This window comes from Aeromonas oralensis, assembly GCF_049665575.1.
GTDB classification, from domain to species: domain Bacteria; phylum Pseudomonadota; class Gammaproteobacteria; order Enterobacterales; family Aeromonadaceae; genus Aeromonas; species Aeromonas hydrophila.
Map to the genome: position 1 here is coordinate 3153531 of NZ_CP187186.1, position 57671 is coordinate 3211201.

At 63.2% G+C, this 57671-nt stretch carries 45 protein-coding genes and 4 pseudogenes (2 of these 49 cut by a window edge); 28 read left to right on the forward strand and 21 right to left on the reverse strand.

The window, feature by feature from the left end:
- Positions 1–405, reverse strand: the beginning of a protein-coding gene (locus ACPDZI_RS14605) for a lipoate--protein ligase A (protein WP_438833374.1). The gene continues 612 nt to the left of window position 1, outside the view; only the first 405 of its 1017 coding nucleotides appear in the window; it begins with the start codon at positions 403–405; the stop codon falls past the left edge of the window.
- A gap of 444 nt (positions 406–849) precedes the next feature.
- Here ACPDZI_RS14605 and ACPDZI_RS14610 point away from each other — a divergent pair, with 444 nt between their 5' ends.
- On the forward strand, positions 850–3279 hold the full coding sequence (locus ACPDZI_RS14610; protein WP_024945070.1) for a diguanylate cyclase domain-containing protein: 2430 nt from the start codon (positions 850–852) through the stop codon (positions 3277–3279).
- Between the two features lie 60 nt (positions 3280–3339).
- On the opposite strand, the gene ACPDZI_RS14615 is transcribed toward ACPDZI_RS14610, so the two are convergent.
- The 5 genes from ACPDZI_RS14615 to ACPDZI_RS14635 are packed head-to-tail and all read right to left on the reverse strand — an operon-like array spanning position 3340 to position 8829.
- Positions 3340–6549, reverse strand: a complete 3210-nt coding sequence (locus ACPDZI_RS14615; protein ID WP_438833375.1) for an efflux RND transporter permease subunit — start codon at positions 6547–6549, stop codon at positions 3340–3342.
- Positions 6542–7576 carry an efflux RND transporter periplasmic adaptor subunit gene (locus ACPDZI_RS14620; RefSeq protein WP_438834582.1) on the reverse strand — a complete coding sequence of 345 codons (1035 nt, stop codon included), beginning with the start codon at positions 7574–7576 and terminating at the stop codon, positions 6542–6544. Before ACPDZI_RS14620 ends, ACPDZI_RS14615 begins: the two co-directional genes overlap by 8 nt.
- A gap of 41 nt (positions 7577–7617) precedes the next feature.
- Positions 7618–8088, reverse strand: a complete 471-nt coding sequence (locus ACPDZI_RS14625) for a YeeE/YedE family protein (protein WP_076360110.1) — start codon at positions 8086–8088, stop codon at positions 7618–7620.
- A gap of 13 nt (positions 8089–8101) precedes the next feature.
- Entirely contained in the window at positions 8102–8515 is a 414-nt protein-coding gene (locus tag ACPDZI_RS14630) for a YeeE/YedE family protein (RefSeq protein WP_438833376.1), read from the reverse strand.
- Complete coding sequence (locus ACPDZI_RS14635) at positions 8515–8829, reverse strand: ArsR/SmtB family transcription factor (RefSeq protein WP_120415175.1); 315 nt, start codon at positions 8827–8829, stop codon at positions 8515–8517. Before ACPDZI_RS14635 ends, ACPDZI_RS14630 begins: the two co-directional genes overlap by 1 nt.
- A gap of 88 nt (positions 8830–8917) precedes the next feature.
- Between ACPDZI_RS14635 and ACPDZI_RS14640 the strand changes: the two are divergent.
- From ACPDZI_RS14640 to ACPDZI_RS14655, 4 genes and pseudogenes are all read left to right on the forward strand, one after another.
- Positions 8918–9104, forward strand: a pseudogene (locus ACPDZI_RS14640) (YgaP family membrane protein).
- A 55-nt stretch (positions 9105–9159) separates the two neighbouring features.
- The gene (locus ACPDZI_RS14645) at positions 9160–10431 is read left to right on the forward strand and encodes an NAD(P)/FAD-dependent oxidoreductase (protein WP_146061605.1); all 1272 of its coding nucleotides are present in this window, start codon (positions 9160–9162) and stop codon (positions 10429–10431) included.
- 375 nt (positions 10432–10806) lie between these two features.
- Entirely contained in the window at positions 10807–11181 is a 375-nt protein-coding gene (locus tag ACPDZI_RS14650) for a hypothetical protein (RefSeq protein ID WP_011706773.1), read from the forward strand.
- A 203-nt stretch (positions 11182–11384) separates the two neighbouring features.
- Positions 11385–12113, forward strand: a complete 729-nt coding sequence (locus ACPDZI_RS14655) for an MgtC/SapB family protein (RefSeq protein ID WP_024945078.1) — start codon at positions 11385–11387, stop codon at positions 12111–12113.
- 77 nt (positions 12114–12190) lie between these two features.
- Here ACPDZI_RS14655 and ACPDZI_RS14660 read toward each other — a convergent pair whose 3' ends face one another.
- The 8 genes and pseudogenes from ACPDZI_RS14660 to grpE form a co-directional block, all read right to left on the reverse strand.
- On the reverse strand, positions 12191–13216 hold the full coding sequence (locus ACPDZI_RS14660) for a substrate-binding domain-containing protein (RefSeq protein ID WP_438833377.1): 1026 nt from the start codon (positions 13214–13216) through the stop codon (positions 12191–12193).
- Between the two features lie 27 nt (positions 13217–13243).
- The gene (locus tag ACPDZI_RS14665) at positions 13244–14659 is read right to left on the reverse strand and encodes a glycoside hydrolase family 32 protein (protein ID WP_438833378.1); all 1416 of its coding nucleotides are present in this window, start codon (positions 14657–14659) and stop codon (positions 13244–13246) included.
- Positions 14659–16022: pseudogene (locus ACPDZI_RS14670) on the reverse strand (sucrose-specific PTS transporter subunit IIBC). The gene ACPDZI_RS14665 and the pseudogene ACPDZI_RS14670 overlap by 1 nt, the downstream one beginning before the upstream one ends.
- Before the next feature lie 83 nt (positions 16023–16105).
- Complete coding sequence (locus tag ACPDZI_RS14675) at positions 16106–17062, reverse strand: aminoimidazole riboside kinase (protein WP_438834583.1); 957 nt, start codon at positions 17060–17062, stop codon at positions 16106–16108.
- Positions 17063–17177: 115 nt separating this feature from the next.
- Positions 17178–18668: a carbohydrate porin gene (locus tag ACPDZI_RS14680; protein WP_017410717.1), complete on the reverse strand. Its 1491-nt coding sequence runs from the start codon at positions 18666–18668 to the stop codon at positions 17178–17180.
- Positions 18669–18930: 262 nt separating this feature from the next.
- Complete coding sequence (dnaJ, locus tag ACPDZI_RS14685) at positions 18931–20073, reverse strand: molecular chaperone DnaJ (RefSeq protein WP_011706780.1); 1143 nt, start codon at positions 20071–20073, stop codon at positions 18931–18933.
- 254 nt (positions 20074–20327) lie between these two features.
- A complete protein-coding gene (dnaK, locus tag ACPDZI_RS14690) occupies positions 20328–22256 on the reverse strand; it encodes a molecular chaperone DnaK (RefSeq protein WP_011706781.1) in 1929 nt (642 codons plus the stop codon).
- 303 nt (positions 22257–22559) lie between these two features.
- The gene (grpE, locus tag ACPDZI_RS14695; protein ID WP_017410718.1) at positions 22560–23135 is read right to left on the reverse strand and encodes a nucleotide exchange factor GrpE; all 576 of its coding nucleotides are present in this window, start codon (positions 23133–23135) and stop codon (positions 22560–22562) included.
- 269 nt (positions 23136–23404) lie between these two features.
- Between grpE and nadK the strand changes: the two genes are divergently transcribed.
- The 9 genes from nadK (at position 23405) to ACPDZI_RS14740 (ending at position 35391) form a co-directional block, all read left to right on the forward strand.
- Positions 23405–24289 (forward strand): NAD(+) kinase, encoded by an 885-nt coding sequence (nadK, locus tag ACPDZI_RS14700; protein ID WP_005303013.1) that lies wholly within the window; start codon positions 23405–23407, stop codon positions 24287–24289.
- 111 nt (positions 24290–24400) lie between these two features.
- A complete protein-coding gene (recN, locus tag ACPDZI_RS14705; RefSeq protein ID WP_242798099.1) occupies positions 24401–26065 on the forward strand; it encodes a DNA repair protein RecN in 1665 nt (554 codons plus the stop codon).
- A gap of 590 nt (positions 26066–26655) precedes the next feature.
- Positions 26656–27549 carry a DHHA2 domain-containing protein gene (locus ACPDZI_RS14710; protein ID WP_039213427.1) on the forward strand — a complete coding sequence of 298 codons (894 nt, stop codon included), beginning with the start codon at positions 26656–26658 and terminating at the stop codon, positions 27547–27549.
- A gap of 360 nt (positions 27550–27909) precedes the next feature.
- Positions 27910–28350 carry a universal stress protein gene (locus ACPDZI_RS14715; protein ID WP_146061611.1) on the forward strand — a complete coding sequence of 147 codons (441 nt, stop codon included), beginning with the start codon at positions 27910–27912 and terminating at the stop codon, positions 28348–28350.
- A gap of 215 nt (positions 28351–28565) precedes the next feature.
- Complete coding sequence (gene macA, locus ACPDZI_RS14720) at positions 28566–29729, forward strand: macrolide transporter subunit MacA (protein ID WP_202009432.1); 1164 nt, start codon at positions 28566–28568, stop codon at positions 29727–29729.
- A complete protein-coding gene (locus tag ACPDZI_RS14725) occupies positions 29726–31669 on the forward strand; it encodes a MacB family efflux pump subunit (RefSeq protein WP_101149038.1) in 1944 nt (647 codons plus the stop codon). Before macA ends, ACPDZI_RS14725 begins: the two co-directional genes overlap by 4 nt.
- On the forward strand, positions 31666–33048 hold the full coding sequence (locus ACPDZI_RS14730) for an efflux transporter outer membrane subunit (RefSeq protein WP_438833379.1): 1383 nt from the start codon (positions 31666–31668) through the stop codon (positions 33046–33048). The genes ACPDZI_RS14725 and ACPDZI_RS14730 overlap by 4 nt, the downstream gene beginning before the upstream one ends.
- 171 nt (positions 33049–33219) lie before the next feature.
- The gene (locus ACPDZI_RS14735; RefSeq protein ID WP_438833380.1) at positions 33220–34026 is read left to right on the forward strand and encodes a siderophore-interacting protein; all 807 of its coding nucleotides are present in this window, start codon (positions 33220–33222) and stop codon (positions 34024–34026) included.
- A gap of 258 nt (positions 34027–34284) precedes the next feature.
- Positions 34285–35391: a 3-deoxy-7-phosphoheptulonate synthase gene (locus tag ACPDZI_RS14740; protein ID WP_438833382.1), complete on the forward strand. Its 1107-nt coding sequence runs from the start codon at positions 34285–34287 to the stop codon at positions 35389–35391.
- A gap of 582 nt (positions 35392–35973) precedes the next feature.
- Here the strand turns inward: ACPDZI_RS14740 and ACPDZI_RS14745 are convergent.
- Both ACPDZI_RS14745 and ACPDZI_RS14750 read right to left on the reverse strand, forming a co-directional pair.
- Positions 35974–36384, reverse strand: a complete 411-nt coding sequence (locus ACPDZI_RS14745) for an H-NS family histone-like protein (protein WP_017410727.1) — start codon at positions 36382–36384, stop codon at positions 35974–35976.
- Positions 36385–36791: 407 nt separating this feature from the next.
- Positions 36792–37214 carry a GNAT family N-acetyltransferase gene (locus tag ACPDZI_RS14750; RefSeq protein ID WP_438833383.1) on the reverse strand — a complete coding sequence of 141 codons (423 nt, stop codon included), beginning with the start codon at positions 37212–37214 and terminating at the stop codon, positions 36792–36794.
- Positions 37215–37400: 186 nt separating this feature from the next.
- Between ACPDZI_RS14750 and ACPDZI_RS14755 the strand changes: the two genes are divergently transcribed.
- From ACPDZI_RS14755 to ACPDZI_RS14765, 3 genes are all read left to right on the forward strand, one after another.
- Positions 37401–37901 (forward strand): SRPBCC family protein, encoded by a 501-nt coding sequence (locus tag ACPDZI_RS14755; RefSeq protein ID WP_076360148.1) that lies wholly within the window; start codon positions 37401–37403, stop codon positions 37899–37901.
- Between the two features lie 362 nt (positions 37902–38263).
- Positions 38264–38965: a winged helix-turn-helix domain-containing protein gene (locus ACPDZI_RS14760; protein ID WP_268032444.1), complete on the forward strand. Its 702-nt coding sequence runs from the start codon at positions 38264–38266 to the stop codon at positions 38963–38965.
- Entirely contained in the window at positions 38962–39441 is a 480-nt protein-coding gene (locus ACPDZI_RS14765; RefSeq protein ID WP_438833384.1) for a hypothetical protein, read from the forward strand. Before ACPDZI_RS14760 ends, ACPDZI_RS14765 begins: the two co-directional genes overlap by 4 nt.
- A 95-nt stretch (positions 39442–39536) precedes the next feature.
- Here ACPDZI_RS14765 and ACPDZI_RS14770 read toward each other — a convergent pair.
- Both ACPDZI_RS14770 and puuR read right to left on the reverse strand, forming a co-directional pair.
- A pseudogene (locus ACPDZI_RS14770) lies at positions 39537–40815 on the reverse strand (NAD(P)/FAD-dependent oxidoreductase).
- Between the two features lie 51 nt (positions 40816–40866).
- Entirely contained in the window at positions 40867–41478 is a 612-nt protein-coding gene (gene puuR, locus ACPDZI_RS14775) for an HTH-type transcriptional regulator PuuR (protein ID WP_076360156.1), read from the reverse strand.
- 310 nt (positions 41479–41788) lie between these two features.
- Here puuR and ACPDZI_RS14780 point away from each other — a divergent pair, with 310 nt between their 5' ends.
- The 6 genes from ACPDZI_RS14780 (at position 41789) to ACPDZI_RS14805 (ending at position 48241) form a co-directional block, all read left to right on the forward strand.
- Complete coding sequence (locus tag ACPDZI_RS14780; RefSeq protein ID WP_438833385.1) at positions 41789–43252, forward strand: NAD-dependent succinate-semialdehyde dehydrogenase; 1464 nt, start codon at positions 41789–41791, stop codon at positions 43250–43252.
- 149 nt (positions 43253–43401) lie between these two features.
- Positions 43402–44691 carry a 4-aminobutyrate--2-oxoglutarate transaminase gene (gene gabT / locus ACPDZI_RS14785; RefSeq protein WP_438833386.1) on the forward strand — a complete coding sequence of 430 codons (1290 nt, stop codon included), beginning with the start codon at positions 43402–43404 and terminating at the stop codon, positions 44689–44691.
- Between the two features lie 235 nt (positions 44692–44926).
- On the forward strand, positions 44927–45052 hold the full coding sequence (locus ACPDZI_RS14790) for a hypothetical protein (RefSeq protein ID WP_257622350.1): 126 nt from the start codon (positions 44927–44929) through the stop codon (positions 45050–45052).
- Positions 45049–46392, forward strand: coding sequence for an APC family permease (locus ACPDZI_RS14795; RefSeq protein ID WP_076360162.1), 1344 nt, complete (start codon positions 45049–45051; stop codon positions 46390–46392). Before ACPDZI_RS14790 ends, ACPDZI_RS14795 begins: the two co-directional genes overlap by 4 nt.
- Before the next feature lie 356 nt (positions 46393–46748).
- The gene (locus ACPDZI_RS14800; RefSeq protein WP_162901840.1) at positions 46749–46898 is read left to right on the forward strand and encodes a hypothetical protein; all 150 of its coding nucleotides are present in this window, start codon (positions 46749–46751) and stop codon (positions 46896–46898) included.
- The gene (locus ACPDZI_RS14805; protein WP_041218484.1) at positions 46898–48241 is read left to right on the forward strand and encodes an APC family permease; all 1344 of its coding nucleotides are present in this window, start codon (positions 46898–46900) and stop codon (positions 48239–48241) included. The genes ACPDZI_RS14800 and ACPDZI_RS14805 overlap by 1 nt, the downstream gene beginning before the upstream one ends.
- 98 nt (positions 48242–48339) lie before the next feature.
- Here ACPDZI_RS14805 and ACPDZI_RS14810 read toward each other — a convergent pair whose 3' ends face one another.
- Positions 48340–48720, reverse strand: a complete 381-nt coding sequence (locus tag ACPDZI_RS14810; protein ID WP_026080453.1) for a hypothetical protein — start codon at positions 48718–48720, stop codon at positions 48340–48342.
- A 248-nt stretch (positions 48721–48968) separates the two neighbouring features.
- Between ACPDZI_RS14810 and ACPDZI_RS14815 the strand changes: the two genes are divergently transcribed.
- The 5 genes and pseudogenes from ACPDZI_RS14815 to ACPDZI_RS14835 all read left to right on the forward strand — a co-directional run bounded on the left by ACPDZI_RS14815 (position 48969) and on the right by ACPDZI_RS14835 (position 56066).
- Positions 48969–50123, forward strand: a complete 1155-nt coding sequence (locus ACPDZI_RS14815) for a sodium:phosphate symporter (protein WP_041218483.1) — start codon at positions 48969–48971, stop codon at positions 50121–50123.
- Positions 50124–50286: 163 nt separating this feature from the next.
- Complete coding sequence (locus ACPDZI_RS14820; RefSeq protein WP_016351483.1) at positions 50287–50757, forward strand: FKBP-type peptidyl-prolyl cis-trans isomerase; 471 nt, start codon at positions 50287–50289, stop codon at positions 50755–50757.
- A gap of 243 nt (positions 50758–51000) precedes the next feature.
- Positions 51001–51768, forward strand: a complete 768-nt coding sequence (locus ACPDZI_RS14825; protein WP_011706806.1) for a DODA-type extradiol aromatic ring-opening family dioxygenase — start codon at positions 51001–51003, stop codon at positions 51766–51768.
- A 164-nt stretch (positions 51769–51932) separates the two neighbouring features.
- Positions 51933–55198 (forward strand): annotated as a pseudogene (locus ACPDZI_RS14830) (response regulator).
- A gap of 190 nt (positions 55199–55388) precedes the next feature.
- Positions 55389–56066, forward strand: coding sequence for a Crp/Fnr family transcriptional regulator (locus ACPDZI_RS14835; protein ID WP_139474240.1), 678 nt, complete (start codon positions 55389–55391; stop codon positions 56064–56066).
- A 77-nt stretch (positions 56067–56143) separates the two neighbouring features.
- Here the strand turns inward: ACPDZI_RS14835 and tsgA are convergent, their stop codons facing one another.
- Positions 56144–57307, reverse strand: a complete 1164-nt coding sequence (gene tsgA, locus ACPDZI_RS14840; protein WP_069527484.1) for an MFS transporter TsgA — start codon at positions 57305–57307, stop codon at positions 56144–56146.
- A gap of 54 nt (positions 57308–57361) precedes the next feature.
- A protein-coding gene (gene deoD, locus ACPDZI_RS14845) for a purine-nucleoside phosphorylase (protein ID WP_005303072.1) crosses the window boundary here: on the reverse strand, positions 57362–57671 show its final stretch. It continues 392 nt past the right edge of the window; 310 of the gene's 702 nt are visible here — the last part of the coding sequence; its start codon lies off the right edge, out of view — the gene reads right to left on this strand; its stop codon occupies positions 57362–57364.

The window sequence follows — 57671 nt, forward strand, 5'->3', positions numbered from 1 at the left end:
CACCTTGCGCTCACCGTCCGAGGTCGCCACCAGCAGATCGTTGCGCCCGGAGGCGAAAGCTTCGACCCCGAGCCGCTTGAGCGCGTCCAGCACGATGGCGGTGGAGATGCTCTTGTCGTACTCCGGCTTGCCCGCCATGAAGGTGAAGCAGCTGTTGCCAAGGTCGTGAAACACGGCGCCGCCGCCGCTGCTGCGCCTGGCCAGCGTCACCCCGTCCTCCTCCATGCGGCGGGTGTTGCACTCCTTCCAGGGATTCTGGGCCCGGCCGATCACCACGGTATTGGCGTTGCGCCACAGGAACAGCACCCGCTGGTTCGGATCCATCTGACGGAAGATGCACTCCTCCACCGCCAGGTTGAACAGGGGGTCGTGAGAGTCGGACAGCAACAGACGCAATCGGGACATGAGAAGGCCTCATCGAGATAGAAGAGTCGCTATCATAGCACCGGGGTCGACAGGATCCGGCCCCCTTCTACCTGTTTCGGCCCATTACTGACTGATAACGCAACAATTGAAAGTTCGACACAATCTGACAGCAACATGAATGTATCCGTTGATACGGCGACACAGGCTGACGCATTGCGCTGAAAATTAAGTAATCACTCACTGATATTGAGGTAAACGGCTGGCAAATACGATTAAAATGCGACCGTTTTTATTGGTCATATGGCTCCGTAATTATTCGCATAATTGCCAAAAATACCGAGCAGGAAAGCCAAATGTGATGAGTGACACAGAAATCTTTTTTTCTGTCACGTATCCCCCATTCCAGCGCCCTTTCGCCCCCTTGCGGGCAACAAGGAATTGTTTGACTCTAGGACTGACCCCCGTCTCCCGAGAGGAATGAGTATGAGTGTCGTAAATTCCTCCCTTCATCGCCTGCTCCGGTATCTGCCCATGCTTGGTTCAGCGATGTTTTGCACCCTTTTCTCCCTGCCGTCCAAGGCGGTGGACAAGATAGTGGTGCAACTGCCCTGGCAACATCAGTTCCAGTTTGCCGGTTATTACGCGGCCCAGGCCAGAGGCTTCTATCGAGATGCCGGGCTGGATGTCACCTTGCGACCCGCCGTCACCGGCACCAATGTGGTCAACGAGGTAATGTCTGGCAATGCCCAGTACGGGGTCAGCGGCAGCGATCTGCTGCTGGCGCGCGCCAGTGGCCAGCAGGTTGTGGTGCTGGCCTCCATGCTGCAACATTCCCCGCTGGTGCTGCTCACCCTGGAGCGGCCCGACATTCGCCAACCGGCGGATCTGGCGGGCAAACGGCTGATGCTGGAGCCCGGCTCCCAGGAGCTGCAGATCTACCTCAATCGCCATGCCCCGCCGGGCAGCTGGAGCAAGCTGCCTTATGAACAGGGGCTGAAGGCGCTGCTCGCCGGCCAGGTGGACGCCATCAGCGCCTACAGCACCACCGAGCCCTTCTATCTGGCCCGGATGGGGATCCCCTACCGGGTGTTCTCCCCCCGCAGCATCGACTTCGATTTCTACGGTGACAACCTGTTCACCTCGGAGCGCGAGCTGAACAACCGGCCGGAGCGGGTCTACGCCTTTCAGCAGGCGAGCCTCAAGGGGTGGCGCTACGCCATGGAAAACCCGGCCGAGATGATCAACTGGATCATGGAGCAGTACCCGAGCGGTTATGGCCGCGAGCAATTGGAGTTCGAAGCCAGCGCCACCCGGGAGCTGATGCAGCCAGATCTGGTCGAGCCTGGCTACATGCAGCCGGAGCGCTGGCAGCAGATCGCCAGAAGCTACCTCGAGGCCGGCCTGCTCTCGGCCCTGCCCGATCTGGAACACTTCCTCTACAACCCGGACCGGGAGCGGATCCGCCAGCAGCGCCAGCTGCTCGACAAGAGCGTGGCGGTGGCCATGCTGGTGACCTTCTCCCTACTGACCCTGCTCGGCATCTTCTGCTACCTCTACCTGCGCCTGCGCCAGGAGGCGCGCGACCGCCAGCGACTCACCCGCGAGCTGGCCCAGAGCGAGCAGCACTACCGCTTCGTGGCGGAGAACAGCGCTGACGTCATCTGGACCATGGACACCGCCACCCTGCGCTTTCGCTACGTCAGCCCGGCCATCTTGCCGCTCAGCGGTTACGAAGCGATCGACGTGCTGACCCTCCCCATCAGGCAGCTTATTCCGGAGACATCCAGAAAGCAGCTGCGCGCCGAGCTGAGCGGTTCCCTCGCCGCCTGGCAACGCGGCGACCACGAGCAGACCCGCTGTGTCATTCGTACCCAGCTGCGTCACAAAGAGGGACATCTGGTGGCCACCGAAACGGTCACCACCCTGCACGGCAACGAGCAGGGGGAGCCGGAGGCGATTCTGGGGGTGACCCGTGACATCACCGAGCGGGCCGCCCGCGAGGAGATGATGCGCCGGCTCGCCTTCTACGATCCCCTCACCAACCTGCCCAACCGCCGGTTGCTGCAGCAGCGGTTGAAGGAAGCTATGGAGGGCGAAGCGCAGCTGGCTCTGCTGTTCATCGATCTCGACCACTTCAAGCCGATCAACGACACCTTCGGCCACGAGACCGGCGACGTACTGCTCAACATGGTGGCGGAACGGATGCGCCACTGCGTGCGGGAGCGGGATCTGGTGGCACGGCTGGGAGGGGACGAATTCGTGATCCTGCTGCCCGATACCGGGGACGAGGCGCTGGCGGTGGCCGACCATCTGCACCAGAGCCTGCGCCATCCGTTTCGCATCGACGAGGAGCAGGAGCTGCGCATCTCCAGCAGCATAGGGGTGGCGCTCTATCCGGAGCACGGCACCGACCCCAAGACCCTGATGCACCACGCCGATCAGGCCATGTACCAGGCCAAGGGCAGAGGGCGGGGCCGGGTCTGTCTGTTCACCGCCGGGCTGGATCCGGAGCAGGGCTCGCTGGTGTGGCAGAGCAGCCATGAATGCGGCCACCCCCGCATCGATGCCGAGCATCGTCAGCTGTTCGTGCTGACCAACCGGCTGCTGGAACACATGAAGGATCACCAGGAACACCCGGCCCTGTTCCTGGAGTGCATGGAGAGCCTGTTCGATGTGGCCCGCCACCACTTCGCCTTTGAAGAGCAGATGCTGGCCGAACTAGGCTATCCGGAGCTGGCCAGTCACCAGCAAGACCACCAGCTGCTGCTGCAAAAAGCCAGCCAGCTGATGACCGCCGCCAGGGCGGGCACCCTGGGCAACGACGAGTTGCTCAACTTCATCATTCAGGAGCTGGTCGTCGGCCACATGAGCCAGGCCGACCGGCGCTACTTCCCGCTGATGAAAGGACGCTGACCCAGCGCCCCAGCCACCTGAACGTGTGAAACGAGAGGGGCCACCCAGGTGGCCCTTCTGTCATTGTGCGCCCGGCTCGGCTGCCGCGAGCGCGACCCCAGGGCGCGACATCAGGCTGTAGTAGAGCAGCGGGATCACCACCAGAGTGAGCAAGGTGGAGACCAAGATCCCGAAGATCAGGCTGATGGCCAGTCCGTTGAAGATGGGATCATCGAGGATAAACAGGGCTCCGATCATCGCCGCCAGCGCCGTCAGCATGATGGGTTTGGCCCGCACCTGCGCCGCTTCGATCACCGCCTGCTCGAACGCCACTCCGGCGCTGCGCTGCTGCTCGATAAAGTCCACCAGCAGGATGCTGTTGCGTACGATGATCCCGGCCAGGGCGATCATCCCGATCATCGAGGTAGCGGTAAACTGGGCCCCCAGCAGGGCGTGGCCCGGCATCACCCCAATGATGGTGAGCGGAATGGGAGCCATGATGATGAGTGGCACCAGATAGGAGCGGAACTGGGCCACCACCAGCAGATAGATGAGGATCATCCCCACCCCGTAGGCTAGCCCCATGTCGCGGAAGGTCTCGTAGGTGATCTTCCACTCCCCGTCCCACAACAGCGCCACCTCCCCCAGCTTGTCGGGCTGCTGGACGTAATATTGGGGCAGGTCGATATCGGCACCGGCGGCAAACATGCCGTAGAGCGGGCTGTCGGTATGGCCACCCATGTCGGCAACCACCATCACCATGGGCTGCATGTTCTTGTGCATGATATAGCTGGGGGCCGCCTCATCACGGCGACTCACCAGCTCGGAAACCCGCACCAGCTGGCCGCTCTGGCTGCGCACCTTGAGGGCCAGTACGCCCGCCAGATCCCGTTTGTCACCGAGAGCCAGTTCGATGCGGATCGGCACCGGATACTTGGCGCCGTGCCCCTGCAGCCAGCTGGCATCCTGATAACCAACCCCGCCATTGAGGGTGTTCACAAGGTCGCCGAGATCGACCCCGAGCAGGGCCGCCTTGCTGCGATCCACCACCAGCCGCCACTTGGGCTGCGGGTCGGTCAGATAGATATCCACATCCACCAGATCCGCCGTGGCCACAAAACGAGCCTGTACGGCGCGAGCGGCCGCTTCGCGGGCGGCCTGAGTCGGGCCATAGATTTCAGCAACGATGGGGGACCAGACCGGCGGGCCGGGCGGCACCTCAACGACTTTCAGGTTGCCCCCTGCCGCACTGGCGATGGCCTGCAGCTGTGCCCGCACCGATTGTGCGATCTGGTGACTGCTGCGATGGCGCTCATGCTTGTCCACCAGGTTGACCTGAATATCCCCCACGTTGGCACCGCTGCGAATGAAGTAGTGGCGCACCAGCCCGTTGAAGTTGATAGAGGCGGCGGTGCCGGCGTAAATCTGGTAATCCTTCACCTCGGGCACCTTGGCAAGCTCTCGTCCGACCGCCAGCAGGGTGCGCTCGGTCTGCTCCAGGGTCGCTCCCTCCGGCATATCGAGCACCAGCTGGAATTCCGACTTGTTGTCAAAGGGAAGCATCTTGAGCACTACCCACTGCACCATGGGCATGGCGGCGGCAGCCCCGACCAGCAGCAACACCACCAGCCAGAGCTTGCGTCTGGCGCGCTTGGCGCCATCACCGATCAGGAAAGGGGTCATCAGCCGGTGAAAGAGACCAGCCTTGGCCTCGCCGTGGGTACCGTGCACCGAATCCTTGAGCAAATGGCTCGCCAGCCAGGGGGAGAAGATAAAGGCCACCAGCAGGGAGATGAGCATCCCCATGCTGGCATTGATGGGGATGGGGCTCATGTAGGGGCCCATCAGGCCGCTGACAAAGGCCATCGGCAGCAGTGCCGCGATGACGGTCAGGGTCGCTAGTATGGTCGGCCCCCCCACCTCGTCCACCGCCCCCGGAATCAGATCCTTGAGGGAGCCCTTGCCCAAATCGCGATGGCGGTGAATGTTCTCCACCACAACTATGGCGTCATCCACCAAGATGCCGATGGAGAAGATCAGCGCGAACAGCGACACCCGGTTGAGGGTAAAGCCCCACGCCCAGCTGGCAAACAGGGTCAGCGCCAGGGTGATGACGATGGCCACACCCACCACCAGCGCCTCGCGCCAGCCCATGCTCACCAGCACCAGCAGCACCACCGCCGTGGTGGCAAAGATCAGCTTGCCGATGAGGGTGTTGGATTTGGTCTCGGCGGTGACGCCGTAGTCACGGGTCACCGTCACCTCGACCCCAGCCGGGATGAGTCGATTCTTGAGGCTCTCGACCCGTTCTTCCACCCGCTTGGCCACCTCGACCGCGTTCTGACCCGGCTGCTTGCCGATAGCCAGGGTCACCGCCGGATAACTGCGATCCCCCAGCCCCATCCAGCTGCGCTGCACCGGGGTCTCCTGACCCAGCGAGATCCTGGCCACCTCCCCCAGATAGACCGGCTTGCCGTCGTGCAGCCCCACCACCAGCTCACGGGCCTCCTGCTCGCTTTGCAGGAACTGCCCCACCTGCACCTTGATCTCCCGGTTGTCCTGCTCGATGGCCTGTGTCGGGCCCACCTGATTGGCGGTCGCCAGTCGCTGGCTCAGCTCGCCCCAGCTGATGCCGTGGGCGCTGAGGGCTGCCGGATCCGGCATCACCCGCAACACGGCACTCTGGCTGCCCAGCGTGTAGATATCGCGGGTACCGGGAATGCGCTTGAGTTCGGTCTCCAGCTCATGGGCGACCCGAGTCAGTTCGGGAGCCCCCAGTTGCTTGCTCCCCTCTTTGCTCCAATCTTTGCTCCATAAGGTCAAACTGACGATGGGGACATCATCGATCCCCCGGGGTTTCACCAGCGGCTGGCCGACCCCGATCCCCTGTGGCAACCAGTCACGGTGGGAGTCGAGCTGGTTGTTGAGATCGACGATGGCCTGCTCCCGGCTCACCCCCACCTTGAACACCACCACCAACAGGGCGCCATCAGGGCGAGAGAAAGAGTAGAGGGTATCTATCCCCTTTATCTGGGAGACCACCTGCTCGGCAGGGGTGGTGACGAGAGACTCCACCTCTGCCGGCGTGGCGCCCGGGAAGGGGATATAGACATCGGCGAAGGTGACATCGATCTGCGGCTCCTCCTCCTTGGGGGTCACCAGCACCGCAAACAGGCCGAGCAACAGCCCCACCAGTGCCAGCAGCGGGGTGATGGCCGAGCCCTGAAACAGCGCCGCCAGCCGACCGGCAGGCCCCAGCCTCTCCTTGTTTCCGTTCAGCTCGCTACTCATGAGCCACCTCCTGCTGCTGCGCCCAGGCATCGGGGGCCAGCTTGTCACCGGCTTGCAGCCCGGCCAGGATCTCGCACTGCCCTTCAAAGCAATGGCCTACCCGCACCGGCGTTAGGGCCCAGCCAGCGGGCTGCTGCAGATAGACGCCGTTGAACTCCCCTTGCCGCAGCAGAGCGCGATCCGGTACCTGCAACACCTGACGTTCACCCTGCTTGAGCTGCACCTTGAGCCACATGCCGGGCAATACCCCGGTAGTTTGCGACGGCAAGTCGAGGCGCAGCCTGAAGGCGTGGCTCTGGCTATCGGCATAGTTGAAGCGGGTCAATTTGACCGGGATAACGGCCCTGCCATCCGGCAGCAGCACCTGCACATTAGCAGGCGACCGAGCGAGCGTCAGGGCGGATTGAGGCAACTCCACCTCCACCCGCAGTGTGTCGAGGGAGAAGCCGGAGAGCAGCGGGGTGCCGGGGGCAACCGTCTCCCCCAACTCCACCAGCCGTTTGGTCACTACCCCGGCGTAGGGAGCCAGAATGCGGGTATAACCGTAAGCCTCGCGGGCCTGAGTGAGGGCCGCATCGGCCGCATTGACCTCTGCGCGGGCGGCGCGATCAGTCGCCTGGGCATTGTCGAGCTGGGCGCGGGTGATCACCCCCTTGGCAATCAGCGCCTGAAAACGGGCAAGCTGGCGTTCGGCTTCCACTTGCTGAGCCTGCGCCCGCGCCAGCCGCGCCTCGGCCCCCATGACGGCGGCAAACTGCTCCTTGCCGCTGATCTCCAGCAGCGGCTGCCCCGCCTGCACCTGATCGTTCACATCCACCAGCATGCGGGAGACCCGGCCGCTGGTCTGGGCCGCCACCGTCCCCTGATGGATGGCACTGACGGTGCCATCCAGCGTCAGCCAGTCGGTCACCGGCTGTGGCGCCACTGTCAGCAAGGGCTCTGGCTCCCCTTCCGCGGCCAGGGCGGATGTCATGGTCTGCGATGTCATCACCAACAAGGTGATCCCCAGCAACCGGATCTTTTCCATCATTACTCTCCTTCCCTGGCATCATCAGTCACTTCACGGGATCAGGCGGTATGGGACTGGCGCACCTTATCCTTTCCCCGAGCTGGCGCCTTGGTCAGCACCCTGGCCAGCCCTCTGTCAAACAGCAAGATCCCGGCCACCATGGCCGCGATAAACAACATTATCATGGGCTGCCCGCTGGAAATGAGACTCAGAGCAGGCCCAGGACAGATGCCCACCAATCCCCAGCCGATACCAAACAGCGCAGCCCCGCCAATCAGGCGACGATCCAGCACGGGAGCGGGAACCCGGGCCATGGGTTCCCCCAGCAGGCTCAGGGGGCGGGGTTTCACCAGCAGAAAATATCCCGGCATAAAGACCAGCAGGGCGCCCCCCATCACGAAGGCGAGGCTGGGATCCCAGGCCCCGGCAAGATCGAGAAAACCGGTGACCCGGGCGGGATCCACCATGCCGGAGATGGCCATCCCCAGCCCGAACAACACCCCCGCAAACAAACTTGTCAGCAACTTCATGGCAATGAGCCCCTTACAGCAGATGATGAGTGACGAAGACGGTGATAAAGCCTGTCGCCATAAAGGTGAGGGTGGCGACAATGGAGCGCAGGGAGAGCCGCCCCATGCCACAGATGCCGTGGCCGCTGGTACAGCCATTGCCAAGACGGGTACCGATGCCGACCAGCAAACCAGCCATCAGCACCACTGGCCAACCGGGCAAGGTGGTGAATGCGGGCATGGTGGCCCAACCCAGAGTCAGCGCCAGCCAGGCCCCCGCCCCGAGCCCCAGCAGAAACAGCACGCGCCACGGCGCGCGGTGTTGCAAGGCACCGGCCAGAATGCCGCTGATCCCGGCCACCCGGCCGTTGAACAACATCAGGATCAGGGCCGCGAGCCCCGCCAGCATGCCGCCGCCCAGAGAGAGCAGCCATTGGCTTTCCATCATCAAGATTCCTTATTTTCTGAGTGACAAAAGTGGGTTTGCAGCGCCGCCAGCACATCGGCGGCGGCCTCGCTCACCAACGAGTAGTAGATCTGCTGGGAGACCTTGCGCGAGCGGATAAGGCCGTAGCGCTTCAATACCGACAGTTGCTGGGAGAAGGCCGACTGGCCGAGTTGGCTGTGAGCCAGCAACTCCCCGACGCCCTTCTCCCCCTCCACCAGCTGGCAGAGCACCATCAGGCGTTCGGGATGAGCCAACGCCTTGAGCAGGGAGGCGGCGGCTGTCGCATGTCTGTTCATCTCGTCGAATTGGCTCATAAGAGTAAATTAGCAATTGCTGATATTTGTTCTATTGTATAAAACAACACTAAATTAGCAACACCTAAAGTAAGTAAGGAGAAAGACCATGACAGTAGATAACGGAGTCAGAATCGTCGCGGGTTGCATGTTGCTGCTCTCGCTGATCCTTACCACCTGGGTTCATCCGGGCTTTGTCTGGTTGAGTGCCTTTGTCGGGGTCAACCTGATCCAGAGCGCGTTCACCGGTTTCTGTCCGGGCCGCGATGATCCTCAAACGGATAGGATTTAAATAACCGGGTCGGAAGACCCAGGCTCACATGAGCGTGTAATCAACGCAGGAGGCTGAACATGGCAACCGTCATCGTCATCGGCGCGGGTCTGGGGGGCATGTCTGCCGCCTACGAACTCAAGGCCGAACTCGGCAAGCAGCATGAGGTGATCCTCATCAACGACAAACCGGACTTTGAATTCACCCCCTCCAACCCCTGGATTGCCGTCCAGTGGCGGGAGCGCAAGGAGACCTCGATCCCCATCGAACCCTATGTGAAGAAGAAGGGGATCCGCTTTATCCATGCCGCCCTGACCGAGCTGCAACCGGCGGCGCAGCAGCTCACCCTCTCCGATGGTCAGACCCTGCGTTACGACTTTCTGGCGATCTGCACCGGCCCGGCCCTCGCCTTTGACGAGGTAGCAGGGGCCGGCCCCGAATCCGGTGGCACCACCAGCGTCTGTACCCTCTCCCACGCCGAAGAGTGCCGTCACAGCGTCAGCGCGCTGGTCGACGAGCCAGGCCCGGTGATTGTCGGCGCCATGCCGGGAGCCTCCTGCTTCGGACCCGCCTACGAGTACGCGTTCATCCTCGATCGCCACCTGCGCGACAAGAAGGTGAGAAAAAATGTGCCCATGACCTTTGTCACCAGCGAGCCCTATATCGGCCATCTGGGTCTCAATGGCGTGGGCGACTCCAAGGGGATGCTGGAGAGTGAACTGCGGATGCGCGACGTGCAGTGGATCTGCAATGCCCGCACCGTGGCGACCCAGAATGGTCAGATGACGGTAGAGGAGCTGGATGAAGACGGCAACGTCAAACGCACCCACACCCTGCCCTACAAACATGCCATGATGCTGCCCGCCTTTGTCGGCATTGCGCCACTGCGAGGCATCGCGGGACTGGTCAACCCCCGCGGCTTTGTCATCGTCGACGAGCACCAGCGCAACCCCACCTTCCCGCAGATCTATGCCGCCGGGGTCTGCATCGCCATTGCGCCCCAGCACAAGACGCCGGTGCCGACCGGCGTGCCCAAGACCGGCTACATGATTGAGGCGATGGTGCGCACCTTAAGCCACAACATCAAGGCGGAGCTCAATGGCCAGCCGCCGGTGACCAAGGCGGTGTGGAATGCCATCTGTCTGGCGGACATGGGGGACACCGGCGCCGCCTTTGTCGCCATGCCGCAGATCCCGCCGCGCAACGTCGCCTGGTTCAAGAAAGGGAAGTGGGTCCATCTGGCCAAAATCGCCTTCGAGAAGTACTTCCTGCACAAGATGCAGGTGGGTGATACCGAGCCCATCTACGAAAAACTGATGCTCAAATACCTCGGTATCGACAAGACTGAATGACCTCGCAGACCCGGCAATCGCCGGGTCTGCTTTTGGTCATGCGGCACAGTAAAACTGGGCTTTCGATTATGTTTCAAGATGTTGCTGCGGGCGGCGCGGGGTTTACCCGGCCCGCCACCTAGGCTATCATTCGAGCCTCTTATCAATAGCGGAGACCATCAGTGGGCAACTCATCAAGTGACAGTTGTAGACCGACTCTCGTCGTCGGTACCCGGGTCGCGAGCTAGCCGCAGGTCTTCCTCTGCCGCATGCTCGCAGCCTTGCGAGAAGCGGAAATCCACTCCCCTCTTCTCTTTTTTACACTTGACGTCAGGTGACCTGGCTTTGCCATGACACCTTGCCTGCATAGTTTCTGCTTCCCACAAGGAGGCTGCTATGCGTTTTATTTCAACTCTGTCCGTATCCAACCGGACTCACCCCCTGCTGAGCAGACTGGGCCGTGGCTTGCTGCCACTCTGGCTGCGTGGCAAACCGCGCCAGCACCACTACCGGCTGCAGATCCGTTGCGAGGATCGGGCCGACATGGAGCAGGTGCTGGATCTGGTGAACCACACCCTGCAACCGGCGGGCCTGCAACCCCTGCAGTCCCTGCGACCCGGTCGCAGCGGCGGGCGGGAGCTGGTGCTCAACCTGCACTGTACCCCGCCCCAGCGTCGCTATCTGGTGCAGTTCGTGCATCAGGTGGGGGTACATCACCCGGTTCGCTGGGAGCTGCATCCCCGCCGCGACCCCGAACTCGTGCTCAATTGATCGTGCACGACTGAGATCCGGGGCCAGCCATGCTGGCCCCTTTCAATCTGTTTCACCGCCCTGCCCGCCATCCTGGATGGACGGGCCGGGCGCCTCGTGCGTGTTTCTCGTCAACTCATGGCCTGCACGCACGGGGCCGTTGGCGGGAGTACCGTCCCCTCGCCCGTCTTCAGAAAGGCCATCTGCAACAGAAGGAGTACGCCATGAGAATGTGGCAGCAATTCGACATGATCTCTCTGCTCGACACCCTGGCCAGCCTGCTGCTGGCCTTCGTGCTGGGCAGCCTGGTAGGGCTGGAGCGCCAGTACCGCCAGCGCACCGCGGGCCTGCGCACCAACGTGCTGGTGGCGGTGGGCGCGGCCCTGTTCGTCAACCTGGCCCAGCGCATCTATGACCTGCACGGCGGCACCTATGGGGTGGTGCACGTGGTGGCCTACATCGTCTCCGGTATCGGCTTTCTCGGCGCCGGCGTCATCATGCGTGAATCCGGCAACATCCGCGGCATCAACACCGCGGCCACCCTGTGGGGCGTGGCGGCGGTTGGCGCCGCCAGCGGGGCCGGGCTGGCCATGGAGGCGATCCTCGGCGCCTTGTTCGTGCTGGCCGCCAACACCCTGCTGCGCCCGCTGGTCAACCAGATCAACCGCCGTCCGGTGGACAACACCGACACCGAGGTGACCTATCGGGTGACCGCCCTCACCCAGCGCGAGTACCAGAAGGAGGTGTTGCACTGGCTGGAAGAGATGCTGGAGCAGGCCAACTACCCGTTGAGCGAGCTCGACATCGAGCCCTTCGGCGAGCGGGATCTGGAAATTTCGGCAGTGCTGCTGGCCACCTCCATCGATGGCGACGAGCTCGACGCCCTGATGGTGAAGCTCGGCATCCACCCCCACATCAAGCAGGTGTTCTGGCGCGCCAGTACCACCGACTGACACCAGACTCCGCTATTGAAAAAGCAAAAGCCCCGCCACTGCCGGCGGGGCTTTTGCTTTTCAGCATGCGGGGGAGATCAAGCGACCCGGGCAGCGAGCTGACTGCGCCAGCGGATGCGCGGATTGATCACCAGGGCAGTCTGGGGCGGCGGGTTGCCCGCGATAAGCTTTTGCATCAGCTCGAAAGTCGCCCGGGCCAGAGCCGGACAATCCTGGGCCACCGAGTCGATGCGCATGGGGATGCAGTCGAGCAGGTCGTGATCGTCGAAGGTGCACAGCCGCATACCCGTCTCCATCAGCCCCGCCTCGTTGAGGTAGCGCAGCACCCCCTCCAGCAGGGTGAAGGAGGCAGTAAAGAGCCCCTTGGGCGGCGAGCCGAGCTCGGCCACCAGCTCGGCCATCAACTGATAGCCCGAGCTTGGCTGGTAGTCGCGGTGGCGCACCCGGGCCGGGTCAGCCTCCAGACCGGCGCGGTGCAGCCCCAGCTCGTAGCCTGCCAGCCGGTGACGGCTGGGGGAGAGATCCAGCAGGCCGCCGAAGTAGTAGATCTCCTCGCCGCACTGGCCGGCCATCTCCTGCACCAGCTCGGCGGTGGCCTTGCAGGCATCGGAGATCACCATGGGCAGGCGCGATTCGCCGATGTGTCGGTCGAGCTGCACCACCGGCAGGCGGTCGTGAATGCGAGCATAGATATCGTCGCTATGGCCACTGGAGGCGACAATCAGCCCGTCCACCTGGCGGCTGATGAGGTTGTCCACCACCCGCTGTTCCAGAGTGGGATCATCCTCGGAGCAGGCGATGAGCAGCTGGATGCCCGCCTCCCGGCAGTGGGCCTCGAGGGCGCGGGCGATGCTGGCAAAACCGAAGTTGGTGAGATCGGGGATCACCAGCCCCCAGGTGTAACTGCGGGTCTCGCGCAGGGCGCGGGCATGAAAGCTCGGCTGGTAGTGGCACTCGTCCGCCACCGCCTGGATCCGCTTGCGGGTGTCGTCGGCGATGCGGTACTCCGCACTCTTGCCGTTGAGCACCAGACTGGCGGTCGCCTTGGACACCCCCGCCAACTCGGCTATCTGGGCAATCGTGATCCGTTTCTTCTTCTCCACCTGGCCTCCCGGCAAACTGACACCGGGCTATTGTACTAGGCAGGCCGCCAGCGGCCAGTGATCGAGGCAAATTTTGCCGCCCGCGACCTGTTTACCCGGCGCAAGCTGCGGCCCTGGCCCAGGGAAGTAGCGCGCCGACAGGGTATGGCGGCCGCCATCGACGAAACACTCGAGACTGGATCGATCGCACAAGACGGTGATGCCGCCGCCCAGCCAGGAGCAGCATCGCTCCTCCCACTCTCCGCTCTGCCAGTTCAGGCGGCGCAGCACCAGGCGCCCAGGCTGCCAGCACAGCTCGGCCACGGCGCCAAACCAGAGACTCCCCTCGCCGCACAGCGCCAGATCGAGCCAAGCCGAGTCGATGGCCAGCCCCGGAAATTCGCCGAGCGCCCCCTCGAAGCGGGTCTGCTCCCCCTTCAGTGCCGCCAGCTCTGCCACCGGCCGCTGGCAGAGCCAGTCGCCTTGCCAGAACAGCTCCCGCGGGCAGCTCATCTGGTGCAGCCAGCCATAGGGGATGGTGGGCTGACTCATCTCGTTCTCTTCGGGCAGTCCCAGCCAGCCAAACAAGAGGCGGCGACCCTGACTGTCTCGGGTGGTTTGCGGCGCATAGAACTCGAAGCCCCTGTCCAGCTCGTGGAAATCCCCGTGCGCGAAGCGCTCGCCGTCGAAGTCACCCGCCAGCCAGCCGCACTGGTAGAGGTTGCGATAATCCTCTCCCTGCGGGGCAATCCCCTGCGGGCAGCTGATCAGCACATGGCGATCATCCAGGGGGAAGAGGTCCGGGCACTCCCACATATAGCCAAACTCCCCGAGACCGCCGTGCCCGCTGCCGGCGATGGGGCCCACCAGCGTCCAGGCATCCAGGGTGTCGCCGCGATAGAGCAGCACTTCACCCTTGTCATCCTGGGTGCGAGCACCCAGCACCATCAGCCACTGCCGGCCGTCGTGCCACACCTTGGGGTCGCGCACATGGCCGCTGTAGCCTTCAGGCAATTCCAGCACGGGCCCCAGCTTGGCAAAACCGCCCTCACCATCGGCGCGGGCCAGACACTGATAGGCGGTACGGCCGCCATCCGGGTATTTGACATTGCCGGTGTAGATGAGGGCCAGACGCCCCTGCTCGTCGCTCACCGCTGAGCCCGAATAGCAGCCGTGGCTCTCATAGGCTTCGGTGGGCAAGAGCGCCACCGGCTCGTGCTGCCAATGCAGCAGATCGGTGGAGGTGACATGCCCCCAGCCCTTGTTGCGGTGCTCGCAACCGAGCGGGTTCCACTGGTAGAAGAGGTGGTAGCGCCCGCCGTGCTCGATGAAGCCGTTGGGGTCGTTGAGCAGCCCCACCGGGGCCGCCAGGTGCCAGCGCGGCCGATGGGGATCGGCCGCCGCCTTGAGCTGTCCGGCCAGCAGCGACCGGACAATTTGATTGAGCAATGCGACGTCTTTCATCACTCCACCTTGTACTTGAGCAGGTAGGAGGCGACGAAGGCGGCGCCAAAGGCGATCACCAACCCGACGATGTAGTGAATGAGGCTCATGGGCTGGACAATGGCCATTCCGGGAATACCGGTCAGCCCCACCGCCGTCATGCCGACCTTGGCCGCCACCACGTAGGCGCCGCCGCAGGCCCCGCCGAACAGACCGGCCAGGAAGGGCTTGATGTAGCGCAGGTTGACACCAAAGATGGCCGCTTCGGTGATGCCGAGCAGACAGGACATGGCTGCTGGCACGGTAATGGCCTTGATCTTGACGTCGCGAGTCTTGAAGTAGACCGCGAGACAAGCCCCCCCTGGGCCACGTTGGCCATGGCCCAGATGGGCAGCAGGAAGTTGACGCCAATTTGCGGATTGGCCAGCAGCCCCGCCTCGATGGCGTGGAAGCTGTGGTGGATGCCGGTGATGACGATCAGTGAATAGGTGCCGCCGAACACCAGCCCCGCCAGCCAGCCTGCCTGCTCATAAAGCGCGCTCAGACCGAACGAGATGCCATCCCCCAGCACCCGCCCGGCGGGGCCGATGAAGAGCAGTGCCACGAAGCCGGTGATGATGACGGTCAAAAACGGGGTGAGGATCAGATCCAGGGCGTCCGGAATGCGCCTTCTCAGCTGCTTCTCCAGATGGGACATAAACCAGACCGCCAGCAGCACCGGGAAGACGGTGCCCTGATAGCCGATCATGGCCACGTCCAGCCCGAAGAAGTCCATGGTCTTGAAGCCACCGGCCACCCCCCAGGCATTGGTCAGCGCCGGGTGGGTGAGAATGCCGCCGAGGGTTGCCCCGAGGTACGGATTGCCGCCAAACTCCCGCGCCGCCGTAAAGCCGATGAGGATCGGCAGGATGATGAAGGCCGCCGAGCTGAACATGTCGAGCATCACAAACAGGGCGCTGTCGGCATTGACCCAGCCGTAGGTGCGCACCATGCCGAGCAGCCCCATCAGCAGGCCCGAGGCGACGATGGCCGGAATGATCGGCACGAAGATGTTGGAGAGGGTCCGCGCCAGCCGCTGGGCCACGTTGAGCTTGGCCGTCGCCATGTCGGTCAGCTCTGCCTTGCTGGCGGTGCCGGTACCGGTCAGCGCCACGAACTCCGCATAGACCTTGTTGACCAGACCGGTGCCGAAGATCACCTGGATCTGGCCCGCGTTGCTGAAGCACCCCTTGACCCCCTCCAGCTTGTCGATGGCGGCCTTGTTCACCTTGCTGTCGTCCGCTAGCACCAGCCGCAGCCGGGTGGCACAGTGGGCGGCGCTGACGATGTTCTCCCTGCCCCCGAGCAGGGGCACCAGATCCTTGGCTATCGCACTGATATTCATATTCTTCCTCTTATGACCCGCCACGCTGGCGGGCCCTTGTCACATGAGAGTAGGGGCTGTCGAGCCGGGCTTCTAGCCGCGGATCAACAGCCGCTTGCGCCTGATCGCAAAAAGACATCCAGTTCGGAGCGGGTCGGCAGCGCCGTCATCGCCCCCTTGGCCGTGGTGGCGAGCGCCCCGCAGCCGTGGGCCTGGGCCAGAATGGCGGGCAGTTCGGCCAGCGTCGGCAGCGATGAACGCCCGGACAGGGCCGCCAGCAGACCGGCGACGAAGGCGTCCCCCGCCCCCGTGGTGTCGAGCGGGGTCACTTTCGGCCCTACCCACTCCAGTTGTTCGCCACCCAGACGGGCCACCACACCGGCCGCCCCCCGGGTCACCAGCACCAGCGCCGGCCCCGCCATGGTGGCGAGCCCCGCCGCCAGCTCATCCAGACCGCTCAGCAGCTGCAGCTCCTCCACCGACAGCTTGACCACATCCGCCTGCGCGATGGCTTCGCGCACCAGCGGCAGCATCTCGGCCGGGTTGCCCCATACCTCGGGGCGCAGGTTGGGGTCAAAACAGACACGTCCCCCGGCCGCCTTGATGGCCGCCATGGCCTGCAGGCAGCTGCCGCGCACCGGCTCGTTGGCAAGCGCAATGGAGCAGGTGAGCAGCCACTGACCGGCGTCGAAGCGGGGCAACTCATCCGGGGTGAGGAACTGGTCGGCGCTGGGGCGCACCATGAAGGTGAAGCTGCGCTCCCCCTCTTCATCCAGTGCCACCAGCACGGTAGAGGTGCGATGGTCAGGATCGAGCCGCAGCGCGGCGATATCCACCCCCTCCCAGCTCAGGGTGTCGGCCATAAAGCGGCCAAACGGGTCGGCACCAACCCGGCCGATAAAGGCTGCCTCACCGCCAAGCCGCGCCACGCCCACCGCCACATTGGCCGGTGCGCCACCCGGACACTGGAGGTAGTGCCTCTCCCCTTCCGGGATCAAGTCCACCACCGCATCCCCCATTACCCATACACGATTCGTCACCTTGCTACTCCACTGCTGCATCGGATCGACTGCCAAACCCGGACTTTGTTTTGTTGGCTGGCATTATCAGCTAAACCGTTTTAGCTAACCAATAGATCCCGGCATCGGCTGCCATTTTTGTGATCGGGATAACGAACTAGAACCAGGTTTCCATCTGCACGCCAAAGTTCCACTCGCCGCCGGCGGTGAAGTTGCTCTGGCCCATGGCATCGTTGCTGGCGTAGTGGTCGAGCTCGGAAGACCAGTCCATCCAGGTGGCAAACACCCGAAGCTCGGGCCGCTCGAAGAAACCGGCGGTCTGCGCCTTGAAGGTCGGCGCGAAGGTGAGCTTGGTGAAGTCGCCGCTCACCGCCTGACGACCCTTGTAACCCTTGGGATCGAGATCCATGTACTGCCAGGTGGCCTCGTAGATCAGCTCGACGTTCTGGCTCAGCACCTGGGCCAGCCGGCCATTGAGGGTAACCCAGCGGTATTCGTCCCCCTTCACATAGCGATCCTTGCTCTGCTCGGCCAGCAGGGCCGGGGCGATACGCCAGCGCGGGGCAAGATCGGTGGCGCCAAACACGGCGACCCGCACCGCATCGGCGTCCGGCAGCAGCTCGCTGTCGGAGCCCAGCCCCTTGAGCTCGGCACCCAGACCGTGGCCATACAGCACCGCCGCCTTGGAGAAACCGGGGTTGATGCCAAAGAAGCTGTCGGCGTGGTAGGCCAGCAGGGTGTGGGCCCCCTTGTTCGCCGCTTCGCTGCCGGCGCCGCCGTCGTTGATGCGGGTCTCGTTGTCCTTGGCAGAGAGGCCGTTCACCATCCACTGCCAGTTGCCAACGCGGTTGTTCATGGTGAGGATGTAGCTCTCGATGTCGGAGAGACCGCTGGCGCTGATGTCGCCGTAGTCGCGCCCATAGAGAGAGAAGTTGGCCTTCCAGCTGTCGGCCAGCTGCACGTCGTAGACACCGCCGCCGGTGCCTGCCAGGAACACCACGTCCGAGTCGAGCCAGTGGATGTCGAAGTTGTCGCGGTCAAAGCGCTTGCCCGCCCACAGCACCGCATTCTTGAAGGGGCCGTCGAAGCTCGCCAGATTGCCGAGCTCGGCAAACACCTGACGGGTGTTGAGGCTGGAATCGCTGGCGGTCCAGTCGTTGCTGGTCTCCACCCCGTCCGCCAGCATCAGCTTGTAGCGGGCCCAGCTGCCATCGGCGAAGGTCTGGGTTTTCAGCAGGTTGGCCTCCATGTAGGTGTCATCCTCGTTGCCAAGGCGACCCACGGCGCCGCCCACCGAGCCGGCCGGGGTGATGTAGGGGCCGCCGCGGCCCCCATTGCCATTGCCGTTGACCAGCAGGCCCGAGCGGGCATAACCGTGGAACTCGAAACCCTGGGCCCCGGCGGTCTGCTTGTCCACTTTCTCGCTCTGGGCCTTGGCCACCACGGCCGTTTCGCGGGCTTCGTTTGCCTTGCTCTGGGCCTCATCGGCCCGCGCTTCGGCGGCGGTGGCGCGCGCCTCGGCGGCCTGCACCCGCGCCTCCAGCGCCGCCAGACGGGCCTCGATACCACCATCCGCCGCCCACAGCGGGCTGCTCATTCCCAATCCCAGCGCTACCGCCAGCGCCAACTTGTTCTTGCACATCGTCATCGTCCTCACCTGTCATCTGTTGCCCGGTCGGGCCTGTTGTTATCGACGACGAGAGCATAGCTAAACCAATTTAGCTAACTCAATATGCCAGCTAAACCGTTTCAGCAACAGTGTGAGCGGGATAACATTCGTACAGCAGGAATTGGCGGAAGTTGTGAGGAAGATCCCTCATCGGGATCCACTCAATAAGCGGGGATCTTGCTAAAACAGAGGCAAAAAAAGAGCCGGCGCAGGGCCGGCTCTTTATATCTGGTCGCGAAAATCAGCTGGTCAGATCGTCGAAGAAGCGTTTCACCCCTTCGAAGAAGCCTTCCGATTTCGGCTTGTGGGTCTTGGCGGCAGCGCCGCTGAAGGACTCGTCCAGCTGGCGCAGCAGCTCTTTCTGGGACTCGGTCAGCTTGACCGGGGTCTCCACCACCACCTTGCACATCAGATCCCCCACCTGGCCGGAGCGCACGGACTTCACGCCCTTGCCCCGCATGCGGAACATCTTGCCGGTCTGGGTCTCCGGGGTGACCTTGAGCTTGACCCGGCCATCCAGGGTCGGCACTTCGATCTCGCCACCCAGGGCTGCCGCGGTAAAGCTGATGGGTACTTCGCAGTAGAGGTTGTTGCCGTCACGCACGAAGATCTCGTGCTCCTTGACGTGTACCTGTACGTACAGATCGCCCGCCGGTGCGCCGGCTTCCCCCGCTTCCCCTTCGCCGGAGAGACGGATGCGATCGCCGGTGTCGACGCCAGCCGGGATCTTGACCGACAGGGTCTTGGTCTTCTGGTAGCGACCCTCGCCATGGCACTTGCGGCACGGATCCTTGATGATCTTGCCGCGACCGTGGCAGTGCGGGCACGCCTGCTGCACCGCGAAGAAGCCCTGACGCATCTGCACCTGGCCGGAGCCGTGGCAGGTCGGGCAGGTCTGGGCCGAGCTGCCGGTGTGGGCACCGGAGCCGTTACAGACTTCACAGTGGACCAGGGTCGGCACCTTGATCTCCTTGGAGACCCCGCGTACCGCCTCTTCCAGCGTCAGCTCCATGGTGTAGCGCAGATCGGAGCCACGGGCCGGGCCACGACGGCCGCCGCCACGGCTGCCACCAAAAATATCGCCAAACACGTCGCCGAAGATGTCGCCGAAATCGGCGCCGCCGCCAAAGCCGCCGTGGCCACCGCCACCCTGGCTCTGATCCACGCCGGCGTGGCCGTACTGGTCATAGCGGGCACGCAGATTGGCATCGGTCAGGATCTCGTAAGCTTCCTTGACCTCTTTGAACTTCTCTTCGGCCCCGGCATCGCCCTGGTTGCGGTCAGGGTGATACTTCATGGCCAGACGCTTGTACGCCTTCTTGATCTCGCGTTCGTCGGCATCCTTGGATACCCCGAGCACTTCGTAGAAATCGCGCTTCGACATACTTATCCTGTTGCTATATCAGCAGTTACGCAGACGGGCGTTGGTCACCCAACGCCCGTAAATTCATTGACGAATCTGCTCACACTCTTACTACGAAGCCGTGATCAAGGCTCATGTGCTGCTCAGAATCCTCATGTATTCACATACACTCCGGTTCTTGCGCTGCTCTTTACCTTGCTGACGGCCTCTCGCGACAGACCGTGAACAGATTCTGAGCAGATGGGCGAAGCCTGCTTCGCCCATCTGGGTCGGGCTTACTTCTTGTCGTCTTTCACTTCTTCGAACTCGGCGTCGACCACGTCGTCGTCAGCCTTGGCGGAAGAAGAGGACTGACCGGCATCAGCACCGGCGGCACCTTGCGCCTGAGCCTGCTGCTGGGCAATTTCCATCAGCTTCTGGGACGCTTCCAGCAGAGCCTGCTGTTTGGCTTCGATGGCAGCCTTGTCGTCACCCTTGATGGCGCTTTCCAACTCGCTCAGTGCGGCTTCGATCTTGGTCTTGTCGTCGGCAGGCAGGGCCTCACCGGCTTCGGTGATCTGCTTGCGGACGGAGTGGACCAGACCATCAGCCTGGTTGCGGGTCTGCACCAGCTCTTCGAACTTCTTGTCCTCGGCCGCGTTGGCTTCGGCTTCGCGTACCATGCGTTCGATCTCGTCATCAGACAGACCAGAGGAGGCCTGGATGGTGATCTTCTGCTCCTTGTTGGTCTCCTTGTCTTTGGCGGAGACGTGCAGGATGCCGTTGGCGTCGATGTCGAAGGTCACTTCGATCTGCGGCAGACCGCGCGGTGCCGGACGGATGCCTTCCAGGTTGAACTGGCCCAGAGACTTGTTGTCGCTGGCGCGCTTGCGCTCACCCTGCAGCACGTGAATGGTCACGGCAGACTGGTTGTCTTCGGCAGTGGAGAACACCTGGGACTTCTTGGTCGGGATGGTGGTGTTCTTCTCGATCAACGCAGTCATCACGCTGCCCATGGTTTCGATACCCAGGGAGAGTGGGGTCACGTCCAGCAGCAGTACGTCGGTCTTGTCACCGGACAGTACGGCACCCTGGATGGCAGCACCCATGGCCACGGCTTCGTCCGGGTTGACGTCTTTGCGCGGCTCTTTGCCGAAGAAGTCGGCAACGGCCTTCTGCACCATCGGCATGCGGGTCTGACCGCCTACCAGGATGACGTCGTCGATCTCGCCAACGGCCAGACCGGAGTCTTTCAGAGCGACACGGACCGGCTCCAGGGAGTCTTTCACCATGTCTTCCACCAGGGATTCCAGCTTGGCGCGGGTCACCTTGATGTTCATGTGCTTCGGACCGGTGGCATCTGCAGTAATGTACGGCAGATTCACGTCGGTCTGCTGGGCGGAAGAGAGCTCGATCTTGGCTTTCTCGGCCGCGTCTTTCAGACGTTGCAGGGCCAGCTGATCCTTGCGCAGGTCGATGCCCTGCTCGCGCTTGAACTCTTCAACCAGGTAGTTGATGACGCGGTTGTCAAAGTCTTCACCACCCAGGTGGGTGTTACCGTTGGTCGCCAGTACTTCGAAGGTGGTCTCGCCTTCGACTTCGTCGATCTCGATGATGGAGATGTCGAAAGTACCGCCACCCAGGTCATACACGGCAACCTTGCGCTCGCCCTTGACCTTGTTCACGCCGTAGGCGAAAGCAGCTGCAGTCGGTTCGTTGATGATGCGTTTTACATCCAGACCGGCGATGCGACCGGCATCCTTGGTAGCCTGACGCTGGGCATCGTTGAAGTAGGCCGGCACTGTGATGACCGCTTCGGTCACCGGCTCGCCCAGATAATCTTCGGCGGTCTTCTTCATTTTCTTCAGCACTTCGGCAGAGATCTGCGGCGGTGCCATTTTCTTGCCTTTGACTTCTACCCAGGCGTCACCGTTGTCGGCCTTGGCGATGGCGTACGGCATGATCTCCAGATCGCGCTGTACTTCGTCATCTTCGAAACGACGGCCGATCAGACGCTTGATAGCGAACAGCGTGTTCTTCGGGTTGGTGATGGCTTGGCGCTTGGCCGGCTGACCAACCAGGATTTCGCCGTCATCGGCATAGGCAATGATGGACGGAGTAGTACGGTCGCCTTCCGCGTTCTCGATCACGCGAGCATGGTCGCCATCCAGAATAGCGACGCAGGAGTTGGTAGTACCCAGGTCAATACCGATGATTTTACCCATTTGACGAATCTCCAAATACTTTGAATAAACTGGCGAGGGGCTCGCCTTAATGCGTTAACGGCTAGGTGGGGGCTGCCAATCTGGCTTTCAAGCTCCCGGCATCAAATTTTTTGTGCCGCCGTGGCCTTGCATCCTATATGGGGTCGCAAGCCGCCGCTTCAAGCCCCGCCCTGAAAAAACCTGTCTTCATTCATTGCCATTGGCAGGATGAAGACCGGCTATCTGTGCACCCGGCGACCACGCGGCCGGGGCACTTGCCAACAAAAAGCCCGCCGAGCGGCGGGCTCAGCACAGTGATGGGGCTCAGGCCGGAGCCTTGGAGACCATCACCATGGCCGGACGAATGACGCGGCCGTTGAGCTCGTAACCCTTCTGCATCACCGCAATGACGGTGTTGGGGGCAAGCTCGGCGTTCTCGATCATGCTCATCGCCTGATGGGCATTGGGGTCGAACGGCTGATTGAGCGGGTCCAGCGGGTTGAGGCCGAACTTGCCGACCGAGCTCTGCATGGATTTCAGGGTCAGCTCGACCCCTTCGATCATCGGCTTGAGCGCCTCGTTTTCCTTGTCGGCCAGCTCGATGGCACGCTCCAGGTTGTCCAGTACCGGCAAGAGCTCGGCGGCGAACTTCTCCAGCGCGAACTTGTGGGCCTTCTCCACGTCCTGGGCCGCACGGCGACGCAGGTTTTCCATCTCGGCGACGGCACGAATGGCACGCTCGCGCTCTTCGGCAGAGGCTTGCTGGGCGGCATCCAGTTGTGCCTCAAGCTCGGCAATGCGGGCCTGCTCGGCTGTCACTTCACTGTCTACATCGGTCGGCTCGACTGGCTGGGCTTCCACTTGCTCCATCGCTTCAACCTTTTGTTCTTCGTGGTTCATGACATCTCCAATTCCGGGGTTACTTATTGAGGGCCCGACCACCTGGTTGAGCGACCGGGCGGCAATGGGCCGACTATGTTGGCGCTATTATGGGGATGGATCCCCGGCTTTCAAGGGGAAAAGGGCGCCATTCTCACCAAGAGCGTGCAGCGGCGGGCAATTTGGGGCTTTTTCCCCGCATCCGCTGCGGCCGGACCAGCCGGTGGCAGACAAATCCCCCCCAAAGCGCGGTATACTCCCCCCAATACTCATCCCAGACCCGACAGACTATGGATTCTCCGTTCAAAACCATCGCCCTGATTGGCAAACCCCACCACGAAGGGGCCAACCAGACCCTGACCGGCCTGCATCAATACCTGACCACCCGCGGTTTTCGGGTACTGGTGGAGAGCAGGGTGGCCCATGCCCTCGGCATCATGGACGAGAACGTGATGGACCTGGTGCAGCTGGGCCAGCAGGCCGATCTCGCCATCGTGGTCGGCGGTGACGGCAACATGCTGGGGGCCGCGCGCGTGCTGTCGCGCTTCGATGTGGCGGTGATCGGGGTGAACCGGGGCAATCTCGGTTTTCTGACCGATCTCTCGCCGCAGGATTACCTGCTGCCGCTGGAGCAGGTGCTGTGCGGCCACTACAAGAGCGAGCACCGCTTCCTGCTGGAGGCGGCGGTTTATCGCCATGGCGAGCGCAAGTCCAACAATCTGGCGGTCAACGAGGCGGTGCTGCACCCAGGCAAGATTGCCCACATGATCGAGTTCGAGGTCTATATCGATGGCAGCTTCATGTACAGCCAGCGCTCGGACGGCATCATAGTGGCCACCCCTACCGGCTCCACCGCCTACTCATTGTCGGCGGGGGGCGCCATCCTCACCCCCAAGCTCAACGCCATCACGCTGGTGCCCATGTTCCCGCACACCCTGAGCAGCCGCCCCATCGTGCTGGACGCCGACAGCGAAGTGCGGCTGCTGGTCTCACCGGACAATCAGGACGACGCCATGCAGGTGAGCTGCGACGGTCAGGTGACCCTGGCTGTCCACCCGGGTGACGAGATCCTCATCAAGAAGAGCAGCCACAAGCTGCATCTGGTGCATCCGCTCGACTACAGCTACTTCCACGTGCTGCGCAACAAGCTCGGCTGGGGCAGCAAGCTGTTCTGACCCACGTTTGACGTTCCTGCACATCCTGTTGCGGGTCGACTCTTTACTGTATGGAAAACCAGTATATACTGGATGCATACACAGTAATGTTGGCCCATACAGGATGAGACCATGCTGACCCAGCTGACCGTCAACAACTTCGCCATCGTCAAGTTTCTCGAACTCGATCTGCAACCGGGCATGACCTGCATCACGGGTGAGACCGGGGCCGGTAAATCCATCGCCATCGACGCCCTGGGCCTGTGCCTGGGGGAACGGGCCGAGGCCGGCATGGTGCGACCGGACAGCGACAAGAGCGAGGTCAGCGCCCGCTTCCTGCTGGACGGCAACCCGGCCGCCCGCGCCTGGCTCGCCACCAACGAGCTGGAAAACGAAGGGGAGTGCATCGTGCGGCGGGTCATCTCCGCCGAAGGGCGCTCGCGCAGCTACATCAACGGCGTGCCCGTCCCCCTCACCCAGCTCAAGAACCTGGGCCAGCTGCTGGTCAACGTCCATGGCCAGCATGCCCACCAGATGTTGCTCAAACCCGACTACCAGCTCGCCCTGCTCGATGGCTACGCCGGCCACCATCTGCTGCTCGATGAGGTACGTCGCCACTACCAGCTGTGGCGCCAGTTGCAGAACGAACTCAATCGGCTCAAGGCCGAGCAGCAGCAGCGGGAGGCCCGTCGCCAGCTCATCGAATATCAGGTGCAGGAGCTGGACGAGTTCGCCCTGCAGCCAGGGGAATTTGAAGAGATTGAAGAGGAGCACCAGCGCCTGGCCAACGGCACCGAGCTGATGCAGGAGTGCGGCGCCTGTCTCGACCTGCTCTATGACAACGAAGAGACCACCATCGCCGGCCTGCTGCAGACCGTTGTCGATCGGGCCGAAAGCCTGGTTGCCATGGATAGCCGGCTTGGCGACGTGCTCGGCATGCTCAACGAGGCGCTGATCGGGGTGCAGGAGAGCCACAGCGAACTGCGCAATTATCTGGACCGGCTGGAGCTGGACCCCGAGCGTTTCAACGAGCTGGAAGCCCGCCTCTCCAAGGCCATCAACCTGGCCCGCAAGCACCACGTCAAACCGGCCGAACTGGCCCTGCACCACCAGGAGCTGGCCGCCGATCTGGCACGCCTCAACTCCGACGAGGAGCGCCTGGAGGGGATGGAAGACGAGCTGGCCGAGGCCCGCATGGCCTTCGTACAAGCCGCCGAGGCCCTGAGCCAGAGTCGCCAGCGCTACGCCGAGGAGCTTGGCGCCAAGGTGAGTGCCAGCATGCACGAACTGGCGATGCCGGATGGCCGCTTTGCCATCGAGGTACGCCCCGATGCCCAGAGCAGCCTCTCGCCCCTTGGCATCGATCGGGTGGAGTTCATGGTCACCACCAACCCGGGCCAGCCCATCCAGCCGCTCGGCAAGGTGGCCTCCGGCGGTGAACTGTCGCGCATCAGCTTGGCCATCGTGGTCATCAGCGCCCGCAAGGTCTCCACCCCCACCCTGATCTTCGACGAAGTGGACGTGGGCATCAGCGGACCGACTGCCGCCGTGGTGGGGCGCCTGCTGCGCCAGCTGGGTGAATCCACCCAGGTGATGGTGGTCACCCACCTGCCACAGGTGGCGGGCAAGGGCCATCAGCACATGGTGGTCAGCAAGCACACCGACGGCAAGACCACGGAAACCCAGATGCAGGCACTGGATCAAGGGGCCCGTCTCAACGAGCTGGCCCGTCTGCTGGGGGGAGATCAGATCACCGACAATACCCTGGCCAACGCCCGCGAACTGCTGGCCTGCTGAGGCAACTGCACGCGGGGCCCACTGTGAGCATCGGGTACCTCGTGTCACCTCGCCAGCTGGTGACGACGGTTTGCGGCTCTGCGGCTGGTGCATCATCATGCCGCCGTTGCCACATACTGGAGAGGTCACTCCCGAGAGATCACTCCTTGGCGGTTTGCATGGTTACGGTCTCCCTGGCCGGGTTGGAGCATCCTTGTCGCTAACCAACCCGAGCCACGGCCTTATCTCTTTGCTTGCCCATCCCCCAATTCACCTCCTGCAACGTGAACTTTGCGGCGATGGGCGAGCCCGCCGGCGCTTGCCACGCGGCCATCTCCTCCCGCTTGTCTCTCTGTCTGGGCTTGCCTCCCTCCCAGCCCTCATCTGCAGCCTTGGTCTGCCTCCCTGTCCTGCCCTAAGACGCTTCAGCAGCAGGAGTGTGCGCCCCTTTGACCACTGGATTTCGCCCGGCGCAGGGTGACCGGCGCCGGTTGCCATGAGCGGGGACGGCGCATAGAGTGAAACCAGAGCGGGGGCCAGCCCCTGTTTTCCCATTTGCCCCGCATACCTGATCTTGCCTCAGGTACGTCATCAACCGCAGGAATGGCACCATGCTCCACGTGTTTGGTCACAAGAATCCCGACAGCGACAGTATCTGTACCGCTCTGGTTGCCGCCGACTGGCTCAATCGTCAGGGCCGCGCGGCCCAGGCCTATGCCCTCGGTGAGCCCATTGCGGAAACCCGCTTCATTCTGGAAACCGCCGGCGTTGCCGCCCCGCCTCTGCTGCAGGGCAGCGTGGCCAACAAGGAGGTGTTCCTGGTGGATTTCAGCGAGCTGGAGCAGGGCCCTGAAGGGCTGGCCGAGGCAGACGTGCAGGGTCTCATCGATCACCATCGCATCGGTACTCTCATCACCCGGGGCCCGCTCGATGCCTGGATCAGGGCCGTCGGGTGCAGCGCCACCGTGCTGCTGGAGCTGATGGGCTATGACACGCTCTCCCGCGCCCAGGCTCGCCTGCTGCTGGGGGCCATCATCAGCGATACCTTCAGCCTCACCTCGCCCACCACCACGGCCCGCGACCGCGCCGCTGTCCATGCTCTGTTGCCGCTGGCCGATCTGGCGCTGGAGCCCTTTGCCCAGACCCTGCTGGAACGGCGCACCCAGCTCGGTGACGCTCCCATGACCGAGCTGCTTGCTGCCGACGAGAAGGCCTACCAGATCGCCGGCTACCAGCTCTATGTCAGCCAGATCTGCGTGATGGATCCCGCCCAGCTGCACAGCCGCCAGGCCGAGCTGGAACAAGCCATGCAAGAGCGTCTGATGCAGGACGAGCTGGATGCCTATGTGTTGATGCTGACCGACCTGGCCAAGGGGGGCAGCCAGCTCTACTTCGCCAGCAACGGCATTCTGCCCGAGCAGCCGACGCATCTGGTTGGCGCCGTCAGCCGCAAGAAGGAGGGATTGCCCTGGCTGACCCGCTATCTCTCCGGCGAACAGATCTGACCCCAGGCGGCGGGCTGGCAGATGCTGGCTCGCCGCCCACTCCTCTTTTCAGCCCCCTCACCACCCAACTCACCGGCCCATTCACGGCGCTTCCCGGCCAGATAACTCATGCTTTGCTCACACTTTTAACGCCTCGTACCCCATTTTCCCGCCAAAACCCGGTTTTCCTTCATTTTCCATTCAACTCGGTCTGTTATGATGATGTAAACGAACATGGCCTGGCGATGCATCACCGACACGAGGTGACGCCTGCCGCACAGAGAGCCAGGTTCGTGCTATGCAACACATAGCGGGCACACTGTGGTATGGGACAGGCCGTTTGTCCCTAGTGACCCGCGCCATGCCAAGGGAGAACTGCTTATGACCTCAACCAATATTGTGCTGTTGCTGGAAGGCAAGGATTACGAGCAGGAGACGCTGGCCAAAGCGAGTCAATTGGTACAAGCCATGGGAGGCGAGCTGACCCTGCTGCACCTGACCCACAGCAGCAAGATGCGCCGCAAGAGCCTGTCGCTGTCGGAAGAGGAGCGCAGCGCCCAGGGCACGCTGGATGCCAAGGCCATCATCAGCGAACTCATCACCACCCTGCAGCACCCGGTGGATTACCAGTGTCTGGTGGTCGATGACGTGGTGCCCGACCTGAAACGCTGGCTGGCCGCCAACCCGACCGATCTGCTGCTGGTCGGCAGCCGCCACCACTGGATGGAAGGCTCCCTGGCCCGCCTGCTCATCTACAAGCTGCCGATCGACATCCAGATCTGCCACGAGCCCTACAGCGAGCAGCTCAAAGCCGTCGGTTGATGACCGGGGTGCCCACCCGCGAGGTGGGCACCCTTTTGCCAGCTCCCTTGCGGGGTCCTTTTTACCCCGTCATCCCCTGCTTTACCTCCTCATTGCCCCGGCCTAATGACAAGGCTATCTACATGTTTCCTTACATATTCATCGCTGTTTTTTAAGCCTCGTTTGCTGCAGGATATTGCCCTTGCACGCCTTCGTTCGCTTCTTTCAGGTGAAACATGAACATAACTCCCAAGCAGAGAAAAATTGCCCTGCTCGCCCTCGTCCCCCTGCTCGCCATCGGCTGGCTGATCTGGCCGAGCAAGACGCCCGAGCCGGTGCTGACCGCTCAGGTGACCCGTCAGGATGTGGAGCAGACCGTGCTGGCCAGCGGGGTACTGCAGGCCATCGAGCAGGTGGATGTCGGTGCCCAGGTCTCCGGCCAGGTCACCTATCTCGCGGTGGAAGCAGGCCAGCAGGTCAAGCAAGGGGATTTGCTGGCCGAGATCGACCCGCTGATCGCCCAAAACAACCTCAAGACCGCCGAGGCGGATCTCGCCAGCCGCCGCGCCCAGCTCAAGATCAAGCAGGCCCAGCTCAAGCAGAACGAGCTGAGCTGGCGCCGTCAGCAGCAGATGTTCAGGCAGGAGGCAAGCTCGCGCGCCGATCTGGAGAGTGCCGAAGCCCTCCTGGCCGTGACTAAAGCCGAGCTGCAAAGCGCCCAGGCCGAGGTCGAGAATGCCCAGATCAAGGTGGAGCGAACCAAGACCGAGCTCGGCTACAACCGCATTCAGGCCCCCATGGATGGCACCGTCGTCAGCATTGTGACCCGTCAGGGCCAGACCCTGGCCGCCAGCCAGACAGTGCCGACCCTGCTCAAGCTCGCCAACCTGGAGACCATGACGGTCAAGGCGCAGATCTCGGAAGCGGACGTCACCCGGGTCAAGGCCGGCATGCCGGTCTACTTCACCCTGATGGGGGACCCGGATACCCGCTACCACGGCACCCTGCGCACCGTCGAACTGGCCCCCACCAACATCAACGAGCAAGCCACCAGCACCACGGCCACCAGCAACGCCGCCGTCTACTACTACGCCCTGTTCGACGTGCCAAACCCGGATCACACCCTGCGGGTCGCCATGACCACCCAGGTCACTATCGTGCTCGGCGAGCGCAAGCAGGTGCTGACCATTCCGCAGACCGCCCTTGGCAAGAAGCTCGGGGAGAACGAGTACGAGGTCACCCTGCTCAAGGAGGACGATCAGAAGGAGACCCGTCGCATCAAGACCGGCATGAAGGACGATATCAAGATAGAAGTGGTCAGCGGCCTGAGCGAGCAGGAGAAGGTCACCCTGGGCCAGGGCAAGCCGGCCAGCAACAATGACGTGGAGATCATGCTGTGAGCGAGCCGCTGATCCAGCTCAAAGGGATAGAGCGCCGCTATCAGAGCGGGGAGCAGGAAGTGACCGTGCTCCATCCGCTCGACCTCACCATCGAGGCGGGGGAAATGATCGCCATCGTCGGCGCCTCCGGCTCCGGCAAGTCGACCCTGATGAACCTGCTGGGCTGCCTCGATCGGCCGAGCAGTGGCCAGTACCTGTTCCGCGGTCAGGATACCGCGACCCTGGATGCCCTCTCCCTCGCCCGGTTGCGCTGCCACCACTTCGGCTTCATCTTTCAGCGCTACCACCTGCTGCCGCACCTCAATGCCGCCGCCAACGTGGAGATCCCGGCCGTCTACGCCGGTACGCCACGGGCCGAGCGCCAGGCCCGCTCCCAGGCGCTGCTCACGCGGCTGGGGCTCAGCGATCGCAGCCATCACACCCCGAGCCAGCTCTCCGGCGGCCAACAGCAGCGGGTCAGTATCGCCCGGGCGCTGGCCAACGGTGGCGAAGTGATCCTGGCAGACGAACCGACCGGGGCCCTCGACAGCCAGAGCGGCAAGGAGGTGATGGCCATCCTCAAGGAGCTCCATGCCCAGGGCCACACCATCATACTGGTGACCCACGACATGGAGGTGGCCAACCACGCCGACCGGATCATCACCCTGAAAGATGGCCGGGTGCAGGAGGACAGCGGCCGCAAGCCAGCGGCCATCCCCGTGACTCCGACCGCCGTACCTGCCGGCAAGGAAGGGGCAGGCCACGGCTGGGATCGCTACCGGGAAGCGGCGCGCATGGCACTGCACGCCATGCTGGCCCACCGCATGCGCACCTTCCTCACCATGCTTGGCATCATCATCGGCATCGCCGCCGTGGTCAGCGTGGTGGCACTCGGCCAGGGTGCCCGCGCCAAGGTGATCGATCAGATCAATGCCATGGGCACCAACACCATCGACATCTTCCCCGGCAAGGATTGGGGGGACGAGAAGGCAGCCAGCATCCAGACCCTCAACAAGAGTGATCTCGACGCCCTGCTCGGTCAGCCCTATCTGGAAGGGGCCAGCCCCCAGATAGCCGCCTCCGGCCAGCTGCGCTATCGCAACAAGACCAGCAGCGGCAGCATAGTGGGAGTGGGCAGCGACTTCTTCCGGGTCAAGGGGATGAAGCTCACCAACGGTCGGCTGTTCGACAAGCGCGACATCCAGAACCGGACCGCGGTGGCGGTGGTGGATGGCAAGACCATCGAGAGCCTGCTCGGCAAGCAGGATCCCGTTGGCCAGGTGGTATTGGTCGGCACCCTGCCGGTGCGCATCATTGGCGTGGTGGAAGAGGAGACCGGGTTTGGCCGCAACAGCCAATCGGTGAACGTCTGGCTGCCCTACAGCGCCGTGATGAGCCGCCTCATCTCCCAGAACCACTTCAGCCAGCTCACCATCCGAGTCAAGGATGGGGTGCAACCGGCGCTGGCCGAGCAGGCCGCCATCGAGCTGCTGACCCAGCGCCACGGAGTGAAGGACTTCTTCACTTTCAGCAGCGACAGCATCATCAAGTCGGTGGAGAAAACCACCGCCACCATGACGCTCTTGGTCTCCGCCATCGCGGTGATCTCCCTCATCGTCGGCGGCGTCGGGGTGATGAACATCATGCTGGTTTCGGTGGTGGAGCGTACCCGCGAGATCGGCATCCGCATCGCGGTCGGCGCACGCCAGTCGGACATACTGCAGCAGTTTCTGATCGAGGCGGTGATGGTGAGCCTGCTGGGCGGCATGCTCGGGGTCGGCGTCTCCCTCTTCATCGGCCTGCTCTTCTCCCTGTTCGTGGAGAGCATCCAGATGCACTTCTCGCTCTTTTCCATCCTGATGGCGTTTGGCTGTTCCTCGCTCATCGGGATCCTGTTTGGCTATCTGCCCGCCCGCAATGCCGCCCGGCTCGATCCGGTCGAGGCGCTGGCGAGGGAATGACGATGTACCACTTATCCAAACTGGGGCTCTGCCTCACCCTGGCACTCGGTCTCGGCGCCTGCAGTCAGCAGAGCAGCTATCAGCGGCAAGAGCTGGCGCTGGCCGACCACTGGCAACAGCCGGACGACGGCCTCACCCGGCAGCAGGCCGGCCCCTGGTGGCAAGGCTTCCACGATCCCGAGCTGGATCGGCTGATCGAAGCCGTGCTGGCTGCCAACCCGGACATGCAGGTCGCCGGCCTGCGCCTGCGCAGCGCCCTGCTCAGTGCCGATCTGGCCGACACCAACCTGACCCCCTCAGTCGATGCCAGCCTCGGCGGCAATGGCACCAAGAATCTGAAGAGCGGCAAGAGTGAAGGCAGCAAAGGCAGCATGGGCCCCTCCCTGACCCTCGGCTACGAGGTGGATCTGTGGGGCAGGCTCGCCTCGGTGCGGGATCAAGCGAGCTGGGAGGCCGAGGCCTCCGCCCAGGATCTGGCCGCCATCCGCCTGATGCTGATCGGCAAGGCGCTCGAGCAATATTGGCAGCTGGCCTACCTCGGCTCGGCCATCACCTTGGGTCAGCAGCAGCTTGCCAACTATGAGCGCGCCGAGCAGCTGACTCAGACCAAGTACCGGGCCGGCGCCGTGACCCGGCTCGATCTGGTGCAGGCCAGCCAGCAGAAGGCCGGCAAGCAGGCGGAGCTCAGCTCGCTCCTGATGCAGCAGGAGCAGGCCCGCAACGCCCTGCGGCTGTTGCTCGGTCGCAGCAGCGGTCCGCTGGCATTCGAGCCCAAGACGCTGCCGACGACCGCCATCCCCACCCTGGCGGTCGGCATTCCGGCCGATGTGCTGGCGCGGCGCCCCGACGTGCGCGCCGCCGAGCTGCGCCTGCGCAAGACCCTGGCGAAGGGGGACGAAATCCGCACCGGTCTCTACCCCACATTGAAGCTGACCGGCGGCGCCAGTAGTAGCTCGGATACCCTGACCCAGGTGCTGCAAAACCCGGTGGGCACCCTGGGCGCCTCGTTGGCGCTGCCCTTCCTCGAGTACAACAAGACACGGCTCGCCATCGCCGGTTCCAAGCTCGATTACCAGATCGCCGAAGCGGAGTTTCGCAAGCAGCTTTATGGCGCGCTGGTGGAGGTGGAGGATGGTCTGGCCGCCCGCCACCACGGCGAGCAGCGCCTGAACTACCTGGCCGAACAGCTGGACTTTGCCAAAGAGGCGGAACGGCTGGCCAGAGCCCGCTACCAGGCCGGTGCCACCGGGGTACAACCCTGGCTGGATGAACAGAACCGGTTGTGGGATGCCGAGCTTGCCCTGCTCGGCCAGCAGAAGGAGCAGCTCAACACCATGGCGAAGATCTACAAGGCGTTGGGGGGGAGCGACCGCAGCTGACCGGCCTTGTCTCATGCCCTCGCACCGCGCGAGGGCATCAGGCCTCTCCCTTATTTCTTCCCCTTGTGTTCCTTTCCCCTCGGCCAGGGTCTGACCGCTGGCACACAAAGCAATTGATAATAATTTTCATTTAATGAAAAATGGGCGCCATTATCAGTCAGGAGTATGCCCATGTCCCAGTCCCCCCCGGTCAATCGTCCCCGTCTGCTCACGGTCAAGCACATTCAGGATGTGAGCCCGCACCTGCGCCGGATCTGCCTGACCAGCCCGGAGCTCGCTGACTACCCCTTCACCTGTGGCGGCGCCCATATCAAGATCATGCTGCCCCAGCCGGGCCAGTCCCACGCCGTGCTGCCCACCCCCACCCCGCAGGGGCCGCGCTGGGAAGATCCGAGCCAGCGCCCCATCATGCGCACCTTCACCATTCGCGCATTTCGCCGCGAGGCGCTGGAGCTGGATATCGACTTTGCCCTGCACGGCGATGGCGGCCCCGCCAGCCGCTTTGCCAACGAGGTCAAACCAGGCGACCTGCTGGCCATCTCGGGCCCAGGTGGTCCGGACCCCATGCTGCAGCCCGCCAGCCACTACTACATGGTGGGGGATCTCACCGCCCTGCCCGCCATCAGCGCCATGGTCGAGGTGATGCCCGCAGATGCCCGCGGTCACATCGCCCTGCTGGTGCCCTATCAGGAAGATGTGCAGGATCTGTCGCTGCCCGCCGGGGTAACCCTGCGCTGGTTTATCGGCTCCCCCGAAGAGACGGCGCCGCTGGTAGAGTATTTCACCGCCCTGCCACTGGAGGAGCAACAGAGCTACTTCTGGTTCGGTGGAGAAGAGGGATTGGTGGTCCCCATGCGCCGCCACGTACGGCGCACGCTCGAGGTGGATCGCACCCGGGTCTACGCCGTACCCTACTGGCGCCACGGCAAGGACGAAGAGGCCTATCACCACGCTCGTCACGACGTGATGGATAGCTAAATCAGCTGATTTTGTCCTTAAATATCAAGCCCATGGTCTGCCGGCCATGGGCTTGATTGCCATTGGTGCAATGCCACCCGTCTGCTCTCCCCCCATTCTGGTATGCCGCTCGGTTGTGCTTGCATTTGTGGCCGACAGCAAGATAATGATAATCACTCTCAACAATAACAGGTGATGACGCCCCATTGCAGCTCCCTCGCCCGGGTCCCGGTGTGGAGTGCACGTCATTCACTCCATTTGCACAGCAAGGTAATCCAGATGGCAGTCTTGAACTCGGTAATGCGCGCCTTCGCGGTGGAGGCTCTCCCCACTCCTGCCGACCTGTTGGCACTTCACCCCTGTCCCGCCGACCTGGCAACCCGGATCGATCAGCACCGTCAGCAGGTTCGCCAGATCCTGAGCGGGGAAGACGATCGCCTGCTGGTGGTCATCGGCCCCTGCTCCATTCACGATCCCCTCGCCGCCCTCGATTACGCCCGGCGGCTGGCGGTGCTGGCCCACGACTATCGGGATCGGCTGCAGATAGTGATGCGCACCTATTTCGAGAAGCCCCGCACCACAGTGGGCTGGAAAGGGCTGGTGTTCGATCCCCATCTGGACGGCAGCAACGACATCGGTCATGGCCTGCAGCTGGCACGCCAGCTGCTGCTCGACATCAACCAGCTGGGGCTGGCCACCGCCACCGAGTTTCTCGATACCACCAGCTTCCTCTACCTGGCCGATCTCATCAGCTGGGGAGCGATCGGCGCCCGGACCACGGAGTCACAGGTGCACCGGCAGCTGGCCTCGGCCCTGCCCTGTCCCATCGGTTTCAAGAACGGTACCGATGGCAACATCCGGGTGGCCATCGATGCCATCCAGGCCAGTGAAGCCTCCCACCTGTTTACCGCCCCCGGCAGCCAGGGCGGCATGGTGGTGATCAAGAGTGAGGGCAACCCGGCTGGCCACATCATCTTGCGCGGTGGCACCCGCCCCAATTATCACCAGAGCGACGTGGAAGAGGCGGCCGAGCGACTGGCACGGCAGGGGCTCACGCCCCGACTGATGGTGGATTGCAGCCACGGCAACAGCCAGAAGCTGCACAAGAACCAGATCCGGGTAGCAGGAGAGCTCTGCCGCCAGCTGGGGGAAGGCAGCGACGCCATCGCCGCCGTCATGGTCGAGAGCTTCCTGCAGGGGGGCAGCCAGAAACCGGCGCCGCTGGCCGAGCTGGTGTATGGCCAGTCGGTCACCGATGCCTGCCTGTGCTGGGACGATACCCAGACGCTGCTCGCCATGCTGGCAGAGGCCGTCGAGACACGGCGCCAGCATTCTGGTCGGGCACAACCAGACATCACCCGCTGGCATGCCCAGCTGGCCAGTTGAACCACCATCAGCAATAAGGCTCCCGCAACGGGAGCCTTATTATTTTGCCGATATTCCTGCCCTGTCGACCGCTCGGGGCTACCGATTTAATGACCAGCTCACTCTTTTTCCATGCAAAGTACACTGACATTCGGATCCGGCTGGAATTAATAATATGTTGGCTCAGGTATTACCCACTGCTGGCAACAGACAAGCCGTTCCCCCCGGTCAGGGTGGATAACCACACCGTAAAACCCAGCAGGTTGCGGAGCAAAAAAGAGACACGCCTTGCGACTGACTTAATGCTTTTCCCATTGCCACATCATCAGCCAGCTAATACCCGACGGGCTATATGAGTCCAGATATGGCTAACATTCCGGTGATCACGATGACAACAAAAGCGTGCACAGGGAACAATGGGTACGACCATTTCCAATTAATCATTCCATCATGGGGCGACCAATTGACGTGCAGAGTGCCGGTCTGAATGCGACACAGCAAGGTCGTATCAGAGGAGTTGGGGAATTGACAGAAGGTATTTTTGGTGAGCACAAATAATAATGCCGCCTCATGGGCGGCATTATTCATGACTGATCCTGTGGATCAGATCAGGAAATCATTCAGATCCTTGCCCAGTGCCACTTGTTCGGCAATGGCTTTCGGCATGCGGCCCTGACCGGTCCAGGTTTTCTCCTGGCCATCTTCCTGGTACTTGTACTTGGCAGGACGCGGGGCGCGCTTGCTCTTGGTCGCACCAGCAGCGGCAGCCGGGGCGGCGGCGCTGTTCAGCAGCTCACGGGGATCGATACCGGCCTGCTGCAGCATTTCAGTGAACTCGCTCAGCTTGCGCTGACGCTCTTCCTGTTCGGCACGCTCTTGTTCAACAGACTCGGCACGCTCGTTATATACCAGCTCGAACTTTTCTTTTGCTTCTTGCAGCTGTTCAAACGGCAATTCACGGATGGCAGCGCGCAGGCTGCGAATGTTCAGCAGAACTTTCAGAAACTCGTTCATTACTTCCTCACAGAATTATTTTTGTTTGTCACAGGGATAACACAGCTTGAGAATAGCACGGCTGTTTGATGACAACATAATGATTTTATAGCCGCTGTCACTTTCTTAACAAAAAAGTGGCTGAATATACCGCTGACTTTATTCAGCCATTCCCCATTACGTCACACCAGCTCCACTTTTGCCATGCATTTCCCCATTCCGAGCATGGCAAATAGCGCAGATATGCCTCGCTATATTTTCTATCACAGTTACACGCGCTATTTTCACAATTGGCTACGGTTGTTAAAACCTGACTCATCCACATGAGACTCAAGGTAGACGATTGACACTATATATTGCCGGCAGCTCGCCACTGCCGGAGATCCCTCTCTGACCCCCTGATGGAATAGATGCTGGGATCTGGCGCACTATTCCAGGATCAGTCGCCGCCAGGGGCCGGTGATCTCGCAGTGGCCGGTTTCTGCCGTATTCTGCCACCCCAGCCGATGATAAAAGGCCAGCGCCGCCGTGTTGTGGGTCGCCACCTTGAGCGAAGCAGGCTTTTGATAAGAGGCCAACCCGTGATCCAGTAGGGCCCGTCCCACCCCCTGCCCATGCCAGTCGGCCGAGACATACAGGTGGTGAACGAAGCTGTCCTCTCCCCAGATGGAGACAAACCCGCAAGGCGCCCCACCCTGCTCGGCTACCCAGATTTGCTCGCCCCGGGTCTGCTCGTCAAAATCTTCCAGCCGAAAATGAGCGGGATCGACCCAGTGAAAAGTCTGCCGCCGCCCTTTGAGAAACAGCCGTGCCAACTGGGGAATATCCGTCTCTTGCATGACTCTGATCATCAAAGCGTCCTTGTCATTGTGACTGCCTGACCCCACTCTCGATGGAACACAGGCACTGTGTCAAATCGCACGGGCATAATAGTCTCTCGGCGATGGCAGGGGTGTGACACACCTCTGTCCATTTCATAAGCCATGGGACTATACTGCCTGAGTCCCATGTATGGATGGTTTGAGGCTCGCTGATTTATGGATAACAAGCAGATAGAAGGCAACATTTTTGTTCCGGCCCATATCGACGATGTCTGGCGCGCCTGGACAACCGAGAGTGGCCTGCGCAGTTTTCTTGCACCGGAGTGCCTGATGGTGCCCGAACCGAATGGTCCCTTCGAAATCTATTTCAGACCCGATGCCCCGCTGGGTGAACGTGGCAGCGAAGGTTGCCGGGTGATGGCCGTCATGCCCCACGACCTGCTCAGCTTCAGTTGGAATTTCCCACCCTCCCTGCCCCACATCCGCCTGCAGAAGACCCAGGTCAGCCTGCGCTTCGTGCCGGAAGGCCAGGGTACCAGGCTCTACTTCCTGCAAACCGGCTGGGCCAACGACCCGGACTGGGATCAGGGCTACGCCTATTTTCGCGAAGAGTGGCTGGAAGTGAGCCTGCCGCGCCTGCAATACCGCTTCACCCACGGCCCCATCGACTGGAACAACCCGCCGGACAAGCAGCAACTGAAATCCTTGGCTCAGTAAGAGCCCATATAAAGAAGAACACCGCCAGCAGGCGGTGTTCTTCTTTATGCAAAGTCGATGCAAGCGGACTTACTGCAGAGCGGCGGCACGGTCAATTACTGTGCCGGCCAGAGCACCGACACTCTCTTCGCGGGTCGCTTCAGTGGTGCTAGCACCTTGCTCGGCATTCATGCAGCTCGTTGATTCGCCCATCCTGCCACGGGGTGAGCGCCTGTCATCCAGTGCCCGCCCCTTGCCTCTCGCGCCCGTGGGGAGCCAGCCTCGGCGGCCCCATCTCCCCCTTGACAAGGGGGGACGCCCCCGTCAGATTTCACCTTCTACCTATTAATAAGCAACATCATCTGCGAGACGATCACCGCGCCATGGATCCGGATCACGCCCCTCACCTGCATACCTTCGGTCGCTTTGTTCTGGATTCGAAACAGCTCACCCTGACCCGCTCTCAGGATGGAAACCCAACCAGCGTGCGCGTGTCTGCCGCGGAGGCGCGTCTGCTGCACTTCTTCCTGACCCATGCCGGCAGCCTGCACAGCAAGGAGACCCTGCTCGCCATCGGTTGGGACGGGCGACCGGTGAGTGCCAGCTCCCTGCCCGTGGCCATTGCCAACCTGCGCCGCTATCTGGATACCCCAGAGCAGGAGGCGGTGATCCGCACCTTGCCCCGCCAGGGCTATCTGTTGATGTTGTCGCCCGCCGCCATGCAGGTCATCCCCACAGCCAGCACGCCCTCCCTGAGCGAACCTGCCGACCCAGCGCCCTTGCCGGAGGTGGACGAGCCTGTCGCCGCCCTGCCCGTTGCCGCTTCCCGGGATGCCGTGCCCATCCCTTTGCCACGCTGGCAACAACGGCTGCTGCTCGGGGTGATGGGGTTGTTTCTCGCCTTGCTGCTGCTCACCGGCCTCTATCTGAGCGCAACCTGGGTCTCGGTGCGCTGCGAACCGGCCGGTCAGGGCACGCTCTGCCGAACCCAGAAAGCGGCATCCCGTCTGCCCACTCCGGCAGCAGGCGAGATCTGGCTGATGGTCGGGGAAGAACAGGCCAAATTCGAGGAGAAGAAGCCATGAAACGCGCCGCCCTGACCCGCCTGCTCTTCGGGCTCAGCGCCACCGGCATGATGCTGGTGGGCCTGGTGCTCATCAACAGCCTGGGCTGCAACTACGAGATGCACCTCGCCTCCAAGGAGGCGGATTACTACGCCGTCTGCCGAGCCGGGAAGTTCACCGTCATCGAGCGCGACCGCTACACCAAGGCGAAGTGGATGGTGAGCGCCTATCAGGCGGTGCTCGGCAACCAGCTCATCTTCCTGGTGACCGATCGCACCCTCATCGAGCGGCCCGACAAGCAATCGGCGCTGAGCGACATCAATCAGGTGGAGGGCACCTTTAGCATGCCCCTCAACTACGGCTGGCAGATGATCACGCCAGAGCAGATCGCCATCTTCCAGCACTCGCCCCACCCCGAGCTATTGCAGGGCCACTTGGAGGGCTGGCTCGACTTCTACCACAAGTTCTGGCCGGCCACCCCGCTGCGAGCGCAGTAACCACTGACTCGCCGCCAGGGCTCACAAATCTCTCAGTTGCCAAACAACAAGGCCACCCCAGGGTGGCCTTGTTGTTGCTATGGACTGCCTGGCAATCACACCCCCAGCCGGTCGCGCAGGGTGTACCAGGCGGCGCCGGCGGCGGTGAAGGGGATCCGGAACAGACGGCCACCCGGGAAGGGGTAGTGCGGCAGTTTGGCGAACGCATCGAAGCGCTCCGCCTGGCCGCTCAACACCTCGGAGAGCAGCTTGCCCGCCAGATGGGTGCAGGTAACACCGTGGCCGCTATAACCCTGCATGTAGTAGATGTTGGGGCCGATGCGACCAAACTGCGGCAGGCGCGACAGGGTGAGCAGGAAGTTGCCGGTCCAGGTGTACTCCACCTTGACGTCCGCCAGTTGCGGGAAGGTTTTCAGCATCTTGGGAATGATCAGCCGCTCGATGTCCGCCGGATCTCGCGCCCCATAAACCACGCCACCGCCATAGATCAGCCGGTGATCACCGGAGGTACGGTAGTAGTCGAGCAGATAGTTGCAATCTTCCAGGCAGTAGTTTTGCGGCAGCAGCGAGGCGGGCCCGCTCCTCTCCCAGCACCTCGGTGGCGATCACCTGGGTGCCGCAGGGCATGCTCTTGCCGGCGAGCTCGGGCACCAGATTGCCGAGGTAGGCGTTGCCGGCCACCACCACGAAGCGCGCCTTTACCGCCCCCTTGGCGGTCTTGACCAGCGCAGGCGTGCCCGGGATGATGCTGGTGACGGCGGACTGCTCAAAGATCTTGCCACCCTGCAAGCGAATGGCCTCCGCCTCCCCCAACGCCAGGTTGAGGGGGTGGATGTGGCCGCCGCTCTTGTCGAGCAGGGCGCCGACGTAGCGATCGCTCGCCACCACCTCGCGCACGCCGTCGGCATCGAGCAGCTCCAGCTTGTCGTTGCCCCACTTCTCCCAGCGCGCCTTCTGCGCCTTGAGCTCGTGCAGCTGCTTCTCGGTCTCGGCGGCGAACACCCCGCCCTCCTGCAGATCGCACTGGATGTTGTAGCGCTTGATCCGCTCGCGGATGATCTGGCCCCCCTCAAACAGCATGGAACCGAGCAGCCTGGCCTGATCCGGCGGGCAGTTCGCTTCTATGGTGTCGATATCACGGCTGTAGGAGTTGACGATCTGGCCGCCGTTGCGACCGCTGGCACCAAAACCGACACGGGCCGCCTCCAGCACCACCACCGAATAGCCCTTTTCCACCAGGTGCAGCGCGCTGGAGAGGCCGGTATAACCCGCCCCGATGACGCAGACGTCGCACTCCAGCTGTTCGGTCAGCGTCGGATAGGGCGCGTGTTTATTGGCACTGGCTGCGTAGTAACTGTTTACATGTTCGGTCATGATCCCTGTTTCCTTACCGGTTCTTTTCCCAAACGAGACGATGTCTCGGCACTAGAAGTTGGCCGGGGTGTGGGCGCTGACGATGCGGCACACCTGCCCCGACGGATTGCTGAAACTGTGGGGCTCGCCCGTGTCGATCACGTAGCTGTCCCCGGCGCTGAGCGGATAGGCCTGGCCCGCCACCGTCAGGATCACCGATCCCTCCAGCACGGTGCCCACTTCCTCCCCCAGATGCGTGACCTGGCCGCCGGTGTCGGTACCGGGGGCGTAGGTCTCCAGCATGAAGCCGAGCTGGCGGCGGTTGTTGCCGTTGTGTACCAGCTTCATGGAGACCCCCTGGCTGCCCAGCTCGATCAGCTGCTCGGCCTTGATCACCACGCTCGGCGTACCGCCCTCCTCTTCCGCGAAAAAACGCGACAGCGGCAGTTCATAGACACTGAGCAGCTTTTGCAAAGAGGCCACCGAGGGGCTCACCTTGTCCTGCTCTATCATGCAGATGGCGCCATGGGTCAGCCCGCTCAGCTCGGCGACCCGCCGCTGGGAGAGCCCGAGCCGGCGACGGGTCGCCGCCAGACGCTCACCCATGCTCTGCGCCACCCCTTTGCCCGTCATGGGGTTGTCGGTCATGGACTGCCAGCGCGTCTCGCCCTGTGATTGCTGCATTCGGCCACCTCCTTGTGTGCCTGTCAGGTGCCAGCTGGGCACCCGGTTAAAATAGCGAGTCAACCTGACCGGCCTGTTTGTTATCCTGCACAGCACATGCCGTTCATTATTTTGCACACCCTGCACCACAAAAACCGGTAAAATCGCTCCAACAGCTCCATTTCTAGCACGCGAGACACAGTTTACTCAAATATATTTAACACTTGAAAAACATTTCAGCTCAATTTATGGTCTTCCTGTGCTTATTATTCTATACGGTGGCGGCACAGGATGAGCCGGCCCCCTGACCCACAATCGAGGCTTGCTATCTATGTCAGCATCACAACCCGCACTCTCCCTGATCAAATCCCTTGCCTATATAGATGGCCGCTGGTGTGAAGCCGGCGGCGGACGCCGGTTCGAGGTGCACAACCCGGCCACCGGTCAGGTCATTACCCAGGTGCCCGACATGGACGAGGGTGACACCCGCCGCGCCATCGCCGCCGCCCACGCGGCCCAGCCCGGCTGGGCCGCGCTCACCGCCAAGGAGCGCAGCAACCGGCTCTACGCCTGGTTCGAGCTCATCATGGCCAACCAGGAGGAGCTGGCCCGCATCATGACCTGCGAGCAGGGCAAGCCGCTGGCCGAGGCCAAGGGGGAAGTGGCCTACGGCGCCAGCTTCATCCAGTGGTTCGCGGAAGAGGGCAAACGCGCCTACGGCCGCACCATTCCGGGCTTCTCCAGCGATCGCCGGCTGGCCACCATCAAGCAGCCGGTGGGGGTGGTCGCCGCCATCACTCCCTGGAACTTCCCCATCGCCATGATCACCCGCAAGGCGGGCCCGGCGCTGGCAGCCGGTTGCACCATCGTCATCAAGCCGGCCGCCGAGACCCCGCTCTGTGCCTTGGCGCTGGCGGCACTGGCGGAGCAGGCAGGCATCCCGGCCGGAGTCATCAACATCGTCACAAGCCATCAGGCCGCAGCGGTGGGCAACGAGCTGTGCAACAACAAGACGGTGCGCAAGCTCTCCTTCACCGGATCCACCCGCATCGGCAAGCTGTTGATGCGCCAGTGCGCCGACACCATGAAGAAGCTGTCGCTGGAGCTGGGCGGCAACGCCCCCTTCATCGTGTTTGACGACGCCGATCTCGATACCGCCGTTGCCGGGGCGCTCGCCTCCAAATACCGCAACGCCGGCCAGACCTGTGTCTGCGCCAACCGCATCCTGGTGCAAGCCGGCATCTACGACGCCTTCGCCGAGAAGCTCACCGCCGCAGTCAAGGCCTTCAAGGTGGGCGACGGCATGAGCGAGGGCACCCAGATAGGCCCGCTCATCAACCCGGCCGCCGCCAGCAAGGTGGCCGAGCTGGTCAAACAGGCCACCGCCGCCGGCGCCGAGCTGTTGCTGGGGGGCGAAGCCCACCCCGCCGGCCCGCTCTTCTACCAGCCCACCATTCTGGGCAAGGTCGATAAAGCCAACCCCATCCTGCAGGAGGAGATCTTCGGCCCGGTGGCGCCGCTGGTGCGCTTCGAGACCGAAGCCGAGGCCATCGCCCTGGCCAACGACACCCCCTATGGTCTGGCCGCCTACTTCTATGGCCGCGACATCGCCCGCGTCTGGCGGGTGGCCGAGCAGCTTGAATACGGCATGGTCGGCATCAACGAGGGGATCATCTCGACCGAATTGGCCCCCTTTGGCGGCATCAAGGAGTCGGGCCTCGGTCGTGAAGGGGCGGCCGAGGGGCTGGAGGAGTACCTCGAGACCAAATACCTCTGCTTCGGCGGCATCCGCTAGGCAGTCACATCTTGCGCCGGCGGCCGGGCCTGCAACAGGGGCCCGTCCCCCGCTGGCACAGCCATATCAGTTCACAAGGACGAAGTGAGTGCTCCCAAGGGTGCCTCGCCACATTGAGACAGGGGCCCCCGGCCCCTCAGGGAGGAAAGATGAGTCAGTCAGCATCAAACAAGGCGTGGCAAGCACGCCGTGAAGCCGCCGTGGTCAACGGCGTCGGCACCCTGCTGCCGGTGTTTATCGACCGGGCGCAAAACGCCGAGCTGTGGGATGTGGAGGGCAACCGCTACATCGATTTTGCTTCCGGCATCGCCGTGCTCAACACCGGCCACAACCACCCGAAAGTGGTGGCCGCGGTGCGCGCACAGCTGGAAAAATTCAGCCACACCTGCTTCCAGGTCACCCCCTATCCCGGCTATATCGAGCTGGCGGAAAAGTTGAATGCCCTGGTGCCCGGCCCCACCCCGAAGCGTACCCTGTTTCTCTCCACCGGCGCCGAGGCGGTGGAGAACGCCATCAAGATCGCCCGTGCCCACACCGGTCGCAGCGGCACCATCGCCTTCAAGGGGGGCTTTCACGGCCGCACCATGATGGGGATGGCGCTCACCGGCAAGGTGGTGCCCTACAAGACCGGCTTCGGCCCCTTCCCGGGAGAGGTCTATCACCTGCCCTTCCCGAGCGACTACCTGGGTGTGAGCGAGGCCGATGCGCTGGCCGCACTGGATCTCTGCTTCAGCTCGGATATTGAACCGACCCGGGTGGCCGCCATCATCATCGAGCCGGTGCAGGGTGAAGGGGGCTTCTACCCCGCCTCCGCCAGCTTCATGCAGCGCCTGCGCCAGCTGTGCGATCAGCACGGCATCCTGCTCATCTGTGACGAGATCCAGAGCGGTTTCTGTCGCACCGGCAAGACCTTCGCCACCGAATATGCCGGCATCGAGCCGGACATCATGACCCTGGCCAAGAGCCTGGCCGGCGGCTTCCCGCTCTCCGCCGTGGTGGGCAAGGCGGAGGTGATGAACGCCGCCAAACCGGGTGGGCTGGGCGGCACCTATGCCGGCTCCCCCATCGCCTGCGCCGCCGCCCTGGCGGTGCTGGAGGTGATCGAGGAGGAGCAGCTCAACCAACGGGCCCAGGCTCAGGGCGAGCAGATCAAGGCCCGCCTGCAGCAGCTGGCGGAGCGCTTTGACTGCATCGGCGACATCCGCGGCCCCGGCGCCATGGTAGCCATGGAGCTGGTCAAGCAGCGCGATGCGGCCAGACCAGATGCCGACCTCACCAAGCGGCTGGTGGCCGAGGCGGGCAAGCGTGGGCTGGTGCTGCTGGCCTGCGGTGTGCGCGCCAACGTCATCCGCTTCCTGGCGCCGCTGACGGCCTCGTCGGCCCTCATCGACGAGGGGCTGGATCTGCTCGAGCAGGCCCTGCTGGCAGCCCAGGGCTGATCAGAACCGCAACATCCGCTCATCAGTGCAAAAAAATGCGTTTTTGCCCCCTTGATATGCTTGTCAAGGGGGCAACACGAATGCACAATGCGCCGCCGCAACAAAGGACCGACCACTTGCTGAGTCAGGTTCTTTTTTTACGGCAAACAAATCCACAACGAGGCCGGAACCGACCGGAAATGATAGCGAGATGGGTTGCCATCTCACGACACCCGCTTCTCTAGTGAGGAACACCATGGGGTATTTCACTGCTTTCCTGCCGGCCCACGCCGGTCTGCGCCGCCTCTCTGGCGCCCCCTATGCCCAGGTTGATACCGTCAGCCTGATCCCTTCGGCCCGGATTGAGGGGAAAGCACAATGAATGCCCAACCCGTCGGCCTGAAAAAAAGCCTCAAACTGTGGCACGTGGTCATCATGGGGCTGGCTTACCTGACCCCCATGGCCGTGTTTGACACCTTCGGCATCGTCACCGAGATCACCGAAGGCCATGTGCCCACCGCCTACCTGTTCGCCCTCATCGGCATGCTGTTCACCGCCATGAGCTACGGCCACCTGGTACGCAAGTTTCCCTCGGCAGGCTCCGCCTATACCTATGCCCAGAAGGTGTTTCACCCTTACGTGGGTTTCATGGTGGGCTGGGTCTCCCTGCTCGACTACATGTTCATGCCGATGATCAACATGTTGCTGGCCAAGATCTACATGGAGGCCCTGTTCCCGAGCGTGGAACCCTGGACCTACATTCTCGGTCTGGCCACCGTCATGACCCTGCTCAACCTGCGCGGCATCAAGCTGGTGGCCAACTTCAACAGCCTTATCGTCATCATGCAGTTCAGCATCATCGCCGTCTTCATCGGCCTCATCGCCTGGGGTGTCTACCATGGCGAGGGGCTCGGCACGGTGGCGAGCAGCCGTCCCTTCTTCTCCGAGCACATGAATATGGCTCCCCTGCTCACCGGCGCCTCCATTCTCTGCCTGTCGTTCCTCGGCTTTGACGCCATCACCACATTGAGCGAAGAGACCCCGGACGCCTCCCGGGTGATCCCCCGCGCCATCGTGCTGACGGCGCTGATCGGCGGCGTGCTGTTCATCTCCGTCTCCTACTTCCTGCAGCTGTTCTTCCCGGACATCTCCCGCTTCCAGCAACCGGATGCGGTGCTGCCGGAGATCGCCCTCTATGTGGGCGGCAAGCTGTTCCAGGCGGTGGTGCTGGTCTGCACCACGGTGGCGGTGCTGGCCTCCGGACTCGCCTCCCACGCCGGCGTGTCACGCCTGCTTTACGTGATGGGGCGGGATCGCGCCCTGCCGAGCCGCTTCTTCGCCTACGTTCACCCGACCTGGCAGACCCCGGCCCTGAACGTGCTGCTGGTGGGGGTACTGGCCCTCTCGGCGGTGTCATTCGACCTGGAGATGGCGCTGGCGCTGATCAACTTCGGTGCCCTGGTGGCCTTCACCTTCGTCAACCTGGCGGTGATCGCCCACTTCTACGTCAAGCTCGGTCACAACAAGACGCTGCGGGACCATCTGGTGTTCCTGCTGCTGCCCCTGTGCGGAGCCGCCTGCATCGGCGTGCTCTGGCTCAACCTGGAGCCAGCCTCCTTCGAGCTGGGGCTGATTTGGGCCGCTCTCGGCGCCCTCTATCTGCTGCTGCGCCTCACCGTGTTCCGGGTCCAGCTGCGCCGTCCTGAAACCGACGCTTCCTGAGCCTTCTTTGCTTTCACCGCGCCCGCCCTCTGCGGGCGCTTTTTTTTACCCCTGTCAGCCCTGCGCAACAGCCATTTTCGCGCTGGGCCTGCGTCGCTGCAGCCCCCGTCAACACTGGCTGCCAGCCCGGTGGCGCAGCCCAACCTGACCCAGGTCAACAAAATCCCCCGACCGGGGCTTTTTTGCTTGTTTCCTCCCCCCCTGAGGGCACAATACGCCGCCCCTGAGAGCCGATGTTTTTTGCAGCATCGGTTCTTCGTTTTTTAGGGGAAAACCACATTCACCAAGAGGCCGGACTTTGTACCGGAATTGATATCGAGATTGCCAGGCAATCTCCCGACGTTGTGAGGAAAAACATGGGGCATTTCACTGCTTTCCTGCCGGTGCCCGCCGGCGTACGCCACCCGTCTGTGCTGCAGACCGGCGTCCCCTGTGTCCAGCGACGCGCTGCGTCCCTGATCCCGTCCCCCTTCGCCGACCTGGCGATCGCAGAGGAGAAAGCGTGATGGCCGGTGCCAAGCTGCTCAAGACGCTCACCCTCTTCCAGGTAGTGGTGATGGGTCTGGCTTACCTCACACCCATGGCGGTATTCGATACCTTTGCCATCGTCGGTGACATTACCGAAGGCCGCGTCGCCACCGCCTATCTGCTGGCGCTCGGCGGCATCCTGCTGACCGCTTTCAGCTATGGCCATCTGGTGCGCCGCTTCCCCTCTGCGGGCTCGGCTTATACCTATGCCCAGAAGGTGTTCAACCCCTACATCGGTTTCATGGTCGGCTGGTCCTCCCTGCTCGACTACATGTTCATGCCGATGATCAACATCCTGCTGGCCAAGATCTACCTGACCGCCATGTTCCCCGGCGTCGAGCCCTGGATCTTCATCTTCGGTCTGGTGACCGTGATGACCTTCCTCAACCTGCGCGGCATCAACCTGGTGGCCAACTTCAACGGCGTCATCGTCTTCATCCAGCTCGCCATCATCACCGTCTTCCTCGGCCTGATGGGCTGGGGCATCTATCACGGTGAAGGGGCGGCGACCCTGCTGAGCAGCCGGCCGTTCCACTTCGAGTCGGCCGGCATGGTGCCGCTGTTTACCGGCGCCACCATCCTCTGCTTCTCGTTCCTGGGCTTTGACGGCTTGAGCTCGCTCTCCGAAGAGACCCCCAACGCCGGCAAGGTGATCCCGCGCGCCATCGTGCTGACTGCGCTCATCGGCGGCATCATCTTCGTGGCCGTCTCCTACTTCCTGCAGCTCTACTTCCCGGATCTGGCCCGCTTCAAGGAGCCGGACGCCGTGCTGCCGGAGATCGCCCTCTACGTCGGCGGCACCCTGTTCCAGAGCGTGGTGCTGGTGTGCACCACGGTAGCCGTACTGGCCTCCGGCATGGCTGCCCACGCCGGCGTGTCGCGCATCCTCTACGTGATGGGGCGCGATCGCATGATCCCGGAGCGAGTATTCGGCTACATCCACCCGAAATTCCGCACCCCGGCCATCAACGTGCTGATGGTGGGCGCCCTGGCGCTCTCCGCGGTATCGTTCGATCTGGACATGGCGCTGGCGCTGGTGAACTTCGGTGCCCTGGTGGCTTTCACCTTCGTCAACCTGTCGGTCATCGGCCAGTTCTGGGTACGCGAGAAGCGCAACAAGAGCCTCAAGGAACACCTGCTGTTCCTGGTGCTGCCACTGCTGGGCGCCGCCACCATAGGCGCGCTCTGGATCAACCTGGAGCAGAGCTCGCTGGAGCTGGGCCTGATCTGGGCCGGCCTTGGCGTCACCTACCTGTTCCTGCGCCTCGCGGTGTTCCGCATCCCCTTCCGTCAGTACGAAGAGGCGGCCGACTCCCAGTAAGGGCGACGAGCAGACGCACAAATGCAGAAGGGGAGCCATGGCTCCCCTTCTTGCTGTGCACGCCGCGCTCGCGGCCCCGCCCAAAGCAGGCTGGCAGATCAGCCCTGATTGATCACCGCGGTGGCGGCCGCCTTGAGCGGATCCTTGGCCACCGCCTTCACATCCTGCTGGGTCTGCTTGAGCTGCTGACCGGCCTGATTGACCTTCTGCTGGGTCCCCTGCAGCTGGCTCTTGCCCTCTTTGAGGCCGGCAGTTTTCTGGTCCAGCGCATCCGTGGTGTGCTTCTTCACCTCGGCCTTGGCCTTCTCTTTCTGCTGGCGCACCAGCTTGTCGGTATCGCAGTTGCCCTTGACCCCCAGGGTCGCGTTGAGCGCCTCGTTCTTCACCGCCTTGTCGAGGTTGCACTCGGATTTGAACACGCTCGCCTGCGCACCGGCAGACAGCAGACCCAGGGACAGACACAGCACCCATGCACGCATAACAACATCACTCTCGTTGAGGGAAGGAAAGGGGACAGCATAGCCCCCTGACTCCCGGCTGCAAGCCGCGCGGGGGATCTGCGGCCAAAGCGGCCGGGATCCCGGCCAGCTCCGACACCTCCTGTCCAATGAGCCCCGCCATCCATGTCATCAAAACATCACAAAAGTGTCACTTTGTCATATTTCTGTCATGGAGCCTTGGTCTAATGCGCCCGTCCATTTTCACGCAGACTGTCCCAAGAGGCTTCATGCACAGCACACCATCTTTTGCACAACAGCAGACCCGTCGTACCGGCCCACTGTTCAACTGGCTCGCTGTCATCACCCTGATCTACCTGATCCTGGTTGCCGTCGGCGCCGTCTCCCACGGCTTCAAGGGCTTCTCCGGCGGCGCCGAGGGCGCGGCCCAGATCTTCGCCTTCGCCAACAACCCCTTCGTCGCTCTGCTGCTGGGCATCCTGGCGACCGCCCTGGTGCAATCCTCCAGCACGGTGACCTCGGTCATCGTCGGCCTGGTGGCCGGCGGCCTGCCCATCGGCATGGCCATCCCCATGGTGATGGGCGCCAACCTCGGCACCACCATCACCAACACCATCGTCTCCCTCGGTCATATCCGGGATCGGGGCGAGTTTCGCCGCGCCTTTGCCGCCGCCACCGTGCACGACTTTTTCAACCTGCTGGCGGTGTTCATCTTCCTGCCGCTGGAACTGATGTTCGGCCTGCTGCAAAAGAGCGCCGAGGCGCTGGCCGACCTGCTGGCGGGCTCCGCCGACATGTCGATGCAGGGGATGGACTTCATGAAGCCGCTGCTCTCCCCGGCCCTCACCTTCATCGACGGCCTGGTGGCCTTCCTGCCGGGCAAAGGGCCCGCCATCGCCACCATCTGCATCGGCATCCTGTTGATCCTCGGCTGCGTCACCTGGCTCGGCAAGGTGCTGCAACGGGTGCTGGTGGGCCGTGCCAGAGATCTGTTGCACCGGGCGCTGGGCCGCGGCCCGCTGACCGGCATCGCCTCCGGCACCCTGGTCACCGTGATGGTGCAGTCCTCTTCCACCACCACCAGCCTGATGATCCCGCTGGCCGGCGGCGGCGTGTTCAGCACCCGTCAGCTCTACCCCTTCACTCTGGGCGCCAACATCGGCACCACCATCACCGCCCTGCTGGCCGCCACCGCCATCAGCGGCGCCGGGGCCAAGCTGGCGCTGACCATCGCCCTGGTGCACGTGCTGTTCAACCTGTTCGCCGTGGTGCTCATCTACGGAGTGCCCTTCCTGCGCGAGCTGCCGGTCAAGGCGGCCGAGGGGCTGGCCCGGGTCGGCAGCGAGAACAAGCTGCTGGCGCTCGGTTACGTGGCAGGCCTCTTCTTCGCCCTGCCCGCCCTGATGATGGTGGCCGCCAAGTAACGACAGGGGCCGGGGGATGCGCTGCGTCCCTCGGCTCTGGCTCTAACTCTGGCTTTGCCCGTCCAGTCACATCTTGCCGCCCGCCGGCTCGCCCTCGCCCCCCGGCTGGGATAAGATGCCGCTCTCACTGCCCTCTCGGCATTTCACGACATAGGGATACCCGATGAAATTTGTTTTGATCGCGCTGCTGGTTGCCGGCGTCGCCTACTACTTCTACTCGAGCAGCAACAACAAGAAGCAGGCCGTGGAAAACGTGCGCAAGGGCGCCGAGTTCCTCGCCGCCAACAAGGAAAAACCCCTGGTGACCACCACCGCCTCCGGCCTGCAGTATGAAGTGCTGACCCCGGGCACCGGCACCGTCCACCCCACCGCCACCAGCAAGGTGAAGGTGCACTACGAGGGCAAGCTGCTGGACGGCACCGTCTTCGACAGCTCGGTCGCCCGTGGCGAGCCCATCGAGTTCGGCCTCAACCAGGTGATCGCCGGCTGGACCGAAGGGGTACAGCTGATGGTGGAAGGGGAGAAGACCCGCTTCTACATCCCCGCCAACCTCGCCTACGGCGATCGCGCCGCCGGCAAGATCCCGCCGGGATCTGTATTGATCTTCGACGTGGAGCTGCTGGGTATTCAGTAAGTTGTTGATGGCAGGCCTGTCGCCTGTTTGATTCCCCAAGGCCGGCCACTACGCCGGCCTTGTCATGAGTAAAACCGCCCTCCCCCCCATCACTATCAACCAATAGTGAACAGTGCTTATTCATCAAGCTAGATTGTTAACTTCATTATCGGGGCAGATAATGACCATATCGTCAGTGGCATGTCGCCCTGGCCCAGGGTTTTCGGTGCGCCGCGCACCGGCACAACGCATATGGAGTCTGTCATGTCTATCGCCCCCGTCTGGTTCATCTCCCATGGCGCCCCGGATCTGGTTCTGCGCGACCAGCCGGCGACCCATTTCCTCAAGAATCTGCGCCTTGGCGATCTCAAGGGGCTGGTGGTCATCTCGGCCCACTGGTTTACCCGCAGCGAGCTGCAGATCAACGTCGAGCCCAATCCGGCCTTGATGTACGACTTCTACGGCTTCCCCGAGCCGCTCTACCACATCCGCTGGCCGGCCAGCAGCCCGCTCTGGCTGCAGGAGGCGGTGAGCGATCAGCTGCTGCTGGCGGGCCTGCCCGCCGAGCCGGTGCGCCGCGAGCTGGATCACGGGGTCTGGTCGCCGCTCTCGCTGATGGATCCCGCCAGCAGCGTCCCGCTGGTGCAGCTCTCCATCCCGGCCAGCTTCACCCCGCGCCAGCTGTGGCAACTGGGGGAGGCGCTGCAGCAGTTGCGCGCCCAGGGGATCGGCATCCTGGCCTCCGGCGCCATCACCCACAACCTGCGGGCACTGGGGCCGGAAAACTCGCCGGTGCCGGGCTGGGCCCGCAGCTTCGTCAACTGGCTGGAGCTGACCATGAGCGAGGGCGATCGGACCGCGCTGGAAGATTACCGGGCGCGCGCGCCGGGGGCGGTGGAGTCCCATCCCCACGACGATCACCTGCGCCCGCTGTTCGTGGCGCTCGGCGCCGCTGGCCAGGACAAGCCCGTCAAGCTGCACGACAGCTGGGATGGCGGCAGCCTCTACATGGGCTCCTACCGCTTCGGTTGAGCCCTGGCAGTGCCAGACAGCGCAAGATGGCGGGTCGCTTCCCGCCATTTTTTATGGCGCCGGCACTGACAAACTGCTGAATAGAGGTTCATTGTCCGCCGCTCTTCGGTAGAATCGCCGCTTTCGATCACCATCTGACCAGCGGGAGGGGGCGCAAGCCGGCAATGAACCTTATTCAACCCCTGCTGCTGCTCTGCCTGCTGTTTCCCCTCTGCGCCCAGGCTCTCACCCTGCACAGCCGTCACTACCTGCAAAGCAGCCCGGCCCCCACGCAGGCGGCCGAACAGCAGTGGCTGGCCCGGCACCCGTTGCTGCGCGTCGGCGTGCTGCGCCACGACTACCGCCCGTTCGCCATGACCGGGCCGGACGAGCACTTCGAGGGGATCTCCGCCGACTATCTCGACATCGTCGCCAAGACCCTGCAAAAGCCGGTCGAACTGCGGGTGTTCGACGACAAGCAGAGCGCACTGGCGGCGCTGCGGGCGGGGGAGCTTGACCTCGTCAATCTCGGCAACCTCAGCCTGAGCGGCCCCGACCAGGCGGGCATCGCCCTCAGCCAGCGCTATTTCAGCAGTGCCCCGGTCTTCTCGGCGCTCGCCGCCGAACAAGGCCCGCTGCTGCTGCCGGGCCAGCGGGTCGCCACCGTGCAGGGGTATGTGGACGAGGCCGCCTTCAAGCGCTACTACCCGGATCTGGTGCTGGTCAACTACCCCTCCAACGTGGCGGCCTTCGATGCGGTTTTCTTCGGCCGCGAGCCGTTGCTGCTAAGCGACCCCCACTCCCTGCACTACCTCAACAGCGAGCGCTTCGACAAGATCCGGCAGCGCAGCCAGGCACAGCCCGCCATCGCGGCAGACGGCTTTCGCTTTGCGGTTTCGGCCGACAGCCCCCGGCTGCTGGCGCTGCTCAATCACGCCCTGGCGGGGGTGAGCGACATCACCCACAGCCTCATCTTCAGCCAGTGGAACGGCCCCATCCGCGACATCGTCGAGCGCCCCAGTGAGCTCTACAGTGCAGAGGAGCTCGCCTGGCTGGCGACGGCCGGCCCGGTCAGGGTATGGCTGATGGACGATCTCTACCCCTACGGGGTGCGCGACTACGACAACCAGCTCACCGGCATGTCGGTGGAGATGCTGGAGAAGATCAGCCGGCGCTCCGGCCTGCGCTTCGAGTTCGTCAGTTATGGCTCGGAGCTCGCGCGCAACGAGGCCCTGCTCAGGGGCGAGCTGGATCTCATCGGCGCCATCTCCCGCCCGGTAGCCGAGAGCTACCGGCTGCGCCCCTCCCTGCCCTATGCCACCGACGACATCTATGTGCTGGTGGCCCGCAAGGGGGATGCCTTGAGCGGCGATCTGGCACAGCTTGCCGGCAAGCGGGTGGGCAGCACCCACTACAACCCCATCGCCCGGCGGCTCGACAACAGCAGAGTGAGCTATCTGGAGAGCGCCGACGAGGCGATGGCGGCGGTCGACGACGGCCGGCTCGACGCCGCCATCGTGCCGCTCTATTTTGCCCAGCATGCGGTGGAGTGCGGCCGCCTCAGCCAGATCCGCATCGCCGGCCCCGCCGACAACCAGCCCATCCGGATGGGCTTTGCCAGTCTGCCGGGCAACCGGATGCTGATGGAGATCATCGACAAGACCATCCTCTCCATCGCCCCCAACGAGCTGGCCACCATGAGCTACCAGTGGCGCAACCGCAAACTGCCGGCCCCCACCTTCATGGAGCGCAACGCCCCCTACTTCTACCTGCTGCTGGCCGGCCTGTTCGCTATCGCCCTGCTGCTGCTCTATCGCAACCGCATGCTCAACCGGCTGGCCCGCTCGGAGCAGGCCTCCCGCCGCCAGCTGGAGGAGCACGTGCGCTTCATCGAGGCGCTCGGCGAGAGCCTGCCCCACCCCATCGTCGTGCGCGACAAGCGCGGCAAGGTGATCCTCTGCAACAGCAAGTACCTGGCCATCCTCAACGCCCCCATCGAGCGGGTGCTCGGCACCTCGTTTGCCGAGGGGCTCAAGGGGCTGCTGGGCACCGAGGCCATCACCACCCTGGAGCAGGATTTTCAGCAGGTGCTGCAAAGCGGCAGCCCCATCTTGTCGGATCGCATCTTCAGCCAGCGCGGCCCGCGCCAGTTCGTCTACCACTGGATGGTGCCCTACTTTGACTACCGCGGCGCCATCAGCGGGGTGATCAACGGCTGGATCGACATCACCGAGCGCAAGACCATGGAGGAGGCGCTGCGCCGCGCCAAGGAGCAGGCCGACCGCGCCAGCCGTGCCAAGAGCGACTTTTTGGCCACCATGAGCCACGAGATCCGCACCCCCATGAACGCCATCCTCGGCATGCTGGAGCTGGCGAGCCAGGATCCCGCCCTCGCCCCCTACACCGGCGAGCAGCTGCGCATCGCCTCCGAATCCGCCAACGGCCTGCTGGATCTCATCGGCGACGTGCTGGACATCTCCAGCATAGAGTCGGGCCAGCTGACCCTGGCCCCCGAGCCGTGCGAGCTGGCGCCGCTGCTGCAATCGGTGGCCCGCGCCTTTGCGGGCATGGCCGAGCAGAAGGGGCTCAACTACCGGGTCGAGCTGGATCCCCTGCCGCGGGTGCTGATCGACGGGCCGCGCCTGCGCCAGATCGTTTTCAACCTGCTCGGCAACGCCATCAAGTTCACCGAGCGGGGGGAAGTGAGCCTGCAGGCCAGCCTAGTGGGGAGCGCGGAGCAACCCCAGTTGCACCTGCTTATCCGCGACAGCGGGGTGGGCATAGCCCCCGACAAGCTGCCCGGGCTGTTCAACCCCTTCTACCGCGCCCACGACCCCTACCAGTTCGCCGGCACGGGTCTTGGCCTCAACATCGCCCGCATGCTGTGCCAGCTGATGGGGGGCAAGATAGCGGTCAGCAGCGAGCTTGGCGCCGGCACCGAGCTCAGGATCCGGCTGCCGCTCACCCCGCTGGCGCCAGAACCAGCATGCGAACCCTTGCCTGCACCGCGCGATGTCACGTCGGCCATAGAGCACTCACCCAAGCGGCCATTCCCCCTGCCGCCGGCCGGCTGCGGGTGCTGGTGGTGGACGACAACCACGCCAACCAGGTGCTGCTGCGCCAGCAGCTCAAGCACCTGGGCCACGAGGTGAGCGTGCGCGGCAACGGCGCCGAGGCGCTGCGGGCCATCCAGAATCAGGACTTCGAGCTCATCATCACCGACTGCCAGATGCCGCTGATGGATGGCTTCGAGCTGACCCGCCGCCTGCGCGCCCGCGGCCACACCCTGCCAATCTGGGGCTTTACCGCCCACGCCACAGCGCGCGAGCGGGAGCGCTGCCTGGCCGCCGGCATGGACGAGTGCCTCTACAAGCCCATCGGCCTGGCCCGGCTGCGCACGGCCTTGGCCAGCCTGGAGCAGAGCGGCGCCAACGCCCTGAGCCCGGTCTGATTATCTGGGCCAGCTTGCGCGGGCCTGCGCTCCCGCCCTATCCGCTCCAGCCTTGTCTGCCCCACTCCTGCCAGCCCGATCCCCTTCACACCCTCGCATGCTCACGCCGGCCCGCCATCTCTTGGGGCTGGAGTCTGCCAGCGGCAGGGTGTGTAATAGCCGTTTGTGTTTGGCGACAACCCGGAACCCCATGCAACTCAAACCCCTTCTCAAGGGGCGCTTTCAGCCCCACTGGCAGGCCAGCCATGATCTCATCGAACAGGTGGTCATCTCCTGCATCACGGAGCGGCGCCTGATCCCCGAGGGGGAGCCCCTGATGCGTCAGGGGGAGCTATTGCGGGATCTGGTGCTGGTGCCGAATGGCCGCATCGCCATGGGCCACACCGCCATGAATGGCCGCCGCTTTCAGCTCGGCACGCTGGAGTGCGACAACCAGCTCTTTGGCGAGATGGAGTTCTTCACCGGCTACCGCTGCCAGCTCGATATCATCGCCGAGGAGCCGCTGGAAGTGGCCCGCATTGATGGCGAGCAGCTGGAGCAGGCGCTGGTCGCCCACCCCAAGGTGGCGCTCTTCTTTGCCACCGCCATTGCCATCGACTATCAGGACACGGTGGATATCTTCACCTGCCGGATGCTCTACCCCATCAGCTACAACATCGCCCTCGACCTCTATCACAGCCACTGCCACGACAACCCGGTGAGCGGCTTTCGCAAGGGGTATCAGGAGGCGGAACGCTTCGGCACCACGGACAGGGTCTACCGGCGGGCGGTGAAAGAGCTGATGGATAAAGGATTGGTGGAACGCGGTGAGGAGGGGTTGCAGATCCGCGATCTGGCGGGGCTCAAGGCCTTTCTGGAGCAGCCATAAGTCGCGGGTATCAGTTGCCGGTTAAAGACAAAAAAGAGGGGCGGTCGATACCGCCCCTATTGCTGTTTACTCCCCGCTCAGGCCAGACATGGCTGAGGGCGTGCCATCCGCAGCGAGGCCACCAGCATGGCGAGGATCACGCCGTAGATAAGCGGGATGGCGTACATCACCGCCTGCAGACCGATCACCTGCTCCAGCAGGGCGCTGATGGCCGGGCTGAACATGGCCCCCGCACTGCCGCTGATGAGGATGTAGGAGACGTTCTTGCTCGATGCCTGCCGCACAAACGACACCCCGTAGGCGATAAAGGCGTTGTAGAGCGCGGCGCAGACAAAGCCGTAACCATAGGTGAGATAAGGCAGCTGGCTCAGGTTGTCGGTGGTGACGATAAGCGCCGTCATCCCCATCGCCAGGGTGATGATCACCAAGAGGAAGGTGCGGATCGCAACGCGGGTCACGATGGCGGTCGAGACCAGCGCGCCAAGCAGGGCCGCCGTCCAGTATTGGGTGATGATGTTGCCCGCCTCCTCGAAGGGGATGCCGAACTTGTTCTTCACGAACATGGGCGCCCAGGTGAGGAAGGTGTAGAGCGCCAGCATGCCTAGAAAAAGCCCCAGCCCGCCGCTGATGATGCCGAGGTTCCACTCCGAGTGCTCGTTGCCGGCGCTCTCGCCGCCCGCCTCGCAACTGCGGAAGTTGGTCAGCACCGCCACCAGCATGGTCGCCAGCGCCACCACACCCACCGCCAGATAGCTCCAGCTCCACGCCATGGCGTGAGTCAGGGTGTAGGTAGTGATAAGCGGAAAGACCACCCCGGCCACGTTGAAGGTGGCATCCTGCACCACCAGCATGGTGCTCTGCATCCGCGCCTGCCAGACGCTCACCACCAGGGTCCCTGCAATGCAGAGCCCCACCCCGCCGCACAGGCCAATCACCGTCATGGCCGCCATCACCACATAGAGCGAGCCGGTCAGATGGAGCGAAGCCGCCGCCAGCGCGATCAGGCCGTAGCAGATCAACGTCATCCGCTTGAGCCCCACCTTCTCGATGAGGAAGAAGGCGGCAATGGTGCCCGCCAGCGCCCCGCCGTTGAGCAGGGAGAAGATGGAGGCCACCTGATTGACGTCGGCGCCAAACTTGGCGGCGATGGGGTCGATCAGCATGCCGAACTGGGTCGCAAAACCAGCCATCACGAAGTTGGCCAGGAAGCTGATGGCAGTGAGGGAGAGCTTATTGTTCATATTGGATCTCTCTTGGGGTCAGGGTGCGTGCAGGGTTGGGCGGGGCCGCGGCGCTTACAGCGCGGTGTGCAGCGCCAGCTCGATCATCTGGTTGAAGGAGAGTTGCCGCTCTTCGGCAGTGGTCTCTTCACCGGTCAGGCAGTGGTCGGAGACAGTCAGGATGGCGAGCGCCTCGATCCCCTGCTGATGGGCCAGCCCGTAGAGACCGGCCACCTCCATGTCGATGCCGAGCACGCCAAACTTCTCCAACGCCGGAATGAGGTTTTCGTCCGGATCGTAATAGAGGTCGCCGGTGAAGATATTGCCCACCTTGACCGGAATCGCCTTCTCCTGCGCCTTGGTAAACGCCTTGTGCAGCAGGGCG

Excerpts from the sequence above, each read along its gene's own strand:
- dnaK (WP_011706781.1), bottom strand. The coding sequence starts at position 22,256 with ATGGGTAAAATCATCGGTATTGACCTGGGTACTACCAACTCCTGCGTC.
- ACPDZI_RS14815 (WP_041218483.1), top strand. The coding sequence starts at position 48,969 with ATGCACAGCACACCATCTTTTGCACAACAGCAGACCCGTCGTACCGGC.
- ACPDZI_RS14780 (WP_438833385.1), top strand. The coding sequence starts at position 41,789 with ATGTCAGCATCACAACCCGCACTCTCCCTGATCAAATCCCTTGCCTAT.
- ACPDZI_RS14715 (WP_146061611.1), top strand. The coding sequence starts at position 27,910 with ATGACCTCAACCAATATTGTGCTGTTGCTGGAAGGCAAGGATTACGAG.
- tsgA (WP_069527484.1), bottom strand. The coding sequence starts at position 57,307 with ATGAACAATAAGCTCTCCCTCACTGCCATCAGCTTCCTGGCCAACTTC.
- ACPDZI_RS14800 (WP_162901840.1), top strand. The coding sequence starts at position 46,749 with ATGGGGCATTTCACTGCTTTCCTGCCGGTGCCCGCCGGCGTACGCCAC.
- ACPDZI_RS14655 (WP_024945078.1), top strand. The coding sequence starts at position 11,385 with ATGAGAATGTGGCAGCAATTCGACATGATCTCTCTGCTCGACACCCTG.
- ACPDZI_RS14825 (WP_011706806.1), top strand. The coding sequence starts at position 51,001 with ATGTCTATCGCCCCCGTCTGGTTCATCTCCCATGGCGCCCCGGATCTG.
- puuR (WP_076360156.1), bottom strand. The coding sequence starts at position 41,478 with ATGCAGCAATCACAGGGCGAGACGCGCTGGCAGTCCATGACCGACAAC.
- ACPDZI_RS14795 (WP_076360162.1), top strand. The coding sequence starts at position 45,049 with ATGAATGCCCAACCCGTCGGCCTGAAAAAAAGCCTCAAACTGTGGCAC.
- ACPDZI_RS14615 (WP_438833375.1), bottom strand. The coding sequence starts at position 6,549 with ATGAGTAGCGAGCTGAACGGAAACAAGGAGAGGCTGGGGCCTGCCGGT.
- ACPDZI_RS14740 (WP_438833382.1), top strand. The coding sequence starts at position 34,285 with ATGGCAGTCTTGAACTCGGTAATGCGCGCCTTCGCGGTGGAGGCTCTC.
- ACPDZI_RS14735 (WP_438833380.1), top strand. The coding sequence starts at position 33,220 with ATGTCCCAGTCCCCCCCGGTCAATCGTCCCCGTCTGCTCACGGTCAAG.
- ACPDZI_RS14755 (WP_076360148.1), top strand. The coding sequence starts at position 37,401 with ATGGATAACAAGCAGATAGAAGGCAACATTTTTGTTCCGGCCCATATC.
- ACPDZI_RS14730 (WP_438833379.1), top strand. The coding sequence starts at position 31,666 with ATGACGATGTACCACTTATCCAAACTGGGGCTCTGCCTCACCCTGGCA.
- ACPDZI_RS14635 (WP_120415175.1), bottom strand. The coding sequence starts at position 8,829 with ATGAGCCAATTCGACGAGATGAACAGACATGCGACAGCCGCCGCCTCC.
- ACPDZI_RS14835 (WP_139474240.1), top strand. The coding sequence starts at position 55,389 with ATGCAACTCAAACCCCTTCTCAAGGGGCGCTTTCAGCCCCACTGGCAG.
- ACPDZI_RS14710 (WP_039213427.1), top strand. The coding sequence starts at position 26,656 with ATGCTCCACGTGTTTGGTCACAAGAATCCCGACAGCGACAGTATCTGT.
- ACPDZI_RS14760 (WP_268032444.1), top strand. The coding sequence starts at position 38,264 with ATGGATCCGGATCACGCCCCTCACCTGCATACCTTCGGTCGCTTTGTT.
- nadK (WP_005303013.1), top strand. The coding sequence starts at position 23,405 with ATGGATTCTCCGTTCAAAACCATCGCCCTGATTGGCAAACCCCACCAC.
- ACPDZI_RS14820 (WP_016351483.1), top strand. The coding sequence starts at position 50,287 with ATGAAATTTGTTTTGATCGCGCTGCTGGTTGCCGGCGTCGCCTACTAC.
- ACPDZI_RS14745 (WP_017410727.1), bottom strand. The coding sequence starts at position 36,384 with ATGAACGAGTTTCTGAAAGTTCTGCTGAACATTCGCAGCCTGCGCGCT.
- ACPDZI_RS14765 (WP_438833384.1), top strand. The coding sequence starts at position 38,962 with ATGAAACGCGCCGCCCTGACCCGCCTGCTCTTCGGGCTCAGCGCCACC.
- ACPDZI_RS14610 (WP_024945070.1), top strand. The coding sequence starts at position 850 with ATGAGTGTCGTAAATTCCTCCCTTCATCGCCTGCTCCGGTATCTGCCC.
- ACPDZI_RS14805 (WP_041218484.1), top strand. The coding sequence starts at position 46,898 with ATGGCCGGTGCCAAGCTGCTCAAGACGCTCACCCTCTTCCAGGTAGTG.
- ACPDZI_RS14630 (WP_438833376.1), bottom strand. The coding sequence starts at position 8,515 with ATGATGGAAAGCCAATGGCTGCTCTCTCTGGGCGGCGGCATGCTGGCG.
- ACPDZI_RS14625 (WP_076360110.1), bottom strand. The coding sequence starts at position 8,088 with ATGAAGTTGCTGACAAGTTTGTTTGCGGGGGTGTTGTTCGGGCTGGGG.
- recN (WP_242798099.1), top strand. The coding sequence starts at position 24,401 with ATGCTGACCCAGCTGACCGTCAACAACTTCGCCATCGTCAAGTTTCTC.
- ACPDZI_RS14665 (WP_438833378.1), bottom strand. The coding sequence starts at position 14,659 with ATGAAAGACGTCGCATTGCTCAATCAAATTGTCCGGTCGCTGCTGGCC.
- ACPDZI_RS14790 (WP_257622350.1), top strand. The coding sequence starts at position 44,927 with ATGGGGTATTTCACTGCTTTCCTGCCGGCCCACGCCGGTCTGCGCCGC.
- gabT (WP_438833386.1), top strand. The coding sequence starts at position 43,402 with ATGAGTCAGTCAGCATCAAACAAGGCGTGGCAAGCACGCCGTGAAGCC.
- ACPDZI_RS14750 (WP_438833383.1), bottom strand. The coding sequence starts at position 37,214 with ATGATCAGAGTCATGCAAGAGACGGATATTCCCCAGTTGGCACGGCTG.
- ACPDZI_RS14680 (WP_017410717.1), bottom strand. The coding sequence starts at position 18,668 with ATGACGATGTGCAAGAACAAGTTGGCGCTGGCGGTAGCGCTGGGATTG.
- grpE (WP_017410718.1), bottom strand. The coding sequence starts at position 23,135 with ATGAACCACGAAGAACAAAAGGTTGAAGCGATGGAGCAAGTGGAAGCC.
- macA (WP_202009432.1), top strand. The coding sequence starts at position 28,566 with ATGAACATAACTCCCAAGCAGAGAAAAATTGCCCTGCTCGCCCTCGTC.
- ACPDZI_RS14675 (WP_438834583.1), bottom strand. The coding sequence starts at position 17,062 with ATGCAGCAGTGGAGTAGCAAGGTGACGAATCGTGTATGGGTAATGGGG.
- ACPDZI_RS14810 (WP_026080453.1), bottom strand. The coding sequence starts at position 48,720 with ATGCGTGCATGGGTGCTGTGTCTGTCCCTGGGTCTGCTGTCTGCCGGT.
- ACPDZI_RS14620 (WP_438834582.1), bottom strand. The coding sequence starts at position 7,576 with ATGGAAAAGATCCGGTTGCTGGGGATCACCTTGTTGGTGATGACATCG.
- ACPDZI_RS14645 (WP_146061605.1), top strand. The coding sequence starts at position 9,160 with ATGGCAACCGTCATCGTCATCGGCGCGGGTCTGGGGGGCATGTCTGCC.
- ACPDZI_RS14650 (WP_011706773.1), top strand. The coding sequence starts at position 10,807 with ATGCGTTTTATTTCAACTCTGTCCGTATCCAACCGGACTCACCCCCTG.
- dnaJ (WP_011706780.1), bottom strand. The coding sequence starts at position 20,073 with ATGTCGAAGCGCGATTTCTACGAAGTGCTCGGGGTATCCAAGGATGCC.